52 protein-coding genes (1 of these 52 only partly in view) are annotated in these 56,769 nt (G+C 74.6%); 18 read left to right on the forward strand and 34 right to left on the reverse strand.

Annotated features, from left to right (window positions below; all coding sequences use genetic code 11):
* Positions 1-291, reverse strand: a 291-nt coding sequence (locus tag Q7T67_RS01355) for a J domain-containing protein (protein WP_304785530.1), incomplete at its 3' end; no start/stop codon positions are given.
* A gap of 113 nt (positions 292-404) precedes the next feature.
* Here Q7T67_RS01355 and mscL point away from each other — a divergent pair.
* The gene (gene mscL / locus Q7T67_RS01360; protein ID WP_304785531.1) at positions 405-782 is read left to right on the forward strand and encodes a large conductance mechanosensitive channel protein MscL; all 378 of its coding nucleotides are present in this window, start codon (positions 405-407) and stop codon (positions 780-782) included.
* Between the two features lie 13 nt (positions 783-795).
* On the opposite strand, the gene Q7T67_RS01365 is transcribed toward mscL, so the two are convergent.
* Positions 796-1,914, reverse strand: a complete 1,119-nt coding sequence (locus Q7T67_RS01365) for a metallophosphoesterase (protein ID WP_304785532.1) — start codon at positions 1,912-1,914, stop codon at positions 796-798.
* 171 nt (positions 1,915-2,085) lie between these two features.
* Between Q7T67_RS01365 and Q7T67_RS01370 the strand changes: the two genes are divergently transcribed.
* Both Q7T67_RS01370 and Q7T67_RS01375 read left to right on the forward strand, forming a co-directional pair.
* Complete coding sequence (locus Q7T67_RS01370; RefSeq protein WP_304785533.1) at positions 2,086-2,742, forward strand: hypothetical protein; 657 nt, start codon at positions 2,086-2,088, stop codon at positions 2,740-2,742.
* An 83-nt stretch (positions 2,743-2,825) separates the two neighbouring features.
* On the forward strand, positions 2,826-3,395 hold the full coding sequence (locus Q7T67_RS01375) for a GNAT family N-acetyltransferase (RefSeq protein ID WP_304785534.1): 570 nt from the start codon (positions 2,826-2,828) through the stop codon (positions 3,393-3,395).
* Between the two features lie 28 nt (positions 3,396-3,423).
* Here the strand turns inward: Q7T67_RS01375 and Q7T67_RS01380 are convergent, their stop codons facing one another.
* Positions 3,424-4,179: a peptidylprolyl isomerase gene (locus tag Q7T67_RS01380; RefSeq protein ID WP_304785535.1), complete on the reverse strand. Its 756-nt coding sequence runs from the start codon at positions 4,177-4,179 to the stop codon at positions 3,424-3,426.
* Positions 4,180-4,290: 111 nt separating this feature from the next.
* On the opposite strand from Q7T67_RS01380, the gene Q7T67_RS01385 reads away from it, so the two are divergent.
* Genes Q7T67_RS01385 through Q7T67_RS01400 form a run of 4 tightly spaced genes read left to right on the forward strand, consistent with a single transcriptional unit; the run spans position 4,291 to position 8,291 of the window.
* The gene (locus Q7T67_RS01385; RefSeq protein WP_304785536.1) at positions 4,291-5,337 is read left to right on the forward strand and encodes a diacylglycerol kinase family protein; all 1,047 of its coding nucleotides are present in this window, start codon (positions 4,291-4,293) and stop codon (positions 5,335-5,337) included.
* Positions 5,334-6,770, forward strand: coding sequence for a MurT ligase domain-containing protein (locus tag Q7T67_RS01390; RefSeq protein ID WP_304785537.1), 1,437 nt, complete (start codon positions 5,334-5,336; stop codon positions 6,768-6,770). The genes Q7T67_RS01385 and Q7T67_RS01390 overlap by 4 nt, the downstream gene beginning before the upstream one ends.
* Complete coding sequence (locus Q7T67_RS01395; RefSeq protein ID WP_304785538.1) at positions 6,767-7,576, forward strand: bifunctional 2-polyprenyl-6-hydroxyphenol methylase/3-demethylubiquinol 3-O-methyltransferase UbiG; 810 nt, start codon at positions 6,767-6,769, stop codon at positions 7,574-7,576. The genes Q7T67_RS01390 and Q7T67_RS01395 overlap by 4 nt, the downstream gene beginning before the upstream one ends.
* On the forward strand, positions 7,569-8,291 hold the full coding sequence (locus tag Q7T67_RS01400) for a type 1 glutamine amidotransferase (RefSeq protein ID WP_304785539.1): 723 nt from the start codon (positions 7,569-7,571) through the stop codon (positions 8,289-8,291). The genes Q7T67_RS01395 and Q7T67_RS01400 overlap by 8 nt, the downstream gene beginning before the upstream one ends.
* 130 nt (positions 8,292-8,421) lie before the next feature.
* On the opposite strand, the gene Q7T67_RS01405 is transcribed toward Q7T67_RS01400, so the two are convergent.
* The 8 genes from Q7T67_RS01405 to hflX form a co-directional block, all read right to left on the reverse strand.
* Positions 8,422-9,381 (reverse strand): glycine betaine ABC transporter substrate-binding protein, encoded by a 960-nt coding sequence (locus Q7T67_RS01405; protein ID WP_304785540.1) that lies wholly within the window; start codon positions 9,379-9,381, stop codon positions 8,422-8,424.
* An 87-nt stretch (positions 9,382-9,468) separates the two neighbouring features.
* Positions 9,469-10,233 carry an ABC transporter permease gene (locus Q7T67_RS01410; RefSeq protein ID WP_304785541.1) on the reverse strand — a complete coding sequence of 255 codons (765 nt, stop codon included), beginning with the start codon at positions 10,231-10,233 and terminating at the stop codon, positions 9,469-9,471.
* Complete coding sequence (locus Q7T67_RS01415; RefSeq protein WP_370695340.1) at positions 10,230-10,892, reverse strand: ABC transporter permease; 663 nt, start codon at positions 10,890-10,892, stop codon at positions 10,230-10,232. Before Q7T67_RS01415 ends, Q7T67_RS01410 begins: the two co-directional genes overlap by 4 nt.
* Before the next feature lie 32 nt (positions 10,893-10,924).
* The gene (locus Q7T67_RS01420) at positions 10,925-12,028 is read right to left on the reverse strand and encodes an ABC transporter ATP-binding protein (RefSeq protein WP_304785543.1); all 1,104 of its coding nucleotides are present in this window, start codon (positions 12,026-12,028) and stop codon (positions 10,925-10,927) included.
* On the reverse strand, positions 12,025-12,723 hold the full coding sequence (locus Q7T67_RS01425; protein WP_304785544.1) for an IclR family transcriptional regulator: 699 nt from the start codon (positions 12,721-12,723) through the stop codon (positions 12,025-12,027). Before Q7T67_RS01425 ends, Q7T67_RS01420 begins: the two co-directional genes overlap by 4 nt.
* A 114-nt stretch (positions 12,724-12,837) precedes the next feature.
* Complete coding sequence (dut, locus tag Q7T67_RS01430) at positions 12,838-13,290, reverse strand: dUTP diphosphatase (protein ID WP_304785545.1); 453 nt, start codon at positions 13,288-13,290, stop codon at positions 12,838-12,840.
* A 42-nt stretch (positions 13,291-13,332) separates the two neighbouring features.
* Entirely contained in the window at positions 13,333-13,752 is a 420-nt protein-coding gene (locus tag Q7T67_RS01435) for an ACT domain-containing protein (protein WP_304785546.1), read from the reverse strand.
* The gene (gene hflX, locus Q7T67_RS01440; RefSeq protein WP_304785547.1) at positions 13,749-15,107 is read right to left on the reverse strand and encodes a GTPase HflX; all 1,359 of its coding nucleotides are present in this window, start codon (positions 15,105-15,107) and stop codon (positions 13,749-13,751) included. Before hflX ends, Q7T67_RS01435 begins: the two co-directional genes overlap by 4 nt.
* Positions 15,108-15,251: 144 nt before the next feature.
* On the opposite strand from hflX, the gene dapE reads away from it, so the two are divergent.
* From dapE to dapD, 4 genes are all read left to right on the forward strand, one after another.
* On the forward strand, positions 15,252-16,337 hold the full coding sequence (gene dapE / locus Q7T67_RS01445) for a succinyl-diaminopimelate desuccinylase (protein ID WP_304785548.1): 1,086 nt from the start codon (positions 15,252-15,254) through the stop codon (positions 16,335-16,337).
* A gap of 75 nt (positions 16,338-16,412) precedes the next feature.
* Positions 16,413-17,801: a pyridoxal phosphate-dependent aminotransferase gene (locus Q7T67_RS01450; RefSeq protein ID WP_304785549.1), complete on the forward strand. Its 1,389-nt coding sequence runs from the start codon at positions 16,413-16,415 to the stop codon at positions 17,799-17,801.
* A 447-nt stretch (positions 17,802-18,248) separates the two neighbouring features.
* The gene (locus Q7T67_RS01455) at positions 18,249-18,737 is read left to right on the forward strand and encodes a helix-turn-helix domain-containing protein (protein ID WP_304785550.1); all 489 of its coding nucleotides are present in this window, start codon (positions 18,249-18,251) and stop codon (positions 18,735-18,737) included.
* A gap of 102 nt (positions 18,738-18,839) precedes the next feature.
* On the forward strand, positions 18,840-19,853 hold the full coding sequence (gene dapD / locus Q7T67_RS01460; RefSeq protein WP_304785551.1) for a 2,3,4,5-tetrahydropyridine-2,6-dicarboxylate N-succinyltransferase: 1,014 nt from the start codon (positions 18,840-18,842) through the stop codon (positions 19,851-19,853).
* A 46-nt stretch (positions 19,854-19,899) separates the two neighbouring features.
* Here the strand turns inward: dapD and dapF are convergent, their stop codons facing one another.
* Positions 19,900-20,805 (reverse strand): diaminopimelate epimerase, encoded by a 906-nt coding sequence (gene dapF / locus Q7T67_RS01465; RefSeq protein ID WP_304785552.1) that lies wholly within the window; start codon positions 20,803-20,805, stop codon positions 19,900-19,902.
* Positions 20,806-20,835: 30 nt separating this feature from the next.
* The gene (locus tag Q7T67_RS01470) at positions 20,836-21,753 is read right to left on the reverse strand and encodes a tRNA (adenosine(37)-N6)-dimethylallyltransferase MiaA (RefSeq protein ID WP_304785553.1); all 918 of its coding nucleotides are present in this window, start codon (positions 21,751-21,753) and stop codon (positions 20,836-20,838) included.
* A 21-nt stretch (positions 21,754-21,774) separates the two neighbouring features.
* On the opposite strand from Q7T67_RS01470, the gene Q7T67_RS01475 reads away from it, so the two are divergent.
* Positions 21,775-22,944, forward strand: a complete 1,170-nt coding sequence (locus Q7T67_RS01475) for an FIST C-terminal domain-containing protein (protein WP_304785554.1) — start codon at positions 21,775-21,777, stop codon at positions 22,942-22,944.
* Between the two features lie 115 nt (positions 22,945-23,059).
* The gene (locus Q7T67_RS01480; RefSeq protein WP_304785555.1) at positions 23,060-23,851 is read left to right on the forward strand and encodes an SDR family oxidoreductase; all 792 of its coding nucleotides are present in this window, start codon (positions 23,060-23,062) and stop codon (positions 23,849-23,851) included.
* Positions 23,852-23,899: 48 nt separating this feature from the next.
* On the opposite strand, the gene Q7T67_RS01485 is transcribed toward Q7T67_RS01480, so the two are convergent.
* The 7 genes from Q7T67_RS01485 to Q7T67_RS01515 all read right to left on the reverse strand — a co-directional run bounded on the left by Q7T67_RS01485 (position 23,900) and on the right by Q7T67_RS01515 (position 34,374).
* The gene (locus tag Q7T67_RS01485) at positions 23,900-25,378 is read right to left on the reverse strand and encodes a MiaB/RimO family radical SAM methylthiotransferase (protein WP_304785556.1); all 1,479 of its coding nucleotides are present in this window, start codon (positions 25,376-25,378) and stop codon (positions 23,900-23,902) included.
* Between the two features lie 91 nt (positions 25,379-25,469).
* Positions 25,470-26,762, reverse strand: coding sequence for a regulatory protein RecX (locus Q7T67_RS01490; protein WP_304785557.1), 1,293 nt, complete (start codon positions 26,760-26,762; stop codon positions 25,470-25,472).
* Entirely contained in the window at positions 26,759-27,886 is a 1,128-nt protein-coding gene (gene recA, locus Q7T67_RS01495; protein ID WP_304785558.1) for a recombinase RecA, read from the reverse strand. Before recA ends, Q7T67_RS01490 begins: the two co-directional genes overlap by 4 nt.
* A 259-nt stretch (positions 27,887-28,145) precedes the next feature.
* Positions 28,146-29,456 carry a competence/damage-inducible protein A gene (locus tag Q7T67_RS01500; RefSeq protein WP_304785559.1) on the reverse strand — a complete coding sequence of 437 codons (1,311 nt, stop codon included), beginning with the start codon at positions 29,454-29,456 and terminating at the stop codon, positions 28,146-28,148.
* The gene (locus Q7T67_RS01505; protein WP_304785560.1) at positions 29,453-30,280 is read right to left on the reverse strand and encodes a RodZ family helix-turn-helix domain-containing protein; all 828 of its coding nucleotides are present in this window, start codon (positions 30,278-30,280) and stop codon (positions 29,453-29,455) included. The genes Q7T67_RS01500 and Q7T67_RS01505 overlap by 4 nt, the downstream gene beginning before the upstream one ends.
* Before the next feature lie 47 nt (positions 30,281-30,327).
* Complete coding sequence (locus Q7T67_RS01510; RefSeq protein WP_304785561.1) at positions 30,328-33,354, reverse strand: DNA translocase FtsK 4TM domain-containing protein; 3,027 nt, start codon at positions 33,352-33,354, stop codon at positions 30,328-30,330.
* A gap of 174 nt (positions 33,355-33,528) precedes the next feature.
* The gene (locus Q7T67_RS01515) at positions 33,529-34,374 is read right to left on the reverse strand and encodes a DeoR/GlpR family DNA-binding transcription regulator (protein WP_304785562.1); all 846 of its coding nucleotides are present in this window, start codon (positions 34,372-34,374) and stop codon (positions 33,529-33,531) included.
* Between the two features lie 175 nt (positions 34,375-34,549).
* On the opposite strand from Q7T67_RS01515, the gene Q7T67_RS01520 reads away from it, so the two are divergent.
* Positions 34,550-35,242 (forward strand): response regulator transcription factor, encoded by a 693-nt coding sequence (locus tag Q7T67_RS01520; protein WP_304785563.1) that lies wholly within the window; start codon positions 34,550-34,552, stop codon positions 35,240-35,242.
* 305 nt (positions 35,243-35,547) lie between these two features.
* Complete coding sequence (locus Q7T67_RS01525; RefSeq protein ID WP_304785564.1) at positions 35,548-37,086, forward strand: HAMP domain-containing sensor histidine kinase; 1,539 nt, start codon at positions 35,548-35,550, stop codon at positions 37,084-37,086.
* Positions 37,087-37,177: 91 nt separating this feature from the next.
* On the opposite strand, the gene Q7T67_RS01530 is transcribed toward Q7T67_RS01525, so the two are convergent.
* Positions 37,178-38,863 carry a ribonuclease J gene (locus Q7T67_RS01530; RefSeq protein WP_304785565.1) on the reverse strand — a complete coding sequence of 562 codons (1,686 nt, stop codon included), beginning with the start codon at positions 38,861-38,863 and terminating at the stop codon, positions 37,178-37,180.
* A 236-nt stretch (positions 38,864-39,099) separates the two neighbouring features.
* Positions 39,100-39,954 carry a 4-hydroxy-tetrahydrodipicolinate synthase gene (gene dapA / locus Q7T67_RS01535; protein ID WP_304785566.1) on the reverse strand — a complete coding sequence of 285 codons (855 nt, stop codon included), beginning with the start codon at positions 39,952-39,954 and terminating at the stop codon, positions 39,100-39,102.
* Between the two features lie 202 nt (positions 39,955-40,156).
* Here dapA and Q7T67_RS01540 point away from each other — a divergent pair, with 202 nt between their 5' ends.
* Positions 40,157-42,442, forward strand: a complete 2,286-nt coding sequence (locus tag Q7T67_RS01540) for an AAA family ATPase (protein WP_304785567.1) — start codon at positions 40,157-40,159, stop codon at positions 42,440-42,442.
* A 7-nt stretch (positions 42,443-42,449) separates the two neighbouring features.
* Here Q7T67_RS01540 and Q7T67_RS01545 read toward each other — a convergent pair whose 3' ends face one another.
* Genes Q7T67_RS01545 through Q7T67_RS01555 form a run of 3 tightly spaced genes read right to left on the reverse strand, consistent with a single transcriptional unit; the run spans position 42,450 to position 44,169 of the window.
* Positions 42,450-42,977, reverse strand: a complete 528-nt coding sequence (locus Q7T67_RS01545; RefSeq protein ID WP_304785568.1) for a GNAT family N-acetyltransferase — start codon at positions 42,975-42,977, stop codon at positions 42,450-42,452.
* Positions 42,974-43,492 (reverse strand): GNAT family N-acetyltransferase, encoded by a 519-nt coding sequence (locus Q7T67_RS01550; protein WP_304785569.1) that lies wholly within the window; start codon positions 43,490-43,492, stop codon positions 42,974-42,976. Before Q7T67_RS01550 ends, Q7T67_RS01545 begins: the two co-directional genes overlap by 4 nt.
* Positions 43,493-43,497: 5 nt before the next feature.
* Positions 43,498-44,169, reverse strand: coding sequence for a 4-hydroxy-tetrahydrodipicolinate reductase (locus tag Q7T67_RS01555; RefSeq protein WP_304785570.1), 672 nt, complete (start codon positions 44,167-44,169; stop codon positions 43,498-43,500).
* Between the two features lie 76 nt (positions 44,170-44,245).
* Here Q7T67_RS01555 and Q7T67_RS01560 point away from each other — a divergent pair, with 76 nt between their 5' ends.
* Positions 44,246-46,453, forward strand: coding sequence for a hypothetical protein (locus Q7T67_RS01560; protein WP_304785571.1), 2,208 nt, complete (start codon positions 44,246-44,248; stop codon positions 46,451-46,453).
* A 33-nt stretch (positions 46,454-46,486) separates the two neighbouring features.
* Here Q7T67_RS01560 and Q7T67_RS01565 read toward each other — a convergent pair whose 3' ends face one another.
* On the reverse strand, positions 46,487-47,746 hold the full coding sequence (locus Q7T67_RS01565; protein WP_304785572.1) for a pitrilysin family protein: 1,260 nt from the start codon (positions 47,744-47,746) through the stop codon (positions 46,487-46,489).
* Positions 47,747-47,813: 67 nt separating this feature from the next.
* Positions 47,814-50,126 (reverse strand): polyribonucleotide nucleotidyltransferase, encoded by a 2,313-nt coding sequence (locus Q7T67_RS01570; RefSeq protein WP_304785573.1) that lies wholly within the window; start codon positions 50,124-50,126, stop codon positions 47,814-47,816.
* Positions 50,127-50,283: 157 nt separating this feature from the next.
* Here Q7T67_RS01570 and Q7T67_RS01575 point away from each other — a divergent pair, with 157 nt between their 5' ends.
* The gene (locus tag Q7T67_RS01575; protein ID WP_304785574.1) at positions 50,284-51,411 is read left to right on the forward strand and encodes a DUF2330 domain-containing protein; all 1,128 of its coding nucleotides are present in this window, start codon (positions 50,284-50,286) and stop codon (positions 51,409-51,411) included.
* A 55-nt stretch (positions 51,412-51,466) separates the two neighbouring features.
* Here the strand turns inward: Q7T67_RS01575 and Q7T67_RS01580 are convergent, their stop codons facing one another.
* The 7 genes from Q7T67_RS01580 to Q7T67_RS01610 all read right to left on the reverse strand — a co-directional run.
* Positions 51,467-52,396, reverse strand: a complete 930-nt coding sequence (locus tag Q7T67_RS01580) for a hypothetical protein (protein ID WP_304785575.1) — start codon at positions 52,394-52,396, stop codon at positions 51,467-51,469.
* Between the two features lie 193 nt (positions 52,397-52,589).
* Positions 52,590-53,090: a DsbA family protein gene (locus tag Q7T67_RS01585; protein WP_304785576.1), complete on the reverse strand. Its 501-nt coding sequence runs from the start codon at positions 53,088-53,090 to the stop codon at positions 52,590-52,592.
* Between the two features lie 11 nt (positions 53,091-53,101).
* Positions 53,102-53,569 carry a redoxin domain-containing protein gene (locus tag Q7T67_RS01590; protein ID WP_304785577.1) on the reverse strand — a complete coding sequence of 156 codons (468 nt, stop codon included), beginning with the start codon at positions 53,567-53,569 and terminating at the stop codon, positions 53,102-53,104.
* A gap of 139 nt (positions 53,570-53,708) precedes the next feature.
* Positions 53,709-53,981, reverse strand: coding sequence for a 30S ribosomal protein S15 (rpsO, locus tag Q7T67_RS01595; protein WP_304785578.1), 273 nt, complete (start codon positions 53,979-53,981; stop codon positions 53,709-53,711).
* 96 nt (positions 53,982-54,077) lie between these two features.
* Positions 54,078-54,968, reverse strand: a complete 891-nt coding sequence (locus Q7T67_RS01600) for a bifunctional riboflavin kinase/FAD synthetase (protein WP_304785579.1) — start codon at positions 54,966-54,968, stop codon at positions 54,078-54,080.
* Positions 54,965-55,894, reverse strand: coding sequence for a tRNA pseudouridine(55) synthase TruB (gene truB / locus Q7T67_RS01605; RefSeq protein ID WP_304785580.1), 930 nt, complete (start codon positions 55,892-55,894; stop codon positions 54,965-54,967). The genes Q7T67_RS01600 and truB overlap by 4 nt, the downstream gene beginning before the upstream one ends.
* On the reverse strand, positions 55,891-56,769 hold the 3' portion of the coding sequence (locus tag Q7T67_RS01610) for a bifunctional oligoribonuclease/PAP phosphatase NrnA (protein ID WP_304785581.1). It continues 135 nt past the right edge of the window; the window shows 879 of its 1,014 coding nt (coding positions 136-1,014); its start codon lies off the right edge, out of view — the gene reads right to left on this strand; its stop codon occupies positions 55,891-55,893. Before Q7T67_RS01610 ends, truB begins: the two co-directional genes overlap by 4 nt.

Here is a 56,769-nt window from a genome sequence, read left to right on the forward strand (position 1 = left end):
CCCCGGGCCCCGCGGCGGCCAGACGGGCGGGGCGCTCCCGGTGCCGTCGGGCGTCGGCGCCGCCGCTGCCCGGTGCCTCGCGCGGGCCCGCGAGGAGCCGTGCCCGTCGGTGCGCAGCTCGTCGTAGGCGGCGTTGATCAACGCCATCCGGTCCGACGCCCCCGCGACCGGCGCGCGGTCGGGGTGCCAGCGCTTCGCCAGCCGGCGATAGGCGGCGGTCACGTCGGCGGGCGGGGCACCGGACGCGACGCCCAGGACCTCGTGCGGATCGACCCCTGGAGGCACGGCCACCCCTGCATCGTCCCACGATCGGCAGGAGACGCCCCCACGGGGCCGAACACCGACCCGATCCCGGTGCGTCGACGGTGCTCCCGCCCGCGCACTCCCCACACCCGGAGGGCCCCGTGCTCGAAGACCTCAAGAAGTTCCTGTTCAAGGACAGCCTGATCGACGTCGCTGTCGCGTTCATCCTCGCGACAGCGTTCGGCCTGGTCGTCAAGTCCCTCGTCAACGACATCCTGATGCCGATCATCGCCGCGATCGTCGGCAAGCCGAGCTTCGACGACGTCGTGATCAACCTCGGCGACACGCCGATCAAGATCGGCATCTTCCTGACGCTGCTGATCAACTTCATCATCGTCGGCACGGTGCTGTTCTTCATCGTGCGCGCGATCCAGCGCGTGACGGCCGGCCGCAAGGTCGAGGCGGACACCGCCGGTCCGACGCAGGAGGTCGTGCTGCTCACCGAGATCCGCGACGCCCTCTCGACGCCGCGCGTCTGAGCGCCCGGAGCCGTCAGCCCGCCTCGACGGCCGGCGGCTCCTCGTCGTCCTCGACCTCGGTGGGCGGCAGCAGGTCCTCCAGCGGGACGTCCCGGAGCAGCCGCAGGACCTGCGGCGTCCGGTCGTCCTGCAGGAGCAGCGCGCCACCGGGCCAGTACGGGCTGTCGGTGTCCGACGGCCGGACGAGCATCGGCTCGTAGACCCACGAGCCGCTGTTCCACAGCCAGGGCCCGTCCTCGTCGGGGCGCCAGGACCCCAGGGCCTCCTCGCGGGTCAGCGGTCCGAGTCGGTGGACGTGCCCGAAGAGGACGTGGTGCGCCCGCGGGAGCACGCCCAGGTCGTCGGCGACCCGCAGCAGGCTCGCGAGCCCCGCGCGCTCCAGGCGCCGGTCCAGCCAGACCGAGCCGACCGCCGCGATCCGCTCGTTGCGGGCCTGCGCCGCCGCGGTCTGGGCGCCATCGCGGCCCATGACCGCCTTGCCGAGCGCGCGGGCGAGACCGCCGATCCGCTCGACGCCCTCCTCGAAGCCCTCGGGCAGGTCCCGGATCACGAGCGACGCGGCGGCCACGGACGGGGCGCGGGCCAGCTCGTACGCGTCGGCCGGGCCCAGCGCGTCGGTCTCGGAGGCCTGCGCGCGGGCGACCAACCGGGCGATCGGCGTGGCCGTCAGGCGGGTGTCGAGGTAGTGCCCGTGGTGCGCGTAGACGTGCGGCCCGAGCCAGGTGCCCGGGTAGTGCACGCGGATCCGGCCCCCGGCCGGCCGCAGCGCCGCGGTCAGCTCGGCCAGCTGCTCGGTCGCGTCGCGCGGGACGCGGGTGGCGGCCCCGAGCGGGAGCTCGTCGGCGCGCCGGGCGCGCAGCCACGCGCGGATCAGCAGGTGGTCGTGGTTGCCGGGCACGACGACGACCTCACGCCCCTCCATCGCCTCGCCGATCCGGCGGAGCGTCGGCAGGGCGTCCCGCAGCGCGGACGTGGTGCGACCCTCGAGGAGCTCGACCACGTCGCCCAGCAGCACGAGCCGGTCGACGTCCACGAGGGCCTCGAGGAGGGCCGCCAGCGCCGCCGGGCGGCGGAGGACGTCGCGTCCGCCCCGGCCGCCCAAGTGCAGATCGGAGATCACGAGCGTCCGCATGCACGGCGAAGCATGCCGCACCGGGCCCCGCGACCACCCCTGCCCCGCCGCGGACGGTCGACCGCGTGCGCCCGGGGGGTGCGCCGGGCCGCGCGGGGACGCGACCGGGCGCCGGGGCCGGACCGACGGTCGCGCACCCCGGGGACCGAGGGCGAGTACCATCGCGTCCTCATGGCCAAGCAGCAGCAGCGGCAGATCCGGATGGAGCAGCGGGGCGGGCTGGCGGCGATGCAGCAGCTCGAGCAGCGCTCCGACGCGGACCTGCTGCGCGAGACCAAGAACCGCTCGGCCGCCCGCGCGATCCTCGGCAGCCGCGCCGCCGAGCGCTACGAGGCGGCCCAGGCCCGCAAGTTCTTCCAGGAGGCCATCGCCTCCGCCCGCCCACAGGAGCGGCCGCAGATCCGGCGCATGGCCGAGGCCGCCCTCGCGCTCGCCGACCGCCGCCCGGGCGACCTGCGCGCCGCCGCCCAGCGCCTGGGTCAGGAGGCCCCGTCGGGGCGCCAGCTGTTCCTGCTGCGTCTGACGGGCCTGCTCGTCCCGCCGTCGTCGGCCGGCTCGTGGCCCCGCTGGCGCGGCGTGCTGCTGATCCTGCTGATCCTGCTGGCGGTCATCGCCATCGGCACCGGGCTCGCCGCGCTGATCTCGCTGCCCTTCGGCGGCCTGGGCCTCGCGTCGAGCATCTCGCTCGGCGTCATCCTGCTCTTCGTCGTCATCGGCGGGCTGATCTGGTTCGCCCGCAAGCGGCAGGCCGCGGCGATGGTCAAGCGCGAGGAGCAGAGCGCCGCCCAGCGCGAGCCCGTCAACCGGGCGATGCGCCGCCGCGGCTGACCCGTCCCGCGGCCCGCGCGGTCGCGGGCCGTCGTGTGCGTCGGTTTCCACCCGTGGGCCGACGGGGCGTATAGCCTCGCCATGTGCTCGAGCGAGACGGGATCCTCACGACCGAGCGCCTCGTGGTCCGCCCCATGGCCGCGGGCGACTTCGACGCCCTGCTCCAGGGTCTCGAGGACCCCGACCGCACCTGGGCCGACGGCTACCCGCTGGACGAGAGCCTCGTCTCCGCCGCCATGGTGCAGGAGCGCCAGCGGACCAGCCCCGGCGCCGCCGTCCAGGTCGTGGCGGCCGACCCGTGGACCCAGTACCAGGTGATCCTGGCCGACGGGGACGTCGTCGTCGGCGACCTGACGTTCCTCGAGCCGCCGGACCACGACCGGGTCGCGATGATCACCTTCGGCATCGCCCCGTCCTGCCGCGGCAACGGCTACGCGACCGAGATGCTCCGGGCGCTCGTCCCGTGGCTGCGGGCCCGCACCGACGTCCGTGGCATCCGTGCGGACACCGACCTCGTCAACGCCACGAGCCACCAGGTGCTGCGCGCCGCCGGGCTCCGGGTGGTGCAGGACGACGGCGACCGGCAGCTGTACGAGCTGCGCTGGGAGCACGCGGAGCGCACCACGCGCTCCCGGGTCCAGCGGCGTCCCTGACGCTCCCGCCGGGGGCCGCCGGCGCGGCTCAGCCCTTCTTCGCCGTGGCCTTCGTGATGACGATCGGCTGCACGGGCGGCGCGTCGCCCCCGCTGTTCTGCGCGTCGATCGCGTCGACGACGTCCATGCCCGACACGACCGTGCCGACGATCGCGTAGTCCGGCGGGTAGCCGCCGTCCGCGGCGGTGACGATGAAGAACTGGCTGGAGCTGGCGCCGGGCGGGTCGGCGCTCGACTTGGCCATGGCCACGGTCCCGCGGGTGTAGGCGGCGTCGGCGGGCGTCGTCTCCTGCACGGTGTAGCCGGCGTCGCCGGTCCCGGTCCCCAGCGGGTCGCCGCCCTGGACGACGGTGCCCGGGACGATGCGGTGGAACGTCAGGCCGTCGTAGAAGCCGGCCGAGACGAGGGACTTAAACGACGCGGTGGTCTTGGGCTGGCGCGCCGTGTCCAGACGGATCCGGAACGAGCCGCAGCTCGTGCGCATGGTCACCGTCCACGTGCCCGACAGCCGGGCCGGCTTGGGCTCGGGCTGGTCGGGCTCGCCCGAGCGGGGCTCGGGCTGCTCGACGCTGCGGCACGTCGGGGCCGGTGCGGCCTCCGTCGTCGTCTCCGGCGGGCCCTCGGCCTGGGTCGTGGCGGCCTCGGTGGAGGCGGTCGTGGATCCGCTCCCGGTGTCGTCGTCGCTCCCGCACGCGGCGAGCCCGGGGACGATCGCCGCGGTCGCGAGCAGCAGGACGACGCGGCGGGCGGCCGAAGACGTGGCGGAGGACGACGGGGAGGACACGGCGGCAGCATAGGCCGTCGGGTGCGCCCGACGCGGACCCGGACGTCCGGCCCGCTCGACCGGTCGTCCGCCTGCCGACGGGACGGCCGGGGGGCCGGGATACTCCGTGCCGTGCGTTCACGGACCCACGACGACGCGCCGGGGGCCCCGGTGGGCCCCACGGACGGCGCGGCAGCGCCGTCGCGGTCCCTGACCCTGGTGGTCAACCCGACCGCGGGCGGCGGCCGCGCGGCGCGGACGGCCGTCGCCGCCGCGTCCCGGCTCCGGCACCGCGGGGCGACCGTGCGGACCGTCTCCACGCGCGACGCGGACCACGCCGCGCAGGAGGCCCGCGAGGCCTTCGACCGGGGCGACGTCGCGGTCGCCGTCGGCGGCGACGGGATGCTGCGGATCCTCGCCGGCGAGGCCGTCCGCCGCGACCACGCGGTCGTGGGGCTCGTCCCGGCCGGTCGGGGCAACGACTTCGCCCGGTTCCTCGGCCTGCCGACGACCGTGGACGACGCCGTCGACGCCCTGCTGGACGGCATCGAGGTCCTCGTCGACACCGGGCTCGTCCGGGACGCCGGAGGTCACGAGCGGACGTTCCTGTCGATGGTCTCCGTGGGGTTCGACGCCGAGGCCAACCGGATCGCCAACGAGGCGCCGTCCGCGCTCGGGGGGCTGGTCTACGTCTGGGGCGTGCTCGGCGCGCTCGCCGGCCTGCGGCCCGTGCCGCTGCGCCTGCGCACCGCCGCCGGGACGCGGGAGGTCCCGGCCCTGCTGCTCGCGGTCGCCAACGCGGGCGCCTACGGTGGGGGGATGCACATGGCTCCCCACGCCTCGGTCGGCGACGGCGAGCTCGACGTCGTCGTGGTCCCGCACCCGGGGCGCGATCGCCGGCCGGACCGCTGCGACGCCCGCGACCGCCTGCTGCTCCTCCGCGTCCTCCCCCGCGTCTTCCGTGGCACGCACGTGCGCACCCGGCACGTCGACGTCACGCGCGCCGCGTCGGTCGAGGTCTCGGCCGGCGGTCCGCTCGTCGCCTACGCCGACGGCGACCCGGTCGGCGTCCTGCCGCTGACCATCGAGGCCCGCCCCGCGTCGCTGCGCCTGCTCGTCCCCGCGGTCGACGGGCTGCGGCCCGGCGTCCTGCGCCGCGCCGGTGAGGTGGCGGCGTGAGCACCACCTCCCCCGCCCCGACGGGCCGCTTCCCGCTCTCCGCCGCCGTCGCGACGGCCCGCCTGGCCGGCCGTGCCGCCCGGCTCGGCGGCCGCGGCGGCACGAGCCTGCCCGGCAAGGTGCTGACGCGCCTGCGGCCTGACGCGATCGCCCGCATGTCCGACCGGCTCGACGAGGGCTCCGTCGTCCTCAGCGCGACGAACGGCAAGACGACGACCGCCGCCCTGGTCGCGTCGATCCTCGAGCTGCACGGCACGACGCTGGTCCACAACCGCCAGGGCGCGAACATGGCCGGCGGGATCGCCGCCTCGCTGCTCGGGTCGTGGCGGCACGGCCGACCGACGGGCGCGCTCGGGCTCTTCGAGGTCGACGAGTTCTGGCTCGACGGGCTGGTCCGGTCGCTGCGGCCGCGCGTCGTCCTGCTGGCCAACCTCTTCCGCGACCAGCTCGACCGGTACGGCGAGCTCGAGGCGATCGCCGACCGCTGGCACGAGATCGTCGCCGACGACGCCGCGCGGACCGCCGCCGGCGACGGGCCCGGGTTCCGCCTGGTCCTCGGCTCGGACGACCCCGCCGTGGCCGACCTCGGCCTGGACCGCGACGACGTCCTCTACTTCGGCGTGCAGGACGTCTCGGTCGCCCGCGAGGTCGCCGACCACGCCTCGGACGCCACCACCTGCCGCGTCTGCGGTGCGTCGTACGTGTACACCGCGACGTTCGTCGGCCACCTGGGGCACTACCGCTGCCCGGCGTGCGGCCACCGGCGTCCGGATCCGCAGGTCACCGCCGAGCGGGTCGTCCTCGACGCCACCCGCGGCTCGTCGTTCGACCTCGTCCTCCCGGACACGACCGTCCCCGTCCGGCTGCACCTGCCCGGGCTCTACAACGTCTACAACGCGCTCGGCGCCGCGGCGCTGACCCACGCCCTCGGCGTCCCCGCGGCGACGATCGCCGAGGGGCTGGGGACGACGGCCGCGGCGTTCGGGCGCGCCGAGACCGTCACGGTCGGCGACCGCGAGCTGCAGCTCCTGCTCGTGAAGAACCCCGCCGGTGCCAACGAGGTCGCCCGGACGCTCGCCCTGGCCGAGGGCGAGCTCGACCTGCTGGCGGTCCTCAACGACCGGATCGCCGACGGCCGCGACGTGTCCTGGATCTGGGACGCCGACCTCGAGGCGATCGCCGGCCGTGTGCGTCACGTGACCTGCGCCGGTTCCCGCGCCGAGGAGATGGCGGTCCGGTGGAAGTACGCCGGGGTGGCGTCGTCGCGGATCGCCGTCGTCAAGGACGGCGTCGGTGCGGCGCTGGACCACGCGCTCGCCGCCGCCCCGGAGGACCACGCCGTGCCGATCCACGCCATCCCGACCTACACCGCGATGCTCGAGCTGCGCGAGGAGCTCGTGCGACGCGGTGCGGCCAAGGGGTCGTTCGCGTGAGCGGCGGAGCGCGCGCCGGGCGCATCACCGCCGCCGGCACGGGTCCGACCCGGCCGGACCCGGATCTCGACCACGTCCGCTGGCACGACCTGGAGTGCGGCGGCTACCGCGCGGACCTGCGGCTCTGGCGGACCCTCGCCGACGAGCAGGTCCCCCACCACGCCGACGCGCCCGTCCGCGTGCTGGACCTCGGCAGCGGCACGGGCCGCGTCGCGCTGGACCTGGCCTCCCGCGGGCACCGGGTGCTGGGCGTCGACGTCGACCCCGTCTTCTGCGCGGAGCTCCGGCGCCGGGCGGCGATCCGCTCCCTGCCGGCGGCCGCGGCGGTCAGCGACGCCCGCGAGCTGCGGCTCGGCGAGCGATTCGGGCTGATCCTCGCGCCGATGCAGACGGTCCAGCTGCTCGACGGTCCGTCGGGCCGTGCGGCGTTCCTCGCCGGCGTCCGCGACCACCTGACGCCGGACGGCGTCGCCGCGATCGCGATGGTCGAGGACGTCGAGCCGTTCGGGGCCGACGAGGCCGCGCACCTGGCCCCCGACATGAAGGACCACGCGGGGACCGTCTACGCGAGCCGCCCGGTCGGCGTGACGGTGCAGGACGGCCGCATCGTCCTGGACCGCGTGCGCGAGATCGTCTCCCCCACCGGCCAGCGGCACGAGTCGACGGACCGCACGGTGCTCGACGTCCTCGACGCCGACGGCCTGGAGGACGAGGGCCGCGCGGCGGGGCTGCGCGTCCTGCCCCTGCGCGAGGTCGTCGCCACGGGCGAGCACGTCGGCAGCCGGGTGGTGATGTTCGGTGTCTGAGCGGACGCTGCGGATCGGGGCGCTCTACCCCGACCTGCTCAACATCTACGCCGACCGCGGCAACCTGCTGATGCTCGAGCGCCGCTGTGCGTGGCGGGGGATCGGCTTCGAGGTCACCCGGTCGACCATCGGGGACGAGCTCGACCCGGACGCCCACGACCTGCTGTACCTCGGCGGTGGGCAGGACCGCGACCAGCAGCTGTGCGCGCTGGACCTCACGACGGTCAAGCGGGACGCGGTGCACGCCCACGCCGCCCGCGGCGGGGCGGTCCTGGCGGTCTGCGGCGGCTACCAGCTGCTCGGCCACCACTACGGCCTGGAGCCGGGCGTGACGCTGCCCGGGCTCGGGCTGCTCGACGTCCACACCGAGCGCGGCGAGGGCCGGCTGATCGGCAACGTCGCGATCGAGGTCGACGGCCGCACCCTGGCCGGCTTCGAGAACCACGGCGGCCGGACCGTCCTGGCCCCCGGGCAGGAGCCGCTCGGTCGGGTGCTCTCGGGGCACGGCAACACCGGGTCGTCGGGATTCGAGGGCGCCCGGACCGGGAACGTCGTCGGGACGTACCTGCACGGCCCCCTGCTGCCGAAGAACGCGTGGTTCGCGGACGCGCTGATCGCCGCGGCGCTCGGGATCGACCCGGCCGACCTGGCACCGCTGGACGACCGCCTGGAGGACGGCGCGCACGCGTCTGCCCGGCGGGCCGCGGGCGTCTGAGGACGGACCGCCAGGACCTGGCCGGGGACCCCGGGACGCGGCCGGGCCCGGGGAGCTCCCGGGCCCGGCGTGCTCCCGGCGTCCCGTGTGCGGGACCCGGGACGTCCCCGGGCCCCGCGCGGGACCGCGATCAGTTGGCGGGCTTGGCCAGGTCCGCGATCGTCTTCAGGCCGTACTTGTCGGCCGTGGCCTTCGTGACGACGATGGCGTCGCTGTCCTGCGCGTCGGACTTCTCGAGCGCGACCAGGTTGGACGGCAGCGCCTTCTGCAGCGCGGCGTAGACGTCGTCGGGCGTGGTCGCCGTCGCGTTCTTGTCGAGGTACGTCAGGATCGTGCCGCTGTACTCCGGGAAGAGGTCCAGCGAGCCGCTCTTCAGCGCCGGGTAGTACTTCTCGCGGCTGCCGATGTTCAGCTTCGTCGTGATCGACGCGCCCTGGGCCTTCAGCGCCTCGGCGTAGATCTCGGCGAGGACGACGTTCTCCGGGAAGTTCGCGGAGCCGACGGTCAGCGTCGTGCCCTTCGCGGACGTGCCGGTGCCGGCCAGGCCGTTGTCCGACAGCCACCCCTTGGCGACGGCGTCAGGGTCCTGCTTGTCGACCTGGACCTTCGAGACCAGGTCGCCGAGGCCGTCGGTGGTCAGCTTCGCCGAGATGCCGTTGAGGACCGTCTTGACCCCGTCGGTGGCCTTCTTCTCGTTGATGATCGGCAGGACGTCCTGCGCCGCGAAGTTGTTCTTCGGGTCCTCGAGGGCGACGAAGTCGTTCGCGGCGATCGACGGGTCGGTGGTGAAGAGGTCGGCCGCCTCGATCTGCCCGTTCTTCAGTGCGTTGACCGTCACCGGACCGCCGGTGTCGGTGACGGTGTACTTGCCGAACTCGACGCCGTAGTTCTTCTTCAGCCCGGGCAGGCCGTCGGTGCGGGTCTTGAACTCGGGCGGGCCGCCCATGATCAGTTGGCTGGCGATGGTCTCGCCCGCGCCGGAGGACGAGCTGCTGCTGCCGCTGTCGTCGGAGCTGTCGGAGCCGCAGGCGGACACGCCGAGGGCGAGGACTGCTGCGGCTGCTGCGGTCGTGAGGGTCCTGGTGTTCATGGTCTCTCCTAGGAGTCGTTGCGGGTGCTGGAGGTGGGTGGTGTCGGGACGGGACGTGCGCCCCGCCCGCGGCCGTCGCGGCCGGGGTCAGGCACGGGCGCCCTCGGCCTCGGTCACGACGGCGAGCCGCGGATCGGGGGCGCCGACCTGCTTGGTCGAGTACCGCCCGGTGATGCCGCGCGAGACGACGTAGCGCTGGACCGTCGACAGGACGAGGTCGGTGAGGAGGGCCAGGGCCGCCACGAGGACGCCCCCGCCGATCATCTGCGGGTAGTCCTGCTGGGCCAGCCCGTCGTAGATGAAGCGACCCAGACCGCCGAGCGGCAGGTACGAGGCGACCGTCGCCGTCGCGATCAGCTGCAGGGCGGCGCTGCGCACGCCGGAGAAGATCAGCGGCAGGCTGATCGGCAGCTCGACCCGGAAGAGCACCTGCGGGCCGGTCATCCCCATCCCGGACGCCGCGTCGCGGACCCCCGGGTCGACGTTCTGCACGCCGGCGAAGGTGTTCGCCAGGATCGGCGGCACGGCGAGCAGGACCAGGACGATCACGGTCGGGATCAGGAAGCCGGTGTCGGTGCGCCCCTGGAACTGCGGCGAGATGATCACCGTCAGCAGCACGAGGACGCCGACCGTGGGCAGTGCGCGCAGCGCGTTCGCGGCGCCCACGAGCCACCGGCCCCGGTTGGTGTGCCCGATGAAGAGGCCCAGCGGCAGCGCGATGACCATGGCGATCGCCAGCGCCATGGCGCAGAACCTGATGTGGGCCAGGAGCTGGGTGATGATGCCGGTGTCGAACCGGGTGTCGGTCCAGTGCGACCAGTCGGTCAGCCAGGTGAAGACGTCGCCGATCATGTGCGCACCGCCCGGCGCCAGGGGGTCAGCACGCGGTTGAGGAGCACCACCGCGGAGTCCAGGACGACCGCCAGGAGGACGCAGAGGACGATCCCCAGGACGATCGGCGGGTAGTACGCGTCCGGCGTCGAGAGCTGGAAGCCCTGCGTGAACAGCTGGCCGAGGTTCGACAGGCCGATGGTGCCGGCCACCGCGACGATGCTGACGTTGGACACGACCGCGACCCGCAGGCCCGCGGCGATGACCGGGACCGCGATGGGCAGCTCGACCTTGAAGAACCGCTCGAGGGGACGGAAGCCCATGGCGGTCGCCGCCTGCGTGGTCTCCTCCGGCACCGAGGCCAGCCCGTCGGCGACGACGCGCACGAGCAGCGCCACGGAGTAGACGGTCAGGGCGATCGGGACCTGGAGGGGGTCGAGCGTGTCGAGTCCCAGGAGGGGCGGGACGAGCACGAACAGGGCGATCGAGGGGATCGTGTAGAGCACCCCGGTGATCGACATGATCGGCGGGTAGGTCCACCGGTGGCGGCGGGCGACCCAGCCCAGCGGCAGGGCGATGAGCAGCCCGACGATGACCGGGACCACCGACAGCCACGTGTGGGACCAGAGCAGGCCGAGGTCCTCGCTGCGGTGGTCGAGGAAGTACTCGACGAAGTGCAGCGGCGACGAGCTGGCGCCGTCGGCGAGCGCGATCACGTCTGTCGCTCCGGCTCGTGGGCCTCGATCAGGTCGAGGATCTCGCGGGACGTCGTGGTGCCGATCAGGGCGCCGCCCTCGTCGATGACGACCCCGCGGCCCGAGGGCGACGACAGGCAGGCGTCGAGGGCGGCCCGCAGGGTGCTGCCCTGGGTCGCCAGCGTCCCGCCGCGGTAGAGCAGCTCGTCCGTGACGGTGTCGTGGCCGCGGAAGTCCGCGCCGAGGTCGAGCCAGCCCTGCGGGGCGCCGGCGCCGTCGACGGCCAGCAGCCACGAGTCGCCGTCGGTGCCGGTGGGGATCGGTGCCCCGAGGACGACGGTCGGCTCGTCGCGGGTCGACAGGGTCCCCGCGTCGGCGAACCCGAGCGCCCGGTACCCGCGGTCGCGGCCGACGAAGGCGGCGACGAACGCGTCGACCGGACGGCTGAGCAGCTCGGCCGGCGTCGCGAGCTGCGCGAGCCGCCCGCCGACGCGGAGCACCGCGACCTGGTCGCCGAGCTTGATGGCCTCGTCGATGTCGTGGGTGACGAACACGATCGTCTTGCCGAGCTCCTGCTGCAGGCGGAGGAACTCGTCCTGGAGCTGCTCGCGCACGACCGGGTCCACGGCGCTGAACGGCTCGTCCATCAGCATCACCGGAGGATCGGCCGCCAGGGCGCGGGCGACGCCGACGCGCTGCTGCTGCCCGCCGGAGAGCTGGGCCGGGTAGCGCTTGGCGAAGTGCTCCGGCAGGCCGACGCGCTCGAGCAGCTCCATCGCGGTGCGACGGGCCTGCTTCTTGTCCGTCCCGAGCAGGAACGGGACGGTCGCGACGTTGTCGACGATCGTCCGGTGCGGGAAGAGCCCGGCGTGCTGGATGACGTAGCCGATCTTGCGGCGCAGCTCGTGGGTCGGGAGCGTGGCGGTGTCCTGGTCGTCCAGCCAGATCGTGCCGGAGGTCGGCTCGATCATCCGGTTGACCATCCGCAGGCTCGTCGTCTTGCCGCACCCGGATGGGCCGACGAGGACGGTGATCCGTCCCGACGCCGCCTCGAGGTCGAGCTCGTCGACGGCGACCGTGCCGTCGGGGTAGCGCTTCGTCACCGCGTCGAATCGGATCACGGGCGGGTCTCCTGTCCTGTGGTGTCGGTCGACGGCGTCGCGCCGAGGTGGCCGCTCAGGACGCGGGCCTCCTCGGCGAGGATCGCGCCGTAGCGGTGCAGGGTGGCGTCGTCGATCCGGTAGCTGGGGCCGAGCAGGCTCATCGCCGCGGCGACCCCGCCGGGCCGCAGGATCGGCGCGACGATCGCGGTGACGTCCGGCTCGAGCCGGTCGTGCTCGGAGACGTAGCCGCACGCCGGCACGTCGTCGGCGAGCGCGCGGCCGACCACGAGGCCGGCGGTCGGGAACGACCGGCCGACCCAGCTGGTGTGGCGCACCGCGTGCGTCCCCTCGACCATGGCGATGTGGATCGCGGTCCCGCCCGGGCCGGCGATCGTCAGGTAGGCGGACTCGCCGGTGGCGCCGACCAGGCGGTCGAGCACGGGCTCGGCGATCCGGACGAGGCTCTGGCGCCCGAGGGCGAGCGCACCGAGCTGGATCAGGCGGGAGCCGGCACGGAAGCAGCCCTCCTCGTCCCGGGTGACGAAGCCCGAGCCCTCGAGCGTCCGCAGCAGCCGCAGCGCCGTGCTGGCCGGCAGCTCGGCGCGCCTCGCGCACTCGGACAGGCCGATGGAGTCCTCCGCGCAGACCTCGGCGAGCAGGGCCAGGGCCCGGTCCACGGTGCGGGTGGTGCCCGCGCTTGCCGCCGTCGCCATCGCTCTGCCCTACCCGGCTTCCATGCCGTGCAACCGCCTTGCCATTGGGCGAGATGTTCCCAGGGTGTTGGCGGCGCCGCAAGCGGGGTGCGCCGCGCGGTGCGCGACCGGTGCTCAGCGGCCGGTCGAGCCGAAGCCGCCGACACCGCGGGGGGTGTCGTCGAGCGCGTCGACCTCCACGACGCCCGGCAGCGCCACGGGGACGAGGAGCAGCTGGGCGATCCGCTCCCCCGCCGCCGCCTCGAAGGTCGCCTCGCGGTCGGTGTTCAGCAGCAGGACCCGCAGCTCGCCGCGGTAGCCGGCGTCGACGACGCCCGGCGTGTTGACGAGCGTGAGGCCGTGGCGGACCGCCAGGCCGGACCGGGGCGTGACGACCCCCGCGTACCCGTCGGGCACGGCGATCGCGATCCCGGTGGGGACCAGCGCCCGCTCTCCCGGACCCAGGACGACGGGGTCGACGCAGCAGAGGTCCAGGCCGGCGTCGCCGGGGTGCTGGCGCACCGGGAGCGTCGCGTCCGGCCTGAGCCGGCGGACGGCGAGCGGGGGCACGGCGGGCGGCGTCGGCACGCCGCGCAGGATCGCAGAGGGCCGGCGTCGGTCCCCGGCGCGTCAGTCGCGGACGCCGTGCCCGGCGTCGCGCAGCGCGCCCACGGCCGCCCCGAGGTCGCCGGCGCGGACGAGCACGTAGTCCGTGTCGAACGTCGACAGCGCGAAGATCGAGATGCCCGCGGCGGCGAGCGGTGCCGTCAGCCGGGTGAGGATGCCGACCAGCGCGAAGTCCAGCGGGCCGGCGACCCGCAGCGCCCGCCAGGGGCCCTCGTGCCGGACGTCGGCGGGGACCTCGGCGGCCGGGCAGACGATCGAGAGCTCGTCGTCCGTGCGGACGATGGCGGTCAGCGGGCTCGACGTCCGCGGGAGCCACGACGGGATCGGCGCGTCGTGGTTCAGGCGGCAGACCTGCAGGTGGACGTCCAGGACGTCGAGGACCAGCGCCGGGGCCGCGACGGTCGGGCCGTCGTCGTCGCTCATCGCGTGGCGTCGTCGTCGCCGCTCGGGGCGACGGGGTGCAGACGGAAGCGGTCGTACTTGGCCGCGAGATCCCGGGGGACGCGGACCCGGACCAGCACGCCGTCGCCGCGGTGCTCCTGCTCCAGGTCGCCGGCGAGCTCGTGCAGCTCGCTGAGGACCTGGCCCTCGGCGTAGGGCAGCAGCAGCTCGATCGCCTGCAGCTTGGCCTCGAACTCGTCCTCGATCCGCGTGGCCAGCGTCCCGATGCCCTCCCCCTCGCCGGCGGCGATCTGGACGGCGTCGGGGAACCGCGCCCACAGCGCGTCGCGGCGGTCCTGGTCGATCAGGTCGATCTTGTTCAGGACGAGGACGTGCGTGTTCTCGGTGGCGCCGATGTCCTTCAGGACGTCCTCGACGGCGGCCATCACGGCGGCCATCTGCTCGTCGGGCTGGCTGGCGTCGACGACGTGCAGGACGAGGTCGGCGATCACCGTCTCCTCGAGCGTGGCGCCGAAGGCCTCGACGAGGTGGTGGGGCAGCTTGCGGATGAACCCGACCGTGTCGGTCATCAGGTAGGTGCGCCCGTTCCAGCGCAGCTCCCGGGTCGTCGGGTCCAGGGTGTGGAACAGGCGGTCCTGCACGCCCACCGTCGCACCGGTCAGCGCGTTGAGCACCGTCGACTTGCCGGCGTTGGTGTACCCGGCCAGCGCGACGTTGGGGATGTGCGAGGACCGGGCCCGCTCGGCGCGCATGACGCGTCGGGTGCCCTTGACGTCCTCGAGCCGGCGGCGCAGCTTGGTGATGCGGTCGCGCGCCAGCCGGCGGTCGGTCTCGATCTGCGTCTCGCCCGGTCCGCGGGTGCCGACGCCGCCCACGCCGAGGCGGTCGAGGTGGGTCCACAGACCCCGCATCCGGGCCAGGTTGTACTGCAGCTGGGCCAGCTCGACCTGGAGCTTGCCCTCGGAGGAGTTGGCGTGCACGGCGAAGATGTCGAGGATCAGCGCGGTGCGGTCGAGGACCGGCATCTCCAGCGCACCCTCGATGTTGCGCTCCTGACGCGGCGAGAGCTCGTCGTCGGTGACGACCATCGTGGCGCCGACCTCGGCGCAGAGGGCCTTCAGCTCCTTGAGCTTGCCCTCGCCGACGTACGTGTTGGGGTGCGGCTGGTCCAGGTGCTGGACGAGCTGCTCGACGACCTCGACGCCGGCGGTCCGCAGGAGCTCCCGCAGCTCGCTGAGGTCGTCGCCGGTCTCCAGCACACCGACGATCACGGCCCGCTGGTCCGCGGCCTTGCGCTGCTGGTCGAAGTCCGAGGCGTGGGTGGTCTCGAATCCCTGGACGGAGTACTGCGGCTGGTCGTCGTCGTCGATAGGCACTGCCACCCATGGTACGCCCCTTCCGCAGGGCCTCCGCGACGATCGGCCACCGGGGCGGCGCTCGCCCCCGGTTCGATCCCGGGCCGGGGCGCCGGACCGACGTCCCGAGCGGTCGCGACGCCGGCCCGGCGGTATCGTCGCGGCGTGTCCCCGCGTCTGTCCGACCGCCTCGCCGAGCTGACGCTGCAGCTCGTGGACTGCCCGTCGGAGTCCCGGCACGAGGAGCCCGCGATCGCGCTGGCCCAGGCCCTGCTCTTCGAGTCCGGCGTGGCGACGATCGACGCGCACGACACCTGCCTGCTGGCGGGCACCACCACCAGGGGCGACCGGCCCCTGATCCTCCTCGCCGGGCACCTCGACACGGTGCCTGCGCAGGACAACCGGCCGGGCCGGATCGAGGACGGCGTCGTCCACGGCCTGGGCTCCTGCGACATGAAGGGCGCCTGCGCGGTGATGCTCGAGCTCCTGCGCGACGGGGTGCACGAGGAGGAGGACCGGGCCTGCGACCTGGGCGTGGTGCTGTTCGGGCGCGAGGAGCTGCCGTTCGTCGACACGACGCTGACTCCCCTCCTGGCCCGGCGACCCGAGCTGCGCGAGGCGGACCTCGCCGTCGTGATGGAGCCGACGTCCGGCGCCGTCCAGGGCGGCTGCCTGGGCAACCTCAACGCCACGTGGACGTTTCACGGCGAGGCCGCCCACAGCGCCCGTCCGTGGCTGGGGCACAACGCGATCCACCGGGCCGCGGCCGGCGTCGCGCGGCTCTCGCACGTGCCGATCTCCCGTCACATGTTCTCGGGTCTGGAGTACGCCGAGTGCGTCTCGGTCACGCGGATCGCCGGCGGCGTCGCCGACAACGTGGTCCCCGACCGGGTCGACGCCCACGTCAACTACCGCTACCCGCCGGGCGTCGAGCCCGAGGCCGCGGAGGCCCAGCTGCGGGCCTGGTGCGACGTCGAGCACTCCTCGCTGACCATCGTCGGGCACGCGCCGTCGGGGGCCGTCGCGGTCGACGGCGACCTCGCGCGGGCGCTGATCGCCCGCACCGGCGGCGACGTCGCCCCGAAGCAGGCGTGGACGCCCGTGGCGGAGTTCGGCCTGGCAGGCGTACCGGCCCTGAACTTCGGCCCGGGCGACCCGCGGTACGCCCACAAGCGCGACGAGCAGGTCTCCGCCACCGCGCTGGCGGCGAGCTACGAGACGCTCGCGGCACTGGTCCGCACGGGCGCCTGACGCTCCACCCCCCCGACCCCCGTCATCGCGTGGTGGGGGCCATCCCCCGGCCTCGACGCGTAGCGTTCCGGGGCGATGGCCGCCTCGTACTCGCGCAACCCGCTCCTGCGTCGCACGGGGACCTACCCGTTCCAGCGCCTGACCGAGGCGCGGGACCTGGCCGCGAGGCTCGGCGAGGAGGACCGGGCAGCTGCCGACACGGCCGGGTCGAACGGCGAGGCGGCCAGGTCGAACGGCGACGCGGCGCCCGTGGTCGGGGGCCCTCCGGCAGCCCCCGCATCGTCCCGGCTGATCGACCTGGGTGCCGGCGAGCCGCGCGAGCCGACGCCGAAGCTCATCCGTCGCGCGATGGTCGCGGCGATCGAGGAGGAGACCGTCTCCGCCTATCCGATGTCGGTCGGCCTGCCGGAGCTGCGCGCGGCGGTCGCCGACTGGATCGGCCGGCGCTACGCCGTCGCGCTCGACCCCGACCGGCACGTCCTGCCGACGCTCGGGTCCAAGGAGCTGGTCTTCACGCTGGCCCAGGTCCTCGTCGACGTCGCCGGGGGCCGCGACCTGGTCGGCGTCCCGCAGCCGGCCTACCCGGTCTACGAGCGTGGCGCGCGGTTCGCGGGCGGTGAGGTCCTCGACCTGCCGCTGCACGCCGATCGCGGGTTCCTGCCCGACCTCGACGCGATCTCGGACGCCGACTGGTCGCGGCTCGCCCTGATCTGGGTCAACTACCCGAACAACCCCACGGCCGCCGTGGCCTCGCGCGAGTGGTACCGCGGCGCGGTCGCCCGTTGTCGCGAGCACGGTGTCGTGCTGGCCAGCGACGAGGCCTACAGCGAGCTGTGGTTCACGGGCGACGCACCGGACTCGGCCCTGCAGATCGGGGCCGGTGGTGACGACCTCGAGGGGGTCCTCGTCGTCAACACCCTCTCGAAGCGCTCCTCGATGCCGGGGTACCGCTCGGGCTTCGTGGCCGGGGACGCCGAGCTGATCGCGGCCCTGAAGGCGTTCCGGCCCAGCGTCGGCGTCGCCCCGCAGCGGTTCGTCCAGAAGGCCGCCGTCGCCGCCTGGCAGGACGAAGGGCACGTCGTCGAGGTCCGCGACCGCTACCGGCACAAGCTCGCGCTGCTCCAGCCCGGTCTGGACGCCCTGGGACTCGTCGACGCGGGCGGCCCGGCCTCGTTCTTCCGTTGGCTGGCCGTCCCGGGCGACTGGGCGTCGGCCCCGTGGGCGTCCCGGGCCCTGGCCGACCCCCGCACCGCCGAGCTGGTCTCGATCCTCACCGACGGGGACCCGGACGACCGGGGCAGCGCCGCCTACGCCGCCGCCCTCCTGCGTGCGGGCATCGTCGTCGCCCCGGGAGCCTTCTTCGGCCCGGCCGGCGAGGGCTACGTCCGTGCCGCCCTGGTCCCCACCGCGGAGGACTGCGCGGAGGCGGCTCGGCGACTGGTCGCCCTGACGTCCGACGACTGACGGTCCGCTCGGGTGGTGCGCGCGCTCGGGGTGGCGCGTGTTCCCGGGCGTCGCTCTCGCGACCCGTCCCGCCTCCGCGCCGAACGCAGACACCCCTAACCGGGAGCGCCCCACGGGACGGGCTCGTCGCGCACTCGGCGGCTGCGGCCCGACCAATCGCCGACCAGGGGACCCGTGTCGCCCCGGTGCCGAACGCGTCACGGCATCGTGACGCAGCCCTACAACAGGCATGTCGTTCGCTTGAGTCGTACGGCGCATCGCCCGATGCGCCAGACGACTCAGGCCGCAGAGGTGGACATGACCGTTTTCGACGATCGACGGGGCGGGACCGACGGCAGGGAGACGGATCCCCGGGACACGGGTCTCCGGAACGGGAATCACTGGGAGGCCCACGACGACGACCTGGCTCCCCGTGACCTGGCTCCCGGTGTCCCGGGTCCCGCTGACGTGGGTCCCCGTGATCCGGGTCCCCACCGGTCGGAGGCGGTCGACGTCTACGACGAGGACGATCCCGAGCCCGACGTGCTCCCCGGAGGTGGTTGGGCGGCGCACGACCTGAGCGTCGTCGCCCCGGTGGTCGCCGCGCGCCCCACGCCGACGCCGGACGACGTCCTTCGACGGGCGGTGGCGACGATGCTGATCACCTGGCGCCTCGCCCGTGGCCTGTCCCAGCGCGAGGTGGCGCGACGGATCGGGGTCAGCCAGGCGCGGCTCTCGCGCCTGGAGCGCGGCACGGTCGACGTCTCGGTCGCGCTGCTCCACCGCGTCGCCCAGCTGACCGGGAGCTCGCTGGTGATCAGGATCACCCCGCTCCGTGCCGGTCGATCCGTGCGCCGGGACGTCCTCGAAGGCCGCCTCGGCGACGCGATGGTGCACGTGGCGGTGGACGGACCGAGTGCTCGCCGGTCGCGCCCGGGCGGCTCCACGATGCCGTGACCGGTGGTCGGCCCGGTCGGGGCCGCGGGACCCCCGGGGCCGCACCCAGGGCGCGGACGCCCGGCGGACGTCCGTCCGAACCGATCTCGTAGGCTCAGGCGCGTGAGCGATCAGCAGCAGCAGAACGGGGCCTTCGGACTGGGCCTGGCGACGATCTCCGAGGCCGACGGGCGCACGCTCGACGTCTTCTTCCCCGCACCCGTCCTGGGCCTCGACGCCGACGCGGTGGCCGCGACCAAGCACCACGGGAGCACCGGCACGACCGAGGTGCCGTTCGCGCGGGCCACGACCGCCGGCAGCGGCGCGCTGGCCGCCTCGATCGGCCGGGACGCCGGCCGCGGCGTGCGCATCGCGGCCGTCGCCACGGTCATCGAGGATCTCGCGGCCGCACCGGTCGACGCCGCCGACGTCTACCTGCGGCTGCACCTGCTCTCCCACCGGCTGGTGCGCCCCCACGGCCTCTCGCTCGACGGCATGTTCGGCCTCCTGACCAACGTCGTCTGGACCTCCCAGGGACCGTGCGCCGTCGAGGGGTTCGAGCAGACCCGTCTGCGCCTGCGCGCCGAGGGCCGGCCCGTCGCCGTCACCTCGATCGACAAGTTCCCCCGGATGACGGACTACGTCGTCCCGAGCGGCGTGCGGATCGGTGACGCCGACCGCGTGCGCCTGGGCGCCCACCTGGCCGAGGGCACGACGGTCATGCACGAGGGCTTCGTCAACTTCAACGCCGGGACGCTCGGCGCGTCGATGGTCGAGGGCCGCATCTCCGGCGGCGTCGTCGTCGGCGACGGTACGGACGTCGGCGGCGGCGCGTCGATCATGGGGACCCTCTCGGGCGGCGGCACCGAGGTCATCTCGCTCGGCGAGGGCTGCCTGCTGGGCGCCAACGCCGGCGTCGGCATCTCGCTCGGCGACGGCTGCGTCGTCGAGGCCGGCCTCTACGTCACGGGCGGCACCGTCGTCGCCCTCCCCGACGGCACGACGGTGAAGGCGCGCGAGCTGTCGGGCAAGGACGGCCTGCTGTTCCGCCGCGACTCGCAGACCGGCGCCGTCGTCGCCCTCGAGCGCTCGGGCTCCTGGGGCAGCCTCAACGCCCAGCTGCACGCCAACGACTGACCGGTCGCGCGGCGCCGCGCGAGCGACCGGCCGCGTCGCGCGGCGCTCAGTCCAGCGCGCGCAGGGCCGAGATCAGCTCGTCCGACGCCTCCGCGGCGTAGACCGGGACCGCCCAGCCCGTGAGGTCGACGCCCAGGTCGTCGGAGACGTCGACGGTCAGCTCGCCACCGTCGAGGCGCACGAGGACCGACTCGCCGTCCCCGTCCCCCGCGCCGGTGCCGCCGCCGTCCAGGACGTAGGCCACCGCCGCGCCCGAGGCCCCGGTACCGGAGGACATCGTCTCCCCCACGCCGCGCTCGAAGATGCGGGCCCGGATCACGCCGGGCTCGAGCTCGCAGAACCACGAGACGTTCGTGCGCTGCGGGAACAGCGGGTGGTGCTCGATCGCGGGGCCGATCGCCGGCAGGTCCAGCGCCTCGAGCGTCGCGACGTCCGCGACGCGGATCGCGCACTGCGGGTTGCCGATCTTCACGTGCTGGTACGTCCAGCGCCCGGGCGGCCCGTCGCCCGGCACGGGCTCGAGCGACTCCGCGCCGTCCAGGGTCCCCCGGCCGTCCTCGGCGCCCAGGTGGTCGGCGCTCCGCGTGGACGCGCGGCCCATGTCGACCCGGCAGGTGGTCTCCGACAGGATCGTCGGCCGGATCTCGCCCGCCGCCGTCGTGATCGAGAACTGGTCGCGGTCGGTCCAGCCGCGGCGGCGGAGGTACATGATCGCCTCGCGCGCCCCGTTGCCGGAGAGCTCGGCCTCCGAGCCGTCGGGGTTCATGATCCGCAGCGCGGCGACCGTGCCGGGCTCCGTCGGCGGGGCGAGCTCGAGCACGCCGTCGGCACCGGGCCCCAGGTGCGGGTCGCAGAGCAGCCGCGCGCGGGCCGCCGTCAGCGGCACGGGCAGGCCGTCGCGTTCCACCACGAGGTAGTCGTTGCCGAGCGCCTGCCACTTCTCGAACCGCATCGCGCGGAGTCTAGGGCGCGGACCGTCGGCTCAGGCGCCGGCGAGCAGCGGCGCGACGATCCGTGCCGCGACCGCGTCGACGTCCGGATCGCCGGTGAGGTCGACGACCTCGACGCCCGGCAGCTTGCGCATCCAGGTCAGCTGGCGCTTCACGTAGCGCCGGGTGTCGCGGCGCATGCGGTCCTCGTCGTCCTGCAGCAGCGGTTCGAAGCCGTGCGCCTTGCGCGCCGTCGCCGAGGCGCCGGCGGCGTCCGCGGCGCGGACCTCGTCGGAGGCGCCCGCGGCGAGCATCGCGTCGATCCGGACGTCGATCCGGGCCCGGATCTCGTCCCGGTCGCGCACCAGACCGACCAGCCGCGTCGGGTGCCGCGTCTCGTCCGTCCACAGGGCGCTGGGGCCCTCCGGCGGCCGCAGCTCGCCCATCTCGTGCAGCTCGAGCGTGCGGACCAGCCGGGAGCGGTCGCGCGGGGCGATGCCCGCGACCGCCCAAGGGGCGACCGCCCGCAGTCGCTCGTGCAGGGCCTCGGGGCCGTCGCGCAGCAGCTCGGCCTCCAGTCGGCCGCGGAGCTCGGGCGGCGCCTGCGGCCGGAGCGCGAGCTCCGTCAGGGCGGCCCGCAGGTACAGCCCCGTCCCGCCGACGACCACCGGTGTCCGGCCGGCCGCCAGTGCGGCGTCGATCTCGGCGTGCGCCAGCTCGGCGAAGCGCCCCGCCGAGCACGACTCGGTGATCGGCAGGACGGCCACGAGCCGGTGCTCGAGGTCGTCCTGCTCCAGGGCGTCCCGGGCACCGGTCAGCGTCTCGATGCCGCGGTAGACCTGCATCGCGTCCGCCGAGACGGCGACCGGGTCGCGACCCGCCGCCCGCAGCGCCCGCCCGACGGCGAGCGCGATCGAGGTCTTGCCCACCGCGGTCGGGCCGAACAGCGCGATGACGGAGGGCGTCCTCACGGCCGTGAGTATGGTGAATCGGTGCCCGTCGTCGTCGGATCCGGCTTCTCCCCCGCCCCTGCCGTCGGCGTGGCGGCCGCCGACGCGGCCCGCGAGGCGCTGGGCGCGCTGCGCGGCGCGTCGTGCGACGTCGCGATGGTGTTCGTCGCCGGGGACCTCGTGACGGAGACCACCGACGCCCTGCGGATCGTGCACGAGATCCTCGAGCCCGGCGACGTCGTCGGCACCACCGCGGGCGGCCTGCTCGCCGGCGGTCAGGAGCACGAGCAGGGCGACGGCGTGGCGGTCTGGGCGATCTCGCTCGGCGATGCGGGCCGGGCCGAGGTCTTCGAGCTGCACGCCACCGAGGTCGAGGAGGGGATCGCCCTCAGCGGCCTGCCGTCCGTCGAGATCGGCGTCACCTCCGCCATCGTCCTGCTGGCCGACGTCTCCCGGCTGCCGCTCGAGGCGACCCTGCAGGCGTTCGAGGAGCACCTGCCGGGCGTCCCCGTCGTGGGCGGCGTCCCGTCCCTGGTGCCGCCCGACGGCCGGGCGCTGCTGCGTGGCACCGGCCAGAGCTCCGCCGCCGCGGTCGGCATCCGCTTCGAGGGCGTCGAGGTCCTGCCGCTCGTCTCGCAGGGCGCCCGTCCGATCGGGCCCGAGCTGACCGTCACCGCCGGCGAGGGCGCCGTGATCCGCGAGCTCGCGGGCCGCCCGGCGATCGACGTCCTGCGCGACACCGTCGACAGCCTCGACGACGACGACCGGGAGCAGATCCGCCACGGCCTGCTGCTCGGGCTCGTGGTGCAGCCCGGCCAGCCCGAGTACGGCACGGGCGACTTCATCGTCCGCGGCCTGGCGGGTGCCGACCCCGAGACCGGTGCGGTCGTCGTCGGCGCGCCGGTCGCCGTCGGGCAGGTCGCCCGTCTGCACGTCCGCGACCCGCAGACCGCCACGAGCGACCTCGAGGACGCCCTGGCGCTCCGCCGGGCCGCGGCCGGCTCGGCGCAGATCGCGGGCGCCCTGGCGTTCACCTGCAACGGCCGCGGCCGCGAGATGTTCGGGCACGACCACCACGACGCCGACGCGATCCAGCGCGAGCTCGGGCCGCTGCCGCTGATCGGCATGATCTCCGCGGGCGAGATCGGCCCCGTGGGCGGTCGGCCGTTCGTGCACGGCTTCACGGCGACGGTCGCGGTCTTCCTGAGCTGAGCCCGCGGTCCACCCGGCGCCCCGGGCCGTCTCGGGGGCGACCGTCGGCACCGGGCCGCCTCCGGGCCGCCCGTCGCCGGAGGGGGACCGCGTGGCCCGCGCTAGGGTGCCGCCCATGCAGCTGCGCGGATCGACCGTCCTGATCACCGGTGCGACGGGCGGACTGGGCGCGGCGATCGCCCGTGCCCTGCACTGCGAGGGCGCGTCGCTCGTCCTGACCGGCCGCCGCACCGCCGTTCTCGAGCCCCTGGCGGCCGAGCTCGGCGCCCTGGCCGTCGCCGCGGACCTCGCGGACCCGCTGGACGTCCAGCGCCTCGCCGACGACCACGGGTCCGTCGACGTGGTCGTCCACAACGCGGCGCTGCCGGCCAGCGGCCCGCTCGACGACTTCTCCCTCGAGGAGCTCGACCGGGCGCTCCAGGTCAACCTCCGCGCGCCGATCGCCCTGACGCGGCTCCTGCTGCCGGAGATGAAGCGCCGCGGCAGCGGCCACCACGTCTTCGTCAGCTCGATGTCGGCGAAGGTGCCGACGGCCGACGCGAGCCTCTACGCGGCGACGAAGCTCGGCCTCCGCGGCTTCTCGCAGGGGCTGCGCCCCGAGCTGGGCCCCCTCGGCATCGGCGTCAGCACCGTCTTCCCGGGCTTCGTCCGCGACGCCGGGATGTTCGCCGAGACGGGTGTGCAGCTGCCCCCCGGCGTCGGGACGAGCACCCCCGAGCAGGTCGCCGCGGGCGTCGTGCGGGCGATCGTCCGCGACCGCGGCGAGATCGACGTCGCGCCCCTCGGCGTCAAGGCCTCGGGCGTGCTCAACGGCCTGTTCCCGGGGCTCCCGGCGAAGGTCGCCGCCAGGGTCGACGGCGGCCGGGTCGGCAGCGAGATGGCTGCCGCCCAGAAGGTCAAGCGCTAGCGGCCGGCCGGTCGCACCACGGGCCGCCGTCGCGCCGCCGTCCCGCCCTCAGGCGAGGGCGGAGAGCAGCGACATCTCGCCCGACAGGGTCTGCGAGGTGGCGCCCGTGATCTCGACCGGGACCGTGGTGCCCGGGTCGCCGAAGCCGGTGAAGTTGACGACCTTGTTGTGGCTCGTCCGACCGCGGAGGCGGTCGGGATCGGTGCGCGAGGGGCCCTCGATCAGCACGTCGAGCGTCCGGCCGACGAAGCGCTGCGTCCGCTCCCGCGCGTTGCGCTGGACCGCCTCGACGAGGCGCTCCATCCGCTCGACCTTCACGGGGTGGGGCACGAGGCCCTCGGTGAACTCGGCGGCCTCGGTTCCCCGGCGGGGCGAGAAGACGAACGTGAACGCGCTGTCGAAGCCGACCTGCTCGACGACGTCGAGCGTGTCCTGGAAGTCCTCCTCGGTCTCCCCCGGGAAGCCGACGATGATGTCGGTCGACAGCGCGATGTCGGGGCAGCCCTCGCGGATCATCGCGACGCGGTCGAGGAACCGGCCCTTGTCGTAGGTCCGGCGCATCCGCTTGAGGATCGCGGTGGACCCCGACTGCAGCGGCAGGTGGATGTGCTGGCAGACCTCGGGCAGTGCGGCGTGCACCGCGACGACGTCCTCGCGGATGTCCTTGGGGTGCGGCGAGGTGTAGCGGACCCGCTCGATCCCGGGGATCCCGGCGACGACCGTGAGCAGCTCGGCGAACGTCCGCGGACGTGGACGGAGCGTCCGGCCCGGGCCGGCCTCGTCGCCGGCGGACGGCGAGGGGGCGACGCCGTCGAGCGAGACGATGCGGCCCGTCGGGCGCTTGGCGGCGGCGTGGAACGGCTCGAGCGCCGCCGGCAGCGGGTCGGTGGTGCGCAGGTCGCGCCCGTAGGCGTTGACGTTCTGGCCGAGCAGCGTGACCTCGCGGACGCCGTCGGCGGCGAGGCGCTCGACCTCCTCGACGAGCTGCTCGAACGGCCGCGACGACTCGCGGCCCCGGGTCGAGGGCACGATGCAGTAGGAGCACTTCAGGTTGCAGCCGACGGCGATCTGGACCCACGCCTGGAAGTCGCGGTCGCGCTTGGTCGGCAGGTGCGCCGGGAAGCCCTCGAACTCGAAGTAGCCCTGGGCCGTGAGCGAGTCGGTGGTCAGGAACTCGGCCAGCCGATTGATCTGGCCGGGCCCGAACGCGACGTCGACGAACGGGAACCGCCGGAAGACCTCGTCCTTGACGGACTGCGCCCAGCAGCCGCCGACGCCGATGACGACCTCGGGCCGCTCGCGCTTCATCCGCTTGGCGTGGCCGAGGTGCGCGACGAACCGCGAGTCGGCGGACTCGCGGATGGAGCAGGTGTTGAAGAGGATGAGGTCGGCCTCGTCGGCCACCGGCGCCTCGTCGTAGCCGAGCGCCTCGAGCATGCCCTTCATCCGCTCGGAGTCGTGCTCGTTCATCTGGCACCCGAACGTGGTGACGTGGTACCGCTTGGTGGGCGCGACGGTGCTGCTCATGAGGGTCGAAGGGTAGCGGTGCCACGACGGTCGGCCGTCCGCAGGCCGGGCGGATCGGACCGCCGGGGCGGTCCGGGGCGGGCCACGGGCCTCAGTCCTCGTGGCGCTCGGCGCAGCGACGCTCGTAGGCCCGCACCGCCGCGTAGGCGACGTCGAGGGGGTAGCCCTTCGTCGCCAGCAGCCGCAGGGCCTTCTGGCGACCCCGGTCGCCGTCGGGAGCGCGGCCCGCCAGCCGCTGCTCGAGCGCGTCGACGGCGAGCTCCGCCTCGTCACCGCGCAGCGGGTCGTCGGCCACGGCACGGTCGGCGATCTCGCGGTCCACGCCCGTGCGTCGCAGGCCCTGCTCGATGCGCAGGTGCCCCCAGCCCTCCAGCCGGCGCTTGTCCTCGACGAAGCGCGCCGCGTAGCGCTCGTCGTCGAGGTAGCCGAACTCCCGCAGCTCGACGAGCGCCCCGGCGATCGACGCCTCGTCGACCTCGCGCTTCTCCAGGTGCGCGCGGACCTCGGAGATCGTGCGGTCGCGCTTGGTCAGGTGCCGGTAGGCGAGCTTCAGCGCGTGCTGCAGCCGCTCCTCGGCGGTCAGCGGCCGGTCGGATGTCGCCGCCCCGCCCCCACCGTCCGCCGCGGCGGCCTCGTCCCCCGACCCCTCGCCCGACCGCGACCCACGGCGCTTCTTCCCCCGTCGAGCGCCGCGGCCGCGGCGCTCGCCGTCCGCCGGCGCGGGATCCGGATTGGAGAAGAGCGTCCCGGGCTCCAGGCCGCCGGCGGGCCCACCCGCGGCCAGCCCACGGGGAGCATCGGCCGCGAGGGGGGCCGGGTCCGTGGACGCCGCCTCGCTGTGTCCGGCGTCGGCCGCGCCGCGACTCCCGGTCGGCCCGTCGTCCGCGACGAGGTCCCGGGCCCGTCGCAGGCTCGCCGCGACGGGCCCGGGGACCGCCGGCGAGGAGCTCGACGGACCGGCCTCCGCACCCGCCACGCGCCGCCGGCGTCGCCCGCGGCCGGTCCGCCGGGTCAGGTCGGCGGGTGGGGCGTCCTCGGCCCCGGGGCCTCGCGGATCGTCCGCCGGCACCCAGGGCACCGGCGCCCAGAGGTCCTCGCCGTCCGTCTCCGCACCGCCGAGGTCTGGGAGCGGGACGTCGCCGGTGTCCCCGGCGAGGTCGGCCGGAGGAGCGTCATCGGACCGGACGCCTCCCGCGTCCGCTCCGATCACGTCCTGCGACCCTCTCGCGCCCGGCGCGGCGGCGGTCCGGCCACCGACCCGCGCGACCTGCGCCTGCTCGGCCAGGTCGGGGAGCGGGGCGTCCCAGCCCGCGCCGTCCTCGACGAGGTCCGGCAGCGCGTCGGCCGCCGGATCCTCGTCGAACGCGTCGCGCCCGTCGCTCACGCGATCGCGGCGGCGGGCTCCTTGACGCCGGCGTCGGCGTCGGCCTTCGCCTTGGCGGCCGTCTCGGCGGCCTTGATGCCGGCGGCCGACGGCGGCTCCGCGCCCGGGGCGGCGAGACCGAGCTTCTCGTAGATGCGGCGCTCGATCTCCTTCGCGATCTCGAGGTTCGCGTCCAGGTGCGCCTTGGCGTTCGTGCGGCCCTGCGCCAGGCGCTCGCCGTCGAACGAGAAGAACGAGCCGGACTTCTGCACCACGCCGTGCTCGATGCCCAGGTCGATCAGGCAGCCCGAGGTGGAGATGCCCTTGCCGAACTCGATGTCGAACTCGGCCTGCTTGAACGGCGGCGCGACCTTGTTCTTGACGACCTTGACGCGCACCCGGTTGGCCACCGCGTCCGTGCCGTCCTTGATCGTCTCGATGCGGCGGATGTCGAGGCGCTGCGAGCTGTAGAACTTCAGCGCGCGGCCACCCGGCTGCGTCTCCGGCGAGCCGAACATCACGCCGACCTTCTCGCGGATCTGGTTCGTGAAGATGCAGAGCGTGTTCGTGCGGTTCAGGTTGCCGGTGAGCTTGCGCATCGCCTGGCTCATCATCCGCGCCTGCAGACCGACGGTCTGGTCGCCCATCTGGCCCTCGAGCTCGGCCCGGGGCGTCAGCGCCGCCACGGAGTCCAGCGCCACCACGTCGACGGCGCCGGAGCGGACGAGCATGTCCGCGATCTCGAGCGCCTGCTCGCCGTAGTCGGGCTGCGAGACGAGCAGCTCGTCGATGTCGAGGCCGATCTTCTGCGCGTAGATCGGGTCCATCGCGTGCTCGACGTCGATGAACGCGCAGACGCCGCCCTTCTTCTGGGCCTCCGCGAGGATGTGGTAGACGAGCGTCGTCTTACCGGAGGACTCCGGTCCGAAGATCTCGATGACGCGGCCGCGCGGGACGCCGCCGACGCCGAGGGCGATGTCGAGCGAGAGCGCGCCGGTCGGCACGACGTCAACCCGGGAGTGCGCGCCCTCCTCGCCCATGCGCATCACGGTGCCCTTGCCGTACTGCCGTTCGATCTGCTGCAGGGCGCCCTGCAGGGCGGCGTCGCGGGCCTTCGCCGTCGCCTCGGTCTCCTTGGGAGCCATCTCAACTGTCCTCAACGTTGGGAGCGGAATCGCATTGTCCGACGGGGTTCGGACGGAACCGAACCGTACGCACGTTCGTATGCCGCGTTCAGGGGCAGGACGTGCCGAAACGGCGCCCGACCGAACGCATGTTCGCAACAGCGTCGGACGGCACCGCGATCCGCGGGCCGCGGCGGACCGCGCCACCCCACCGGCGCCCCATCCCGCAGGCGGCCCCGGAGGGCGACCGGGTCCGGCGCCCGGTCGGTGGGTCCGAGGCTCAGGCCGCGTCGTGCTCGCCGGCGAGGACCCGGCGCAGCAGGTGCAGCGCGGCGGTCGTCGTCAGCTCGCGCACGCGGGTCCGGTCGCCCGGGAGCCGCAGGTGCCGCGAGAGGGTCCCGTCGGGGCCGGCGACCGCGACGTGGACGGTCCCCACGGGCTTCTCGTCCGTGCCGCCGCCCGGGCCGGCCACGCCGGTCGTCGAGATCGCGACGTCGACGCCCAACCGCTCGCGCGCCCCGGCCGCCATCGCCGAGGCCACCTCGGGCGAGACGGCGCCGTGCGCGGCGATGAGCTCCGGGTCGACGCCGAGCGCCCGCTCCTTGACCCCGTTGGAGTACGAGACGATCCCGCCCTCCACGACGTCGGAGGACCCCGGCAGGCGGGTCAGCCGGCCGGCGAGCAGACCGCCGGTGCACGACTCGGCGGTGCCGATCGTCCAGCCGCGCTCGCGGAGCCCGTCCAGGACGAGCTCGTCGATCGTGCGACCGTCGGGCGAGAAGACCGCGTCGCCGTGGCGTTCGACGAGGAAGGTCTCGAACGCGTGGCCCGCCTCCTCCTGCTCCGGCGTCCAGCGCGAGACGACCTCGAGCTCGCCGCCGCGCATGCAGGTGGTGATCTCGAAGGAGTCGACCGCCACGCCGGCGGCGCGGGCGTCGCGCATCGTGTTGGCCAGCTCGGACTCGGGCAGCCCGAACAGCCGCACGGTGGACTGGTGCAGCTCGGTCGCCCCGCCGATGGCGGCCTGCAGCCCGGGGTGGGACTCGGCCGTGGTCCACATGGGCTGCAGCTCGGGCGGCGGGCCCGGCAGCACGACGACCGTCGGCGTGGGCGGCCGGTCGGGGTCGTCGTCGGTCGGCGGGACCACGAGCCCGGGTGCGGTGCCGACCGGCTCGAGGACGGCGGCGCCGTCGGGCACCATCGCCTGCTTGCGGTTGGCCTCGCGCACGGCCTCCTGGCTGATGCCCTTCCACCGCCGGGACATCGGCTCGATGATCTTCCAGATGCGCCCCTCGAGCGCCTCGTCCAGCTCGAACGCGCGACCGCTGAACTCGGCGACGACCTGGGCGGTCAGGTCGTCCTCCGTCGGCCCGAGGCCACCGGAGGTGATGAGGAGCTCGACCCCGCGGTCGCGGGCGTCCTCCAGTGCGGCGCGGAGGTCCTCGGGCCGGTCGCCGACGACCGTCGTGGAGACGTGCTGGACGCCGAGGGCCCCCAGGCGCTGGGCGAGCCAGGGCCCGTTGGCGTCGGCGACCCAGCCGCCGAGGACCTCGGTGCCGGTGATGACGACGACGGCGCGGGGAGTGGTCACGTGCAGCTCGGGCGTCGGGAGTCGGGCAGGCGGGTCCTGCGGTCCTTCATGATGCGGTAGGCGATCACGTTCTTGTCGTCGGCGCGCAGACGCAGCCGCCTGGACCCGTCGCGCACCGTCACGCCGGCGCTGAGCGCGACGTCGAACGAGCGCGACCGCAGCGTGCTCGTGCTGCGTCCCGCGCGCAGGTTCAGCGAGCTGACGACCCGCTTGCCCGACGCGTCGGTGACGCAGACGGAGGCCGCCTCGGACCGCGGCGCGGTGATCTTCAGGCGGACGATCGCGGCCTTCCGGCGGCGCTCGCGGCGGGCCTCGATGCGCTCGGTCTCCGAGGTCCGGCGCGCCTCGGTGGCCGTCGTGGTGGTCGGCGTGGTGGAGGTCGAGGTCGCGTCCTCGCTCCGGCTGAGCCGGTAGACGGCGAAGATGGCGCCGGCGACGATCAGGAGCAGCACGAGGATCGGCAGGATGCTCGTCCGGCGCTGGGGGCCGAACGCCCCGCCGCCCCCACCACCGCCGCCGACGCGTCCGCGTCGGCCGCCCCGTCGTCTGCGCGGGCCCGCCCCGCCCTGGGAGCCCTGGGCGACCTCGTAGGGCTCGTGGCGGAACTTGTACTCCTCGACGAGGAGCTTGGCGTCCAGTCCGAGGGTCTCCGCGTAGGTGCGGAGGAAGCTCTTCACGAAGGTGGTGCCGGGCAGCAGGCTCCACTCCTCGTTCTCGAGGGCACGGAGGTACTTCGCACGGATCTTGGTCCGCGACTCGACCTCCGCGATGTCGATGCCGGCGCGCATGCGGGCCTCGCGCAGGGTGACGCCGATCTCTGGCATGAACCCGGGAGGCTATCGGCCGCGTGCGGTACGGCGAGGGCGCACGGTCATTCGCCGCCCGAGCCGAGCACCGCGTGGTCGCCCGTGCGGTCGTCCGAGGTGTCGCCGGAGGGCGGGGCGTGCGGGCCGATGAGGTCCTCGCCCTCCCCCGCCGCGTCGGGTCCGCCGGCGGACGCCTTGCCGCGGATCTGCTGCAGCACGCGCGGCAGGTCCATCGGCTGCACGAGCACCTGGCGCGACTTGCTGCCCTCGAAGCCGGAGATGATCCCGCGGCGCTCCATCATGTCGACGAGGCGCCCGGCACGGGTGTAGCCGACGCGCAGGCGGCGCTGCAGGCCCGACGTCGACGCCGCACCCATCTCGACGACCATCTCGACGGCGTCGGCGAGCAGCGGATCGGCGTCCGCGTCGTTGGGGTCCTCCTCGGCGGCCTCGTCGGGGGCGTCGGCGTCGACGGCCTCGAGCAGGTCCTCGCGGATGTCCGGCTCGCCCTGGCGGGCCCAGTGCTCGGTCAGCGCGGCGATCTCCGCCTCGTCGATGTAGGCGCCCTGGATGCGGGTGAGCTTCGACGACCCGACGGGGTTGAAGAGCATGTCGCCGCGGCCGAGCAGCGACTCGGCGCCGTTCTGGTCGAGGATCACGCGGGAGTCCGTCTGGGACGACACGGAGAACGCGATCCGGGACGGCACGTTCGCCTTGATCATCCCGGTGATGACGTCCACGCGCGGGCTCTGGGTGGCGAGCACGAGGTGGATGCCGACCGCGCGGGCCTTCTGCGCGATGCGGATGATCGCGTCCTCGACGTCGGCGGGCGCGACCATCATCAGGTCGGCGAGCTCGTCGATGACGCAGAGGATGTAGGGCAGCGGCTCGTCGCCGTCGTCGACGCGGACCTTGTTCAGCTCGATCAGCGAGCGCGTCTTCTTCACGCTCATGACGCCGTAGCGCCACTCCATCTCGCGCACGAGGTTCTGCAGCGCGTTGGCCGCCATCTTCGGGCTCGTGATGACCGGCGTCAGCAGGTGCGGGATCGCCTCGTAGTGGTTCAGCTCGACCTGCTTGGGGTCGACGAGGACCAGACGGACGTCGTCCGGCGTGGCGTGCAGCAGGATCGAGCTGAGCATCGCGTTGACGCAGCCCGACTTGCCCGCGCCGGTGGTGCCGGCGACGAGCATGTGCGGCATCTTCGCCAGGTCGGCGTAGATCGGGGCGCCCGAGACGTCCTTGCCCAGCCAGACGGTCAGCGGGGACGCGTCCTCCGGCGGGTCGCCGTAGACGTCGCCCAGGTGGACGATCCTGCGGCGGGCGTTGGGGACCTCGACGCCGACGGCGGTCTTGCCCGGGACCGGGGCGAGGATGCGGATGTCGGTGGCGGCCAGCGCGTAGGCCAGGTCGTCCTTGAGCTGCGCGACCTTCGACATCTTGATGCCGGGCGCGAGCTTCAGCTCGTAGCGGGTGATGTGCGGGCCGGCGATCGTGCCGATGACCTTCGCCTCGACCTTGAAGTGCGCGAGCGCCTCGATCAGGGCGTGCGCGGTCTCGGCCTGACCGGCGGTGTCGGGGCGCAGCTGGTCGGAGGTCGAGACCTTCAGGAGCGCCGGGTCGGGCAGGACGTAGCCGTCGTCCGGGGCGTCGAGGTCGCCCCGCATCGGCTGGCGGGAGCGGAGCTCGGCCAGCGACGGGCGCGGCGCGGCGGGCTCGTCGGCGTCGTCCTCCGTGCCGTCCGCCTCCTCGGTCCGCGGTGCCGGGACGTGCGGGGCGCCCGCGTCGTCGGCCACGCGCAGGTGCCGGGGCGTGCCACCGGCGGCGGAGCGCCGCGGACCGGCTGCCGTCGGGGGCACGACCACGGTCGGCTCCTCGCCGGCGGCGTCCTCGGTGTCGGCCGTGGGCTCGTCGGCCCGGGCGTCGTCGGCCACGGGGACGCCGAGGTCCAGGCGGACCTCGTCGCTCTCCCCGAAGAGGTCCGGGTAGCGCCGCGCGCCGTCGAGCTCCGGGCGCGGCGACGCGCCCGGGCCCCGGGAGGCGGTGACCGAGGGCCCGCGGGAGGCCGAGACCTGCTCGCCGCGGGAGGCGGCGATGTCGTCCTCCGGCTCAGGGGGCGTCGCCCGCCCGCGACGCGGGGGCAGGGCGGGGAACTCGGGGGCCTCGCCGTCGTCGTCCGCGGCGCCGGGCAGGCCGACGGCGGCGGGACGCTCGCCCGTGGCGGAGCGGTCGCCCGCGGCCTTCCGGCCGGTGGCGGGGCGGTCCCCCGTCGCCTGCCTCCGCCCCTTGCCGGGCGGCGTCGGACGGGGCCCGTCGCCGTCGAAGGTGCCGGAGTCGGTCGCGGACGCCCGGCGCCGCGGGCGGACCGGGATCTCGAGGACGTCGTCCCGGTCGTCGGACCAGCCCTCGCCGTCGACGCGCCGGAAGGCGGTGGTGGTCTGGCGCAGGCCCTCCCCGGTGCGGGCGACGATCGACGCGACGGACGCGCCCGTCAGGAGCAGCGTTCCCGCGAGCAGCATCGTCACGGCGACGACGTGCGCGCCGATCGATCCCAGCAGGCTCGAGATGCCCCAGTAGAGGAGGTCGCCGACGAGCCCGCCACGGTCCTGGACGACGTCGGAGGACCAGAGCTCGTCGCGTCCGGCGCCGCCGCCGAGGCCGAAGGTGCCCGCGGCGAGCATCAGCTCGATCGCGAGGACGAGCAGCACGCCGCCGAAGCGGAACGGGCGCAGGGCCGGCACGAGGGGGCGCAGGATCAGCAGCACGCCGGTGGCGGCGACGATCGGGGGCGTCAGGTACGCGACCTGGCCGAGCACGCTGCGCAGGCCGTCGACGAGGGCGTCCCCGATCGCGCCGCCCCAGGAGCCCAGGTACATCAGGAAGACGAGGAAGACGGCGAAGGCCAGGAGCCCGAGGCCGATCTGGTCGAACTGCCGCTGGCCCAGCGGCTCCCGTGGGGGGACGGCGCCGGTGCGCCCGGTCGCGCCACCGCGCGCCGGGGCGTTCGACCGGCCCTTCGCCGCCGCCTTGGGGCGGGGCTTCGGCTTCGCGGACGAGGCGTTGCGGGCAGGGGTGCGGGGACGGCTGCTCATGCTCACCCACGTCGTTCGCCGCACGGGCCCCGGTTCCTCCGCCGATCCGCCGCCCGTCCGCACGTTGCGGGAACTTCGGGGCCGGCGGCCCGGTCCGCGGGCCCGGCGGCCTGCCGGGCGGCCCGGTGCGGGGCCGTCCGGGGCGCGGGCGGTCGGCCCTCCGGGTCCCCGGTCTCAGTCGTCCTGGTCCGGCCCGCACGGCAGGACGCGGACGACGCCCTGGGGCAGGTCGAGCGCCGCCGACCACGCCTCGAGCGGCTCGACGGGTCCGGTGCCGGCGACGAGGACCTCCCCGAACGCCGTGATCGGACCGACGACGGAGAGCCCACGGCGGTCGAGCTTGCCGCCGTCGACCAGCAGGGTCGCCGTGCCGGCCTGCGCGGTCATCACGCGCTTGACCTCGGCCTCCTGCGGATCGGCGTCGGTCAGCGTGCCGTCCGGGGCGATGCCCTTCACCGACAGGAACGCGCGGTCCGCCCAGTGGCGCTTGAGCGACTCGACCGCGACCGGGCCGACGAACGACCGCGAGATCCGGCGCAGCTGGCCCCCGGCCCCGATCAGCTCGATCGTGTCCCGGGCGCCGCCGGCGATCAGGTCGAGGATCGGCAGCGAGTTCGTGACGACGGTGACCCGGCGGTCCTCGCGGCAGAGCACCTCGGCCAGGTGGAAGGCGGTGGTGGACGAGTCGAGGAACAGCGCCTCGCCGTCCTCGACGGTCGCCGCGGCGGCCTGCGCGAGGACGCGCTTGGCCGCCGTGGCCGTCGCCATCCGTGCGGAGAAGGAGTCCTCGTGCGAGGCGGTCGACGGCAGGACCGCCCCGCCGTGGGTGCGGCGCGCCCTGCCCTGGCGCTCGAGCTCCGCCAGGTCGCGGCGCGCGGTCATCGGGGAGATGCCGAAGCGCTCCTCGATCTCGGCGACGGTGACCGCCCGCTGGGCCTGCAGGAGCTCGAGGACCGCCTCGCGGCGTCCCTCCGCCAGCCGCAGCCGGTCGTCGCCGGGTGTCGCCCTCGTCTTCGCCATCCGTGGTCCCCTCTCTCCGGGCGGACCGCGCGGAATCGAACGGCGCCGATCAGAACACGCCACGTGGACGCTGTCAAGACGGACGGCCGCGGGACCGGGGCCCGCGAGGCCCGCGCTCAGGTGCCCGGGACCCGCCGTTGATCGAACATAAAGGCCCTGCGTCTACCATCGGTCCATGGATTCGTCGGGGCGAACGGCCCGCGTACTGATCGTCGAGGACGACGAGGAGATCGCCGGGGTCCTCGGCCGGACGCTGCGGCTGGAGGACTACGAGACCCGCACCGCGCGCGACGGGCAGTCCGCGCTGGCCGAGGCCCGGACGTTCATGCCGGATCTCGTGATCCTCGACCTGGGTCTGCCGGACATGGACGGCATCTCGGTCGCCGGGCACCTGCGGGAGTCCGACGACGTGCCGATCCTCATCCTCACCGCCCGCGACGCGGTCGAGCACCGTGTGGCCGGCCTGGACTCCGGCGCGGACGACTACCTCGTCAAGCCGTTCGAGCGCGACGAGCTGCTCGCCCGCATCCGTGCGCTGCTGCGCCGCCGTCCCCCGCGCGGCGAGGCCGCGCTCGTCTGCGCCGACCTGACGCTGAACCCCGCCACGCACGAGGTCTTCCGCGGCGAGCGCCACATCGAGCTGACCCAGCGCGAGTTCGAGCTGCTCGAGTACCTCATGCGCAACGAGAAGCTCGTGGTGCCCCGCCAGCGGCTGCTCGAGGAGGTCTGGGGCTACGACCCGCTCGCGTCGACGAACACGATCGAGGTCTTCATCTCCAACGTGCGCCGCAAGCTCGAGGAGGGTGGCGAGGACCGCCTCGTCCACACCATCCGCGGGGCCGGCTACGTGCTGCGCGTCGGTCGCTGAGCCGGCGCCGCGACGGAGGTCGTCCCATCGCCCCGCGCCGTCGCACGGCCACCAAGCGCGCACTGCCGCTGCGCGGCCTCGACCGGCTCCCGATCCGGTGGCGGCTGGCCGTCGTCTCGGCGACCCTGACCGGCGTCATCCTGCTGACGTTCGCCGCGGGCGTCGGCGTCTTCACGACGAAGCGGATCGACGGCGACTTCCAGACCCAGACCGCCGCGCGACTGGACGCCGTCCGCGAGCGCATCCGCCTCGTCTCGCAGGACGGCGGACTGACCTACCGGCTGAACACCGACGCGCTGAACTCGGTGGCGGGCGACTCCGCGACGGCGGTGCGCATCTGGACGCGCACGGGTCGTCGCTACACCCCGATCTTCGCGTCCCCCGGCCGCGGGGTCGACCTCGGTGATCCGGGCAGCGACGAGGACCGCGTCGGCGACTACCGCGTCGAGACGCGGCGGTTCAACCGCCAGCTGGTCACCCCGGGCGGGTCGCCCGCCGAGCGTCAGGTGCCCTTCGGCGGGTCGACCGGCTCCTCGTCCTCGCCCTTCGGCACCACGCCGGGGTTCGGGAGCTACCGCGTCACCACCGCGGTCGATCTCGTCGTGCAGGTCGGGCGGTCCTACGACGCGATCCAGCGGACGACCCGCCGCGTGTGGTCGGCGCTGGGGCTCGGCGTCGTCCTGGGCTCGTTCCTCGCCCTGTGGGGCGGCCTGGCGCTGGGTGCCCGGGCGATGCGCCCGGTCCGGCGGATGACGTCGACCGCCCGCCACATCGCGCGCACCCGCGACCTCGACGCGAAGATGCCGCCCTCGCGCGTGCACGACGAGATCGCCGAGCTCGGCGCCACCCTGCAGGACATGCTCGACGAGCTGTCGGCCGCGCAGGCCACGGTCGACGCGACGCTCCAGCGGCAGCGCGAGTTCATCGCCGACGCGTCGCACGAGCTGCGCACGCCCCTGACGTCGGTGCAGGCCAACCTCGAGCTGCTCGCCCTGACCACGACGGGCGACGACCGCGAGGCCGCGGAGTCCGCGCTGCGCTCCTCCCGCCGGATGCGCAGGCTCGTCGCCGACCTCCTGCTGCTGGCGCGCATGGACGCCAGCCGCGAGACCGAGCGCGCCGAGGTCGACCTGGACCGGGCGATCCTCGAGGCCGTCGACGAGCTCGAGCCGCAGATCGGGGACCACTCGGTGGCGCTCGACATCGACCCGGTGGCGATCGACGGGATCCGCGACGAGCTCGTCCGGATGGTCGCCAACCTCGTGGGCAACGCGTTGCGGCACACCCCCGAGGGCACCGAGATCCGGGTGCGCCTGCGGTCGGAGGGCACCCGCGGCGAGCTCGTCGTCGAGGACGACGGCCACGGCATCCCGGAGGACCTGCGCCAGCGCATCTTCGACCGCTTCGTGCGCCGCGGCGGCGAGGGCGCCGGCTCGACGGGCATCGGCCTGGCCATCGTCCGCGCCGCGGCCCGGCGGCACGGCGGCGACGTGCGCGTCGAGGCCACGGACGAGGAGACGGGGCGCGGCGCGCGGTTCGTCGTGACCCTCGCGGTGCTGCCGGCCGACCCCGACGGCCCGTCCGGCACGCTCGCGGACGAGGCCGGCGGCGCCCTCTGGTCCGGTGCGGCGACGACCGACGTCAGCTCGCCGCGCCGGGTGGTCCGCCGGATCCAGCGGCGCCTGCAGGGCCCGTACCGGCCCTACGCCGACGGCGAGGCCGAGGCCGAGGCCGCAGCGCAGGCGGGTGCCGACCGGGACGCCGGCGGCGGGGCGGGGTCGCCGCCCGAGGACGACACCGCGTCGGCGCCGGTCGACCCGGACGACCGCCCCGAGCGGGACTGACCCCGGGCCTCTGCGGGTGGGCCGAGCCCGGCCGAACCGGAACGCGGTCCCACCCCGAGACGCTCGGCTCGGGGCCCGCCCCTCTGTCTTCTTAGACGGCGACGACCACCGGCATGACGACCGGGCGGCGCTTGAGCTTCTCCCAGACGAGCTGGGCGACGTCGTCGTGCAGGATCCGCTGGATCTCGTCCAGGTCGTGGATCTTGTCGGCCGCGGCGCGCTCGACGGAGGCGTCGACCTGCTCGCGGACGGCGGTCAGGAACGCCTCGTCGTGCTTGAACGGCACGCCGCGGAACAGCAGCTCGGCCTCGGCGACCGTCTTGCCGTCCTCGTCGCCGATCGTGGCGACGACGACGAACAGGCCGTCGGCGGAGAGCGAGCGACGGTCGCGCAGGGCGGCGTCGGCGGTGGCGCCGATGTCGGTGCCGTCGACGTACATGACGCCCGAGGAGATCGGCTTGCCGAAGCGGGCGCCGCGCTGGTCGATCTCGACCGGCAGGCCGTTCTCGGCGCAGAAGACGTTGTCCTCCTTGACGCCGACGGAGACCGCGATCTTCTTGTGCAGGCGCAGGCGCTGGTAGTCGCCGTGCATCGGCATGACGTACTTCGGCTTCGTCAGGTTGAGCATCATCTTCATCTCCTCCTGGTAGCCGTGGCCCGACGCGTGGATCGGCGCGTCCTTGTGCGTGATGACGTTCGCGCCGGCCTGGTAGAGCTTGTCGATCGTCTCGTTGACGGCGCGCTCGTTGCCCGGGATCGGGGTCGCGGAGAAGACGACGGTGTCGCCCTCGTGGATCCGGATCTGCGGGTGGTCGCGGAACGCCATGCGGCGCAGCGCGGCGAGCGGCTCGCCCTGGGAGCCGGTCGACATCACGAGGACGCGGTGGTCCGGCAGGTGCTCGAGGTCGCGCGGCTGCACGAGGACGCCGTCGGGGATCTGGAGGATGCCGAGCGTCCGGGCGATGTTCGTGTTCTTCTTCATCGACCGCCCGAGCAGGCAGACCTTGCGGTTGAGCTTCACGGCGGCGTCGATGACCTGCTGCACGCGGTGGAGGTTCGATGCGAAGGAGGTGACGATGATGCGGCCGCGCAGGGGCGCGAAGGCCGACTCCAGCGCCGGGCCGACGAGCGACTCCGACGGGGACCAGCCGGGGCGGTCCACGTTCGTCGAGTCGCCGAGCAGCATGAGGAGGCCCTCGCTGCCGTAGCGCGAGAAGCGCAGGAAGTCGGCGGGCGGGCCGTCGACCGGGGTCTGGTCGAACTTGTAGTCCGCCGTGAACAGCAGCGTCCCCAGCGGCGTCTTCACGCCGACGGCGGCCGTGTCCGGGATCGAGTGCGTCGTGTGGATGAACTCGAGCTCGAACGTGCCGACCTTGACGGTCTGGCCCGTCTTCACGGTCGTCAGCGGCACCTCGCGCAGGCGGTGCTCCTCGAGCTTGCTCTTGGCCATCGCCATCGTCAGCGGCAGGCCCAGGATCTTCGGCGCGTGGCGGGCGCCTCCGAGCTGCTTGAGGACGAACGGCAGCGCGCCGATGTGGTCCTCGTGCCCGTGGGTGATGACGATGGCCTCGATGTCGGCCGCGCGGTCCTTCAGGTAGCTGAAGTCCGGGAGGACCAGGTCGATGCCGACCTGCTCCGCGGTCGGGAAGCGCACCCCGACGTCGATGACGACGATCTTGCCGTCGTACTCGACGACGGTCATGTTCTTGCCGATCTCCCCCAGCCCGCCGAGCGGCAGGATGCGGAGGGTCTTCTGTGCCGGGCGATTTCCGGTCATCTGTGGTGTTCCTCTTCCGTCCGTGCGCCGCGGCCGTGTGCCGCGCGCGTGTCAGAGGCCCCGCGTGGCGGGGGTCCTCGGATAAGCGCCGGACGGCGCGTGGCGCCCGCGGGCCGGGCTCCGGGCGACGCGGAGTAGCCGTGGCGGCGGGGCGACGCCGCGGGGTGGGGCGACCGACCGGGCGCGTGCGCCGGGTCCGGGTCGAGGTGTGCTGCGGGCGGCGGCGGATGGGAGTCCTACGAGGGGAGCAGGCCGAGGTCGGCCAGCACCGCGCGGATCTGGGCGCGCTCGTCGTCGTCGGCCTCGACCATCGGCAGGCGCAGGCCACCGACCGGCCGGCCGACGAGGTCGAGCGCGGCCTTGATCGGGATCGGGTTCGTGGTCACGCCCATGACCCGGTTCAGCGGCGTCAGCCACGCGTCGATCTCGGCGCGTCGCTCGGGCGAGGCGGAGACCATCTCCTGCAGCTGCGGCCCGACGAGGTGCGACGCGACGCAGATGCCGCCGGCTCCGCCGAGGTCGAGGACGCGGGCCAGCAGGTCGTCGTTGCCGGCGTAGAGGTCCAGGCCGTCGACGAGCGCGACGTTGGCGTTGTTGGCCTGCTTCACCGCGTCGACGTGCTCGATCTGGGCGAGCTCGGCGAGGAGCTCGTTGTCGAGGTCCAGCGTCGAGCGCGACGGGATGTTGTAGAGCACGATCGGCTTGTCGGTCGCCGCGGCGACCGTCCGGTAGTGCTGCACGATGCCGCGGCGGTTGGGGCGGTTGTAGTACCCGACGACGTTCAGGGTGCCGTCGGCGCCCAGCTCGGTCGCCCGCTCCGTCAGGTGGACGGACTCGCGGGTGTCGTTGCCGCCCGCGTTGGCGATGATCGTGGTGCCCGCGGGCTTCTCGCGGATCGCGAGCTCGACCAGGGCCAGGTGCTCCTCGACGGAGAGCGTCGAGCCCTCCCCGGTGGTGCCGGCGACGACGAAGCCGTCCGACCCGTCGGCGGCCAGGTGGTGGAGCAGCGAGACGAACGCGTCCTCGTCGACGGCGAAGTCGTCGGCGAAGGGCGTCACGACGGCCGTGATGATCGTCCCGAGGGCGGACACGCCCCGAATCCTCCCAGAGCGGGGCTTTCGCTGCGGCGCGGCGCGTCCCGCGGCGCCGGCCGTCGCCGCACCGCCCGGCGTGTCCGCGGCGGGACGCGCTCCGGGGTCCGCGGCGCCCATCGTTCGTGCCGCGTTCGTCACGGGGGCGTGCGGGAGCCGGTCGGTCGACGGACCGGACCGGGTCGCCCGATACCGTCCGTGCGTGCCCGGAGGACCGGACGAGCTGACGCTCGAGATCGAGGTCGTGAACGTCCGCTACCGCAGCGACGACGGGCAGTTCGCCGTGCTCGACGCCGTCCCGTCCGGCGAGGACGCGGTGCCCGGCGGCCACGAGGTCGTCGTGGGCCCGGTCGGGCACCTGGGCGAGGGCGACGTCGTCCGCGCCACGGGCCGGCGTACGCAGCACCCCAAGCACGGGGAGCGGTTCCAGGTCCGGGCGCTCCTGAGCGTCGAGCCCGGCGACGACGAGGCGGTCTCCCGCGTGCTCCAGCGCGTCCCGGGCGTCGGCCCGCGCGCCGCCGAGGCGCTGATCGAGCGGTTCGGCGACGAGCTGCTCGGCCGGCTGGAGGAGAACCCCAGGGACGTCCTGCGCCGCGTGAAGGGTCTGACGGGCGAGAAGCTGGCCGAGGCGGTCGAGGCGTGGCGCGCGGAGGCGGGGCCGCGCGCCGTGCGGCTGCTGCTCGAGCGCCACGGCCTCGACGCGGCGACCATCGGCCGCGTGATCCGGGCGCTGGGCGACGAGCCCGACGTCGGGCTGCTGAAGTCCGACCCGTACCGGCTGACCTCCCGGTCGGGCATCGGCTTCCCGACCGCCGACGCCATCGCGATCGCGCTGGGCGAGGACCCCGGCAGCGAGGAGCGCCGGCGCGCGGCCATCGTCCACGCGCTGGCCCGTGCGGAGGACGACGGGCACTGCCACCTCCCCCACGACGAGGCCGTCTCGCGCACGACGCGCCTGCTGGCCGGGCGCGACGTGCCGTGGTCGGCGGTCGACGCGCTGGTCCCGGCGGTCACGACCGCCCTGCAGGGCCTGATCGCCGACCACGCCGTCGTGGACCGCGACGGACGCGTCGCGACCCTCGAGCTCGACGAGGCCGAGGCGCTGCTGGCCGAGATCGTCGCCCGCATGACCACCGACGTCCCGACGCTCGACGTCGAGGTCGACGACGACCCGCCGACGGAGGCCGCCCCCGCCGAGCGCCTCGCGGTGGGCTCGGGCTCCGCCCCCGCACCGGCCGGTGGTCCCGTGGCCGAGGCCGAGCGCCGCGCGTCGGCCGATCCCCTCCCGTCGGCGGAGCAGTGGGAGGCGGTGCGGCTGGCGTGCGCGCACCGGCTCTCGATCCTCACCGGCGGACCGGGCACCGGCAAGACGCAGACGATGCGCGCGCTCGTGCGGGTGCTGAAGGACGCCGGGCGGTCGGTCCTGCTCTGCGCGCCCACCGGGAAGGCGGCGCGGCGCCTGTCGGACGCCACGGGCGCCCAGGCCACGACGATCCACCGGCTCCTCGGCTTCGTGCCGGGCGACGGGTTCCAGCACGACGAGGACGACCCGATCCCCGACGGCGGCATGCTCGTGGTCGACGAGGCGTCGATGCTGCCGCTGGATCTCGCCGTCGCGCTGCTGCGCGCGGTCGGCCCGCGGACCCACGTCCTGCTGGTGGGCGACGTCGACCAGCTCGCACCGGTCGGCCCGGGCCGCGTGCTGCAGGACCTCCTGGAGTCCGGGGTCGTGCCCGCCGTGCGCCTGACCCGGATCTTCCGTCAGGCCGAGCGGTCGCTCATCGTGCGCTCCGCCCACGCGATGAACCACGGGCAGCCGCCGATCACGCAGCCGGGACCCGACGACGTCCGCGACTTCTTCTTCATCGACCGCGCGGACGCGCTGACCGCGGCCGACGAGATCGTCTCGCTGGCGACCGCGCGCCTGCCCGCCCACTACGCGGTCTCCGCCGTGGGCGGCGTGCAGGTCCTCGCGCCCCAGCGTCGCGGTGCCTGCGGCGTGGAGGCGCTGAACGCCCGGATGCGCGAGATCCTCAACCCCGGCGGCCGACAGGCCAAGGGCAGCGCCCTGCGCGAGGGCGATCGCGTGATGCAGACCCGCAACGACCACGAGTCCGAGGTCATGAACGGCGAGCTGGGCATGCTCGTCCGGGTCGACGGCGACGACGCGCTGCTGCAGATGGACGACGGCCGGACGATCCGCCTGCCCGTCGTCCGTCTGGACACCTGGGAGCTCGCCTACGCGTGCACGGTCCACAAGGCACAGGGGTCGAGCATCCCCGTCGCCGTGGTGCCGGTCCTCACCGAGCACCGGCACATGCTGACCCGCAACCTCCTCTACACGGCGGTCACCCGCGCGGAGAAGGCCTGCGTGATGGTCGGCGACCGGGCGGCGGTCCGTCAGGCACTGGGCCGGGTCGACGGGGCGACGCGCTACACCGCGCTGCCGGCCCGGATCCGCGACGCGCTCGGCGACGCCGTCGGCTGAGGCGCGGTCAGGCGAGCTCGCGACGCAGGACGACGAGCTCGAGGTCGTCGCGCCGGGGGCGCCCGTAGCGCTCGTCGCCGTAGGGGAACGGCTGCGTCCGGCCGGTCGGCGCATAGCCGCGGCGCTCGTACCAGGCGATCAGCTCGGTGCGCTGCCGGATCACCGACAGGTGCAGCGCCGAGGCGTCCCACCGGTCCCGGACGTAGCGCTCGGCGCCGGCGAGGACCGCGGCGCCGGTCCCCCGGCCCTGGGCCTCGGGACGGACGGCGAACATCCCCAGGGCGGCGCCGTCGTCCGACACGCCGACGGCGCAGCAGGCCGTGGGGCGGGTCGGCTCGCCGACGACGAGCACGGCGTCCCGGACGCTCACCATCAGGTCGGCGACGAGACCGGGCGTCGTCCGCCCACCGTCGAGCAGGTCGGCCTCCGTCGTCCAGCCCGTGCGGCTCGGGGCGCCGCGGTAGGCGTCCTGGACCAGCTGCAGGACGCCGGGCAGCGCGGTGATGCCGGCGAAGCGGACGTCCGCGGCGCTCACAGCTCGCGGCTCCAGGCGAGGGTCCCGCCGACGCCGGGCTCCGCGTCGGGCTCGCGCTCCCAGCCGCGGTGCTCGAGGAACCGCGCCGCCCACCAGTTGCCCTCGTGCAGCCGGGTCCTGGCGGTCTGCGCGGCGCGTCCGCCGCGGACGGCGCGCAGGGCGTCCTCGGCGTGCGCGAGCAGGGCGGTGCCGACGCCGCAGTTCTGCGCGATCGGGTGGACGACGAGGTGGGTCAGGACGCCGTCGGCGACCTCGACGTCGTACGGCCCCCGGGGGATCAGCCACCAGGCCATCCCGATCAGGCGGTCCCCCTCGGTCACGACGACGCCGAGCTCGTCGCCGGTGGCCCGGTCGCGGTCCGGCCGCAGCCGCCCGGCCCACTCCGCCCGCAGGTCGTCGAGCTCCATCAGCGCGACCCGCCGCGGCTCCAGCTCGGCGTAGGCGTGATGGGCGACCGCGAGGACGACCCCGGCGATCGTGTCGGCGTCCTCCGGGGTGGCGGGGCGCAGCTCCACGGGCGTCAGTCCTCGAAGAGCAGCCGGTCGAGGCCCACGGTCGGGGAGCGCTGCAGACCGGCCACGCGGCGGACGGCGAGGACGACGCCCGGCATGAACGACGAGCGGTCGAGGGAGTCGTGCCGGATCGTCAGGGTCTCGCCGAGGCCCCCGAGGATGACCTCCTGGTGGGCGACCAGGCCGGGCAGGCGCACGGAGTGGATGGGCGGCGCGACGCCGGTCGCGGCCTCCATCTGCCGGGCGGTGTGGGCGGCGGTGCCCGAGGGGGCGTCGAGCTTCTTGTCGTGGTGCAGCTCGATGATCTCCGCCTTCTGCATGTGCCGGGCGGCCTCCGTCGCGAAGCGCATCATCAGGACCGCGCCGATGGCGAAGTTCGGGCCGAAGAAGACGTTGGCGCCGGTCTTCCCCTCGAGCGCGGCGAGGTCCCACCCCGACGTGCCGATCACGACGTGGACGCCGGCCGCGAGGCACTGCAGGGCGTTGTCGACGACCTGGTCGGGGTGCGTGAAGTCCACGACGACGTCGGCGTCGGGCAGCACGTCCGCGAGCGTCGTGTCGAGGCCCGGGTCGGCGCGCCCCGTGAGGACCAGTCCGTCGGCGGCCTCCACCGCGTCGCAGACCGTGCTGCCCATGCGACCGGCGGCCCCGGCCACCGCGACGCGGATCTCGCTGCTCATCGGGTCATCGTCGCACGGCGGATCGGCCGGGCGGCGTGCGCGTGCCGTGGCGGGGCGTCCGCCCTCGCCTCCCTGATTGACTCCCGCCATCTCCGGGCGACCGATCATCCCGATCCTCCGGCGCCTCGCCGCCGTCTCCTGGCCCACGCGGGTCGCGGCGCTCGTCGCGCTCGTCGTGGCCGGGGTCGGTGCGCTGGGTCCGGTCCGCCCGGTCGGTGCGGCCGCGGTGGCGGTCCTCGTCGGCCTCGCCGGCCACGGGCTGATCGGCTCGGCGACCGGGCGCCTGCCGTGGGCGACCCGGACGGGCGTCGCCGTCGGCGCCGGTGCGCTCGTCGCCGTGGTCCCGCTGCTGGGGCTGGCGGACGCCGGGTGGTTCGGGCCCCTCGGCGTGGCCGCCGTCGGCGTGCTGCTCGTGCTCTGCGCGGCGTCCGGGCCCGGGCGCTCCCGCCGGGTCGGCGCGCTGCCCGTCGTGCTGCTCGCGCTCGCCGGCGCGGGGGCCGCCGTCCTCCCGGCCTACGCGTTCGACGTCGGGGGCCGCGACGCCGGCTTCTACGTGATGACCTCGGAGCACCTGCGCGCCGACGGCGGGCTCGACCTGTCGCTGGACCGGGACGTCCGCGACGGGCTGCGCGACCAGGCGCCGACCCTGGGCGTCGACGACGAGAAGCCGCTCCCCGGGTTCTTCGTCCGGGGCACCGACGCCGGCGGGACCACGAGCGTCGTGCCGCACGGCTACCACCTGACGCCCGCCGCGATGGCCGGCGGGGCGACGGTCACCGGTGGCGGAGGGCAGTGGGTGATCACGCTGCTGGGCGGCGTCCTGGTGCTCCTGGCCGCGGGGGTCGCGGCGCTGCTGGTGCGCCCCGGACTGCGGACGGTCGCGACCGTGGCCGCCGCGCTGCTCCTGGCCGGCAACGCGGCGCTGATCTACTTCTCGCGCTACCCGATGACGGAGGTGCCCTCGGGCGTGGTCCTCCTGACCGCCGGACTCGCCGCCGCGGCCGCCCTGCGCGGCGCAGGGCCGCGGGTGGCGATCCTCGCCGGCGCCGCCCTGGGCACCGCGCCGCTCGTGCGCCCCGACGCCTGGCCCCTCCTGGTGGTCGCCCCCGTCGCGGCGCTGCTCCTGCACGGCGCGGGCGGGCGGCGGCTCTCGCGGGCGTTCGCCGCGGGCCTCGTGCCGCTGGTCGTCCTGGCGGCCCTGCGCGCCCTGACCGCGTCGCGCGGCTACACCCTCGAGACGATCGGCTACGTCCTGGGCGGGGTCTCCCCCACCGTCGTCGTGCTCGGGCTCGCGATCCTCGCCGGTGGTCTCTGCACCGCCGTCGTCCTGCTGCCCGAGGCACCGCTCCGCCGGGCGGGAGCCCGGCTCGGCGCCACCGCGGACGACGCGCGCGTGCGCCGCGTCCTGGCCGCCCTGGTGGTGCTCGGGGCCGTCGTGCTCGCCGTGCACCCGCCCGCCCTGGGCCTCGAGATCTTCCGCGAGTACGCGACGCGACCGGGCGTCCTGCTCGCCGGAGCCGGCGTCGCCGGCCTGCTGCTCGCCCCGACGGAGGCCCGCCGCCGGATCCCCCCGCTCCTCCCCCTGCTCGCGCTGGCGGTCGTCGCCCTGGGGCTCGTCGCCCGCGACCCGCAGGTCCTGGTGCCCGACCAGTACTGGACCGCACGCCGGTACCTGCCCGTCGCGCTGCCCGTCACCGCGGCGCTGGCGGGTCTCGCGGTCGCGCTGGCCTGGGGCGCCCGTCGCCGTGGTCGCGGCGGACTCGCCGTCGCCGTGCTGGCCCCGCTCCTGGCCGCGCTCGCGCTGGCGGGGTCGCTCTCGGACGCCCGGCAGGCGCTGACCGTCACCGAGTTCGACGGCGTGCCGCAGCAGGTGGACCGCATCGACGCGCTGATCACCGGCGAGGACCCGCTGGTCCTGATGGGCCCCGGGTATGCCGCCTGGGGCGTCCTCGGTCCCGCGCTCGAGCTGCGCCAGGGCCGCGACGTGGTGATGCTGCGCGCCGCGCGGGACGACGGCGCACAGCGGACCGCGACCCTGGACGACCCGCGCTTCTCGCGGTGGCTCGGCGCCGTCGCCCGTCGTCGGCCGGTCTACCTCGTCACGGCGAACGTGCCGCCGTTCGGCATCGCGTCGAACGCCGCGGACGTCCGCCCGGAGACCGTCGGCAGCCTCCCCCTCGCGATCACGCAGATCGACCAGCGGGTCGGCGGGCCGCCGACCTCGCACGCCACGCAGACCGACCAGATCGCGGTCTACCGGCTCGCGCCGGGCACCGGGCGCTGAGCCCGGCCCGGCGCCGCCGGCACCGCCCGGCCCTCAGGCGCCCGGCAGGTGCCCGGCGACCGGGGCCAGCGCCGCCCGGAAGGCGTCCTCGTCCGGCCCCACGCCCGCGGCCGAGAGGCCGGCCGGGGCGTAGAGGTCGGCAGCGAGGGCGCGGACGTCCTCGGCCGTCACCGCGTCGATCCGCTCGGCGACCTCGTGCGGGGTCCGCAGCTCGAGGTCGTGCAGGACCGACCGACCCAGCACGTGCATCCGCGCCTGCGTGGACTCGAGGCCCAGGAGCAGACGGGCGCGCGCGTTCTGCTTCGCCCGGGTCAGCTCGGTGTCGTCGACGAGCTCGCTCGAGATGCGGGCCAGCTCCGCCGCGACGATCTGCAGCGCCTCGGCGAGGTTCTCCGCCCGCGTCCCCAGGTAGACGCCGGCCATGCCGCCGCCCTTGTGCTGGTCGTCGAAGGACGCCACGGCGTAGGCCAGCCCGCGATCCTCGCGGACCGCGCGGAACAGGCGCGACGACGGCGTGCCGCCGAGGATCGTGTCGAGCACGCGCAGCGCGTAGCGCCGCTCGTCGCCCATCCCGGGACCGCGACCGGCGATCGCGATCTGGACCTGCTCGGTGTCGCGCCGGCGGAAGATGACCCGCGGCGTGGTCGCCGGAGCGGAGCCCGGATCGTTCGTGTCCTCCGGGCGCCCGGTGCCGGGGTCGGCCGGTACGGCGGTCGCCGCGGCCAGCTCGCAGAGCCGGTCGTGGTCGACCGCGCCGGCGGCCGCGACGACGATGCGGCCGGGCCGGTAGCGCCCGGCGTAGAAGTCGCGCAGCGTGTCCCCGTCGGTGCCCGAGACGACCTCGGGGGTCCCGATGACCGGGCGCCCGAGGGCGTGCGGCCCGAAGACGGCCGTCGGCAGCAGCTCGAAGACGAGCTCCTCCGGGTCGTCGTCGATCATCGAGATCTCCTCGAGCACGATCTTGCGCTCGAGGGCCAGGTCCGCGTCCTGCAGGAGCGGGGCCGCGACCATCTCGCCGAGCATCGGGAACGCGCCCGGCAGCTCGTCGGCGAGGACGCGCGCGACCACCGCGGTCTCGTCGCGGCTGGTCGCCGCGTTGAGGTCGCCGCCCAGAGCGTCGAAGCGCTGGTCGACCTCGGTCGAGGTGAACGACCGCGTCCCCCGGAACAGCATGTGCTCCAGCAGGTGCGCGCGGCCGGCCTCCTCGTCCCGCTCGTGGCGGGCACCCGTGCCGACCCACACGCCGACGGCCACGGACAGCGCCGAGCCGATCGACTCGGAGACGACCGTCACCCCCGACGGCAGCCGCGTGATGCGCTGCTCGTCGGAGGTGGTGTGGGACGACGGGGTGGCGATGGGACTAGTCCCGGCCGCCGGAGCGCTCGCGACGACGACGCGGGGGCCGGTCGCCGCCCTCGCCGCCGCCACCGCTCTCGCCGTCGCGGTCGCGACGGGGCGGGCGTCCGCCACCGTCGCCGTCACGGCGCGGCGGACGGTCGCCGCCGCCACCGCCGCCGCGCGGGCCGCCGGACTTCTTCAGGTCCTTCAGCTCCTCGGCGGTCTTGCCGGCGATCTCGGGGTCGTCCGAGAGGCGCAGGCCGACGCGGCCGCGCTCGCGGTCCAGCTCGGCGACGCGCACCTTGATGACGTCGCCCTGCGAGAGGACCTCCTCGACCGTGTCGACGCGCTTGCCCGGCGAGACGTTCGAGATGTGCAGCAGGCCGTCGGTGCCTTTGATGAGCTCGACGAAGGCGCCGAACGTCGTCGTCTTGACGACCTTGCCGTCGAACTCGTCGCCGAGCGCCACGTCGCGGGTCATCGAGTTGATGCGCTCGATCAGGGCGTCGCCCTTGGCGCCCGAGGACGAGTAGACGTTGATCGTGCCGTCGTCGGAGATGTCGATCTGGGCCTCGAACTCCTCCTGGAGCCCGCGGATCGTCTCGCCGCCCTTGCCGATGATCATGCCGATCTTCTCGGTGTCGATCTTCGTCGAGAGGATGCGCGGCGCGTAGAGCGAGAGCTCGGCGTTCGGGCCGTCGATGACGGCCTTCATCTTGCCGAGGATCTCGAGGCGCGCGTCCTTGGCCTGGGCCAGGGCGTCGCGCAGGATCTCGAACGTGACGCCCGTGATCTTGATGTCCATCTGGAGGGCGGTGATGCCCTCCTCGGTGCCCGCGACCTTGAAGTCCATGTCGCCGAGGTGGTCCTCGACGCCGGCGATGTCGGTGAGGACGATGTAGTCGTCGCCCTCCTTGATCAGGCCCATGGCGATGCCGGCCACCGGGGCGGTGATCGGCACGCCGGCCTGCATCAGCGACAGCGACGAGCCGCAGACGGACGCCATCGAGGAGGAGCCGTTGGACTCGAGGATGTCCGACACGACGCGGATCGTGTACGGGAAGTCCTCGATCGACGGGACGACCGGCACGAGCGCCCGCTCGGCCAGGGCGCCGTGACCGATGTCACGACGCTTCGGGCCGCCCAGGCGGCCCGCCTCGCCGACGGAGAACGGCGGGAAGTTGTAGTGGTGCCAGTAGTAGCGGTTGGTCTCGAGACCGAGGGTGTCCAGCCGCATCTCCTCCTTCAGCGTGCCGAGGGAGACGACGGACAGCGCCTGCGTCTGACCACGGGTGAAGAGGGCCGAGCCGTGCGTGCGCGGGGCGGTGCCGGTCTCGATCGTGATCTTGCGGATCTCGGTGGCCTCGCGGCCGTCCGGGCGCACCTTCTGGACCGCGATGCGGTCGCGGATGGCGGCCTTCTCGAGCGCGTCGACGACGGCCTTGACGGCCTTCTTGTGCTCCGCGTCGTCGTCCTCGGTGACGTTCGCGTCGTAGGCGGCCTGCTTGGCGGCGTCGGTCTCGTCCTCGCGGTCGAGCTTGTCGACGACCTGCGTGGCCTTCTCGATCTTCTTGCCGTGGGACTTCTTGATCTTCGCCAGGAGCTTCGCGTCGATCGAGGGGCCCTCGTGCGGCGTCTTCTCCTTGCCGACGAGCTTGCGCAGCTCGAGCTGGGCCTCGACGAGCTTCTTGATCGCGTCGTGCGCGATGTCCAGCGCGTCGAGGATCTCGGCCTCGGGGATGACGTTGGCGCCGGCCTCGACCATGAGGATCGCGTCGGCGGTGCCGGCGACGATGAGGTCGAGATCGCTCTCGCCGTCCTCCAGCAGGGAGGCCTCGGGCGGGTTGACGACGATGGTGCCGTCGATCTTGCCGATGCGCACGGCACCGATCGGCTCGGGCAGCGGGATCGAGGAGATCGTCAGCGCGGCGGAGGCGCCGTTCATCGCGAGGATGTCGTACGGGTGCTCGTGGTCGACCGAGATCGGCATCGCGACGACCTGCGTCTCGTAGCGCCAGTTCTTCGGCAGCAGCGGCCGGATCGGCCGGTCGATCATGCGGGCGGTCAGCGTCGCCTTCTCGCCGGCGCGGCCCTCGCGCTTGAAGAAGGAGCCGGGGATCTTGCCCGCGGCGTAGGACCGCTCCTCGACGTCCACCGTCAGCGGCAGGAAGTCGAAGTCCTTGATGCGGCCGGTGGAGGCGGTGCAGAGGACGATGGTGTCGCCCTGCCGCACGGTGACCGCGCCGGAAGCCTGCTTGGCGAGCTTGCCGGTCTCGAAGGTGATCTCCTTGCCGGAGATCTCCACGGTGACCGTCGTCACGTCGTCGTGACTCATATGTGTTCCTCGTCCGCGCGCCCCATCGGATCGGGCGCGCTGTCTTGATTCTCGTCGTTCCGAACGGAGCGAGCCTAACGGAACCCGTCGACGTGCAGGGGTGATGCCGATCGACCTGTGGTCCTCCCCCGCCGGGCCCCGGATACGATCGCCGTCCGTGTCGCGCCGCCCGTCCGTCCGCCCGCTGTCCTTCCACGCGGTCGCCGCCGTCCTCGCGGTCCTCGTCCTCGCCGCCTCGGCGGTGCTCGCCGTCGCCCGGCCCGCCGGGGCGTGCGCCTGCGGCATCGCGTACGGCTCGAAGGTCGGTACGGAGCGGGCGTTGCTGTCGCTGCAGGACGGGCGCGAGGAGATCGTCCTGGGCCTCGACCTCGCGGCCCCCGACGAGACCTCCTCCTCGGCGGCCCGCCGGCCGGCCGTGCTGCTGCCCACCCCCTCCACGCCGACCGTCACGCCGCTGGCCGAGGACCAGGCGACGGTCTTCTCCGCGCTCGAGCTGGCCACGCGCCCGGTCCGGACCCCCGCCGGGGACGACGGCGACGGTGCGGTCGCCGCGGCGCCGCGGTCCGGCGTGTCCGTCCTCTCCCGCGAGCGGATCGGCGGCTACGACGTGACCCGTCTGCGGGCCGGCGACGCGGGCGAGCTGCGCGCGTGGCTGAACCGCGGCGGCTACGCCACCCCCGCCGCCGCGGAGCCGATCCTGGCCGACTACGTCCGTCGCGACTGGGCCTTCGTCGCGATCCGCCTGGCGGATCCGGTCCGGGGCGAGCAGAGCACCCTGAGCCCGCTGCGCATCTCGTTCGCGAGCGAGCGTCTCGTCTACCCCCTGCGCCTGAGCTCCGTCTCCGAGCGGCCCGTCGACGTCCAGCTGTACGTGGCCGGCGAGCACCGCGTCCTGGCGACGGGCTTCAACACGTTCTACGCCGGCACCGTCGCCGCGCTGGATCCCGCGCTCCCGGCGGCGGTCCGCCGCGTGGTGCGCGGTCGCTACCTGACCCGCCTGGGCATCGCGAGCGACGACCCGGCGGCGATCAGGAGCGACGTCTTCTTCCGCCAGGGCGCGAGCGACCGGCTCTTCCGGGCGTCGGACGACTACCCCTTCGAGACCGTGCAGAACTTCGCGCTGGGGCCGCTGCCGAAGGACCTGCCGGGTCAGGGCGACGACGCTCCGCTGAGCGACCCGCCGGGTGGCGCGGCGTGGCTGCTGCTCTTCCCCGCCGTCGCCCTGTCGGTGTTCCTCGTCTTCGTGGTGCTGCGGCTGCGGGAGCGGTTCATCCACCGCGCCTGAACGGCCGGAGGTCCGCCGCGCGTCGGGGCGCGGCGGACCCGACCCCCCGGGGTGACTACGGCCCGACGTAGGTGGCTGCGAAGTGGACCGTGCTCTGGGATGCCGCGATGTCCACGGACGCGCCTGAGTTCTGGCCGACCGAGCTGTAGATCCGCTGACCGGCGTTGAGGCGGACCAGCGTGCTCACGTTCTGTGGCGTGGGCCCGTCGGGGTTGGGGACCGTGACGCTCTGAGCCAGGATCCCGGGTGTCGGGCCCGTGACGCCGGCCGGGTTGGAGTTGGGGCCGCTGACCGCGAGGGTCCGGACACCGACGGCGGCCGCGGGCGTCGTCTGCGCCCAGCGCGTCCCGGCGGCGACGAGGTACGTGCCGCTCTTCGGGATCGTGAGGTAGCCCGCGCTCGGGACGCCCTCGAACAGGACCGCGGACGTGGGGTCGTAGAAGCTGCCCACGTCGTAGCTCTCGCTCGTGTAGGAGACCGGGTTGGTGGCCGCGCCCGGGCACGTCGTGGCCGGGGCGTTGATCGTGCAGGTCGGCACGGGGAACGCCGGGGCCGCGGCGCCCGCGGCGCCGGCGCCCTGGCGGATCACGCGGACGCTGAGCGACTCCGCGTTGCCGGCGGGCCCCTGGACCCCGGGCTCGCCCTGCTCGCCGGTCGCGCCCTTCTCCCCCGCGGGGCCCTGCGGTCCCGCCGTGCCGACGGCACCCACGGCACCGGTCGCCCCGGCGGGGCCGGTCGCGCCGACGGCGCCCGCGGCACCGGTGGAGCCGGCCTTGCCGGCGGGGAGCTGGCCCTTCTTGAAGTCCTTGGCGGTCAGCGAGCCGTTGCGGACCTTCGCGGAGGTGACCGCGTTCGCGCGGATCTGGGTGGCGCCGACGCTGTTGCGTGGGATCGCGACCGCGGCGTAGGAGGTGCCGCCGAGCGCGACGAACAGCGCGGCGAGGGCGAGGTGGTGTGAGCGCAGGTAGCGCAGGAGTGTCTTCATGGCGCCGCCGATCTTAGGGCACCCGCCATTAGGGTGCCCTTTGGTTAGGCAACCCCAACGAATAGACGCCGTCGACCGGGCCGTACACCCACCACGGGGCCGGCCCGCGGCCCCGGTGAGGATCTCGAACGCCCGGCGACCCGCGGTCCCGCCCGCCGCCACCGCCCGGCGCGGACCGCGGGCGTCGGGGCGATCAGGCCCGGGCCAGCAGGGCGTCGATCCACGCGGCGTCGGGGATCCCGTGCTCGATCGCGCCGTCGCCGACCAGGATCGCCGGGGTGCCGACCGCCCCGGCGCCCAGGCCGGCGGCGAGGTCGGCGGCGATGACGTCCGCCGCGGCGTCGTCCCGGCGATCGCGATCGAATCGCGCGACGTCGAGGCCGAGGCGACGGGCGAGCTCCCAGAGGTCCGGGTCCTCGGTCCGGCCCGGGTCGCCCACGAGGGCGTCGAGCACGGGCCAGAAGGCGTCCTGCCGCCCCGCGGCCTCCAACGCCCCGGCGAGCGCCCGCGGGCGCGGACCGCGCGCCCGGAGGACGAGGTGGCGCCAGGTCAGCCGGACGGGCGCGGCGCGCAGCCGCAGCACCGCCTGCTGGCACCGCGGGCACGTGGCGTCCCCGTAGAGCAGCACGGCCGGGCCGTCCGGCGGTCCCGCGACGTGCGGCCCGGCAGCCGGCGACTGATCGTCGGCGGGCATCGCCCGGGTGCTCAGGCGCCGACGGCGGCCAGACCCTCGCGGACCTTGTCGACGCCCGGCAGCTCGCCCGGGTTCGACGCCAGGTGGCTCCACGCCACCGTGCCGTCGGGGCCGACGACGATCAGCGCGCGGTTGGTCATGCCGGCGGGCTCGAAGTAGGCGCCGAGCGCCTTGGACGCCTCGCCCTTGGGCTCGAAGTCGGAGAGCTGACCGATCGTGACGCCGAGCTTCTCCTTGAAGGCGATCTGCGAGAACGACGCGTCCGTCGAGACCGCATACATGACGGCGTTCTGCTGCGCGAGCTCGGGGAGGAGCTCCTCGTACACCTGCAGCTGGTCGGTGCAGACCGGCGAGAAGGCGAAGGGATAGAAGACGAGCACGGTCGTCCGGCCCTTCAGGTCCTCCTGGGTGAAGTCGCTGCCGTCCTCGTTCCCGAGCTTGAGCTGGGGGACGGCGGTGCCCGCGGAGATGATCGACATGCCGCGATCCTACGCACCGCGGTGGCGGCCCCGGGGTCCCCGTCGGGAACGCCCGTCGATCGGATGCTCCGGAACGACGACGACCGGCCAGGGGCCGGTCGCGAGGTGCTGCGGGAGCCGCGCCGGAGCGCGGTCCGGGCTACTTGCGCAGCCCGAGCTCCTTGATCAGGGCGCGGTAGCCGTCGAGGTCGTTGCGGCGCATGTAGTCGAGGAGGCGACGGCGCTGACCGACGAGCATGAGGAGGCCACGACGCGAGTGGTGGTCCTTCTGGTGCGCGCGGAGGTGGCCCGTGAGGTCGTTGATCCGCTCGGTGAGGAGAGCGACCTGGACGCTCGTCGAACCCGTGTCCGTCTCCGTCGCGCCGAAACGGGCGACGATCTCCTGCTTGCGTTCCTGCGTGAGCGACGTCATTCGACCGGAGAAACTAGCAGGAGCACCTGCACAGCCGCGTCCCGGCCCGTCGCCCGGCCCGCGGGGACCGGACGGCCCGGCGCCGCCGCGCGGACCTCAGACGGCCGCGAGGCGACGGGTGTCGTCGACGTCGCGGCCCATCTGCTCCAGCAGCGCCTCGACGCCGTCGAAGCGCTCCTCGCCGCGCAGGCGCTCGACGAACTCCAGCTCGAGCTGCTGCCCGTAGAGGTCGCCGGAGAAGTCCAGGAGGTACGCCTCGACGAGCACGCCGAGCGTCGTCTCGAACTGCGGGCGGATGCCGATGGAGACCGCGGCGGAGCGCACCGACCCGTCCTGCAGCCGCGCCCGGCACGCGTAGACGCCGTGGGCGGGCAGCGCGTGGCCCACGGGCGGCACGAGGTTGGCCGTGGGGTAGCCGAGCTCCCGCCCGCGCTTCTCGCCGTGCTCCACCGGGCCCGACACCGCGAAGGGCGACCCGAGGAGCTCGGCGGCCTCGCCGACCGCGCCGCGCGCGACCAGCTCGCGGATGCGGGTCGAGCTGACGCTGTCGCCGTCGCGCCGCAGGACCGGCACCACGACGGTCTCGAAGCGCTCGTCGGCCTGCAGCAGCGCCGGGGTGCCGCGGGCGTCCCGGCCGAAGCGGAAGTTCTCGCCGACCCGGACGCACCGGGCACCCAGGCGGTCGACGAGGACCTCCTGCACGAAGGTCGCGGCGTCCTGCGTGGCGACCTGGGCGTCGAACGGCACGAGCACGAGCTCCTCGACGCCCAGCTCGCCGGCCAGGAGGGCGCGGCGGGCCATCGTCGTCAGCTGCGGGGGGACGCGCCCCGGGGCCAGGACCGCCATCGGGTGCGGGTCGAACGTGACGACCGTGTCGGCGTCGGCGATCACCTCGCGGTGCCCGAGGTGCACGCCGTCGAAGGTGCCCAGGGCGATGGTCCGCGTGCGCGGGAGGACGTCCGCCAGGGGCGTGATGCGCGCGGTCACGGACGGAAGCCTACGACGGGATGGATCCGGCCGTCCGGCTCCCGGCGCCCGATGGCGATCGCCTCCCCGGCGTGGCACAGCCCGACCTCGTCGACGGCCGGTGCGTCGGGCAGCTCCAGCCGCTGGCCGAACCCCGCGCGACGGGCCTGGTCGGCGTCCAGCTCGACCGTCGGCAGGACGCTGCGGAGCAGGTCGTGCAGGGGCAGCAGGCGCCAGTCGGCGCGGTCCACGTCGGGCTGCTGGGCCCGGTCCACGGAGTACGCGCCGATCGACGTGCGCCGCAGCTCGAGGCAGTAGGCGTCGCCGAGGTCGGCCACCAGCGTGCGCACGTACGTCCCCGACGAGCACGAGATCCGGAAGCGCGCCCGATCCCCGTCGCGCCACAGCTGCTCGTACTCGTGGACCTGCACCTCGCGCTCGGGCACGACGACCTCCTCGCCGCGACGGGCGCGCTTGTACGCGCGCTCCCCGTCGACGCGGATCGCGGAATAGGCGGGCGGGGTCTGGCGCACCAGGCCCGTCGGCAGCGACGGCGGGTCCGGGGGGATCCGGCCGGTCTCGACGATCTCGCCCTCGGGGTCGCCGGTGGTCGACGTCGCCCCGAGCCGCGCGAGCGTCTCGTAGGTCTTGTCCTGGCCCATCAGGTGGTGCTGCAGACGGGTGGCCCGCCCGACCAGGACGATCAGCAGCCCGGTCGCGAAGGGATCCAGCGTGCCCGTGTGCCCGACGCGCCCGGCGCGGCGTCCGCCGAGCGTCCGCCGGACGCGCTGGACGACGTCGTGGCTGGTCACGCCCGCCGGCTTGTCGATCAGCAGCGCGCCGTCGGGGAACGTCTCCGGGGTCGACGGTCCGCTCCCGGCCCCGCGTCCCGGGTCGGCGTGGGCGGGCGTCGACGGCGCGGGTGGCCGACCGGCGGGGCCGGTCACCGCAGCTCGCGGAGGTGGGCGCTGAGGAACTGCACGAGCTCCTCCTCCCCCAGGTCCGTCGTGAAGCCGGCCGCCTGCGGATGGCCCCCGCCCCCGCCGGCCCGGGCGATCGACGAGACGTCGAGCCCGGTCCCGGTCGAGCGCAGCGAGACCTTCGTCCGCACGACGCCGTCCGCGTCGTCGCCGGGCCCGACGACGACCTCGCGGGCGACGGCCGCCACACGGGTGCCCGCGACCGTGCGGAGGTGGTCGATGATGCCTTCGGAATCGGTGTCCTCTGCGCCGGTGGAGTCGTAGTCCTCGCGCCGCAGGAGCGAGAACGTCAGCTGCCCGTCCTCCTCGCGGCGGGTCCGCTCGAGCGCCCGGCCGAGCAGGGCCAGCTTGGCCCACGGGGCGCCCTCGTAGAGGGTGCGGTAGACCGCGAAGCTGTCGACGCCCAGGCCGATCAGGTCGGCGGCCATGCGGTGGGCGCGCTCGCTCGTGTTCTCCCACATGAACTGACCGGTGTCGGTGACCAGCCCGACGTAGAGCGCCTTCGCGGTGTCCAGGTCGATGGGCACCTGCAGCTCGCGGAGCAGGTCCCAGAGGATCTCGACCGTCGAGGACGCCTCGGAGTCCACCAGGTCGACGTCGCCGAAGCGGGTGTTGTCGTGGTGGTGGTCGACGTTGAGGATCCGCGCGGCGTCCGTGCGGATCGGTCCGACGGGCATGCGGTCCAGCGTCCCGCAGTCGAGGAAGAGCGCGGTGCGCTCGCCGATGTCCTCGGGGATCCCGGTGACGAGGTCGACGGTGGCCAGGCCCTTGTACTCGCGCGACAGCGGCAGGTCGCTCGGAGCGACCACCGCCACGACGTCCTTGCCCATCGCCTGCAGCAT

Source organism: Patulibacter sp. (assembly GCF_030655195.1).
Classification (GTDB): domain Bacteria; phylum Actinomycetota; class Thermoleophilia; order Solirubrobacterales; family Solirubrobacteraceae; genus Patulibacter.

Coding starts and splice junctions, on each gene's coding strand:
- Q7T67_RS01580 (WP_304785575.1), bottom strand. CDS start 52,396: ATGAAGACACTCCTGCGCTACCTGCGCTCACACCACCTCGCCCTCGCC.
- Q7T67_RS01590 (WP_304785577.1), bottom strand. CDS start 53,569: ATGTCGATCATCTCCGCGGGCACCGCCGTCCCCCAGCTCAAGCTCGGG.
- Q7T67_RS01530 (WP_304785565.1), bottom strand. CDS start 38,863: ATGACCGGAAATCGCCCGGCACAGAAGACCCTCCGCATCCTGCCGCTC.
- recA (WP_304785558.1), bottom strand. CDS start 27,886: ATGGCTCCCAAGGAGACCGAGGCGACGGCGAAGGCCCGCGACGCCGCC.
- Q7T67_RS01505 (WP_304785560.1), bottom strand. CDS start 30,280: ATGCCAGAGATCGGCGTCACCCTGCGCGAGGCCCGCATGCGCGCCGGC.
- Q7T67_RS01520 (WP_304785563.1), top strand. CDS start 34,550: ATGGATTCGTCGGGGCGAACGGCCCGCGTACTGATCGTCGAGGACGAC.
- Q7T67_RS01405 (WP_304785540.1), bottom strand. CDS start 9,381: ATGAACACCAGGACCCTCACGACCGCAGCAGCCGCAGCAGTCCTCGCC.
- Q7T67_RS01485 (WP_304785556.1), bottom strand. CDS start 25,378: ATGAGCAGCACCGTCGCGCCCACCAAGCGGTACCACGTCACCACGTTC.
- Q7T67_RS01480 (WP_304785555.1), top strand. CDS start 23,060: ATGCAGCTGCGCGGATCGACCGTCCTGATCACCGGTGCGACGGGCGGA.
- Q7T67_RS01365 (WP_304785532.1), bottom strand. CDS start 1,914: ATGCGGACGCTCGTGATCTCCGATCTGCACTTGGGCGGCCGGGGCGGA.
- Q7T67_RS01585 (WP_304785576.1), bottom strand. CDS start 53,090: ATGCCCGCCGACGATCAGTCGCCGGCTGCCGGGCCGCACGTCGCGGGA.
- Q7T67_RS01410 (WP_304785541.1), bottom strand. CDS start 10,233: ATGATCGGCGACGTCTTCACCTGGCTGACCGACTGGTCGCACTGGACC.
- dapF (WP_304785552.1), bottom strand. CDS start 20,805: ATGCGGTTCGAGAAGTGGCAGGCGCTCGGCAACGACTACCTCGTGGTG.
- Q7T67_RS01435 (WP_304785546.1), bottom strand. CDS start 13,752: ATGAGCGACGACGACGGCCCGACCGTCGCGGCCCCGGCGCTGGTCCTC.
- rpsO (WP_304785578.1), bottom strand. CDS start 53,981: ATGACGTCGCTCACGCAGGAACGCAAGCAGGAGATCGTCGCCCGTTTC.
- Q7T67_RS01515 (WP_304785562.1), bottom strand. CDS start 34,374: ATGGCGAAGACGAGGGCGACACCCGGCGACGACCGGCTGCGGCTGGCG.
- Q7T67_RS01425 (WP_304785544.1), bottom strand. CDS start 12,723: ATGGCGACGGCGGCAAGCGCGGGCACCACCCGCACCGTGGACCGGGCC.
- Q7T67_RS01555 (WP_304785570.1), bottom strand. CDS start 44,169: ATGAGCAGCGAGATCCGCGTCGCGGTGGCCGGGGCCGCCGGTCGCATG.
- Q7T67_RS01570 (WP_304785573.1), bottom strand. CDS start 50,126: ATGAGTCACGACGACGTGACGACGGTCACCGTGGAGATCTCCGGCAAG.
- Q7T67_RS01510 (WP_304785561.1), bottom strand. CDS start 33,354: ATGAGCAGCCGTCCCCGCACCCCTGCCCGCAACGCCTCGTCCGCGAAG.
- Q7T67_RS01450 (WP_304785549.1), top strand. CDS start 16,413: ATGGCCGCCTCGTACTCGCGCAACCCGCTCCTGCGTCGCACGGGGACC.
- Q7T67_RS01370 (WP_304785533.1), top strand. CDS start 2,086: ATGGCCAAGCAGCAGCAGCGGCAGATCCGGATGGAGCAGCGGGGCGGG.